Source organism: Paragemmobacter straminiformis, from assembly GCF_014243445.1.
Classification (GTDB): domain Bacteria; phylum Pseudomonadota; class Alphaproteobacteria; order Rhodobacterales; family Rhodobacteraceae; genus Paragemmobacter; species Paragemmobacter straminiformis.
On sequence record NZ_JACLQD010000005.1, the window covers coordinates 331,658 to 387,129 of the forward strand.

The window sequence follows — 55,472 nt, forward strand, 5'->3', positions numbered from 1 at the left end:
GAACAGCGGCAGAACACGCAGGGCCAGTCCTGTTTTGCGCAAGGGTCGCCGCAAGCGCGGCGGTCGGCCCCGCGGCGGTTCCGGTCAAGCCTGCCCGTTCCAGCCGGGTTTCAATGGCCGATCTTGCCGGAAATCGACGCGGGACTGGCTTTTCGGCGCAACCTGCGGCACTGGTTTTCATGCGATTGCAAAGGGGCGGGTATGGCGTCGTTGAAGGATGTGGCGGAACGGGCGGGTGTGTCGCGCTCGGCGGTGTCGCGGACATTCACCGAAGGCGCGTCGGTCGCGCCCGCCACACGGGCGCGGGTGCTGGCGGCGGCCGAGGCGCTGGGGTATCGGCCCAACCTTTTGGCGCGCAGCCTGACGACACGGACGACGGGGCTGATCGGGCTGGTGTCGAACAACTTCCAGAACCCCGCCTTCCTCGAGATTTTCGATCTGTTCACGCGCGGTTTGCAGGAACGCGGCTTGCGGCCCCTGCTGGTGAACCTGACCGACGAGCTGGACCCCGCGCGGTCGGTGGGTTTGTTGCGGCAATATTCCGTGGACGGGGTCATCGTGGCCTCGTCGACGCTGCCCACGGCCTTTGCGCGGGCCTTCCGCGAGGCGGGTTTGCCCACGGTGCTGGCCTTTGGCCGCGTGGGTGGCCTGCCCGAGGTGGATGTGGTCGCCATCGACAACGTGGCGGCGGGGCGTCTGGCGGCGGAAACGCTGCTGTCGCGGGGCTATCGGCGGCTGGGCTTTCTGGGCGGCCCCGAGGGGGCGACCACCACGCAGGACCGCTTGGCCGGTTTCCGTGCCGTGGCAGGTGATGTGACCCCGCGCTTTGCGGCGGCCTATACGTTTCAGGCGGGCCGCGATGCGATGCGGGCCGAGCTTGCCGCCCCGAGCGAGGCCTATTTCTGCGGTGACGACGTGCTGTCCATCGGCGCGCTTTCGGCGCTGCGCGAGGCGGGCCTTTCGGTGCCCGGGGATGTTGGGTTGATCGGGGTCAACGACATGGCGATGGCGGGATGGGACAACATTCGCCTGACGACGATCCGCCAACCCTTTGCCGAAATCGTGGCGGGGGTGCTGGATGTTCTGGCCGAGTTGCTGCGCACCCCCGACAAGGCGCCGGAGGTGCGGGTGTTTCCTTGCGCGCTGGTCGAACGCGCGACGCTGCGGCGCTAGCGGAACATCGGGGGGCGGGCGTCCTCCCACGCGCCTTGCGCCGCAGCCGAGGCCACGGCGGCATGGATCGCGGCGATTGAGCGCAAGCCGTCCTCGGCCTTGGGGAACAGGTTGGCGGCGGGGTCGGGCGTTTTGCCTGCGTTCAGCGCGGTGATGGTGTCGGCCAGATCGCGGTAGATGTTGGCGAAAGCCTCGGGCATCCCCTCGGCATGGCCCACGGTCACGCGGCTTGCGCGGTCGGCTTCGGGCGAGAGGTTGCCTTCGCCGCGTTCGATGATTTGCAGGCGTTTGCCGAGCGGCATGTAGAACAACTGGTTCGGCTGTTCCTGCGCCCAGCGAAGGCCGCCGGTTTCGCCAAAGACCTGAAGCGTCAGCCCGTGCTGCCGCCCGATGGCGACCGAGGATGTCCAGAGCCGGCCCACGGTGCCGCCTGAGAAGCGGAGGTTGACCATCGCGTCATCTTCCAGCGTGCGGACGGGCAGGCACGAGGCGAAATCGGCTTGCAGCTTCACCGCCTCTTGCCCCAGCACGAAACTGGCCATGTGCAGCGCGTGGATGCCGCAATCGGCGAACTGGGCCGAAACGCCCGCTTGCGCGGGGTCATAGCGCCAGCGGACGCGGGGGTTGTCGGCATCGGCCGCGTCGGCGTGGTGGCCGTGGGCGAATTCGGCCACGACAAGACGGACCTTGCCGATATCGCCGCGCGCCACCATCGCCTTCATGTGGCGGACAAGCGCATAGCCCGTGTAGCCGTAGTTCACGGCACAGATGCGGCCAGCGGCGCGGGCGGTGCGGACGAGGTCTTCGGCTTCCGCCACCGTCACGGTCATCGGCTTTTCGACCAGCACGTGAAAGCCCGCCTCGAGGAAGGCTTTGGCGATGGGGTAATGCGTGGCGTTGGGGGTGGCGACGGTGACGAGTTCGACGCGGTCGGGGCGGTTCCGTTCGCCCGCGAGCATCTCTTTCCAGTCGCCATAGGCGCGGTCGGGGGCTACGCCGAGGCGTCTGGCATAGTCGCGGCCGCGGGCGGGGTCGGCGTCGAGCGCGCCTGCGGCAAAGGTAAACAGGCCGTCCATTCCGGCGGCGATGCGGTGGGCGGGGCCGATCTGGCTTCCCTCGCCCCCGCCGATCATTCCCCAGTTCAGGCGCATGTCACTATCCTTTCAGAAACCGATGGAGGCGAGGTATTCGCGGTTGGTGCGGGCGTCATCGACCGGAGAGGTCGGGCCTGCGGGGTCGCAATCCTGTTCGACGGTGCACCATCCCGAAAAGCCCGCGTCAAGCAGGGTCTGGCGGACGGCGGGGAAATCGACATCACCTTTGCCGAGGTTGCAGAAGATGCCTTGGGCGCAGGCATCGTAGAATCCGGTGCGGCTGGCCACGGCGCGGGCCTTGACCACAGGGTCGATGTCCTTGAAATGCATATAGGATATGCGGCCGATGTGTCGCCGCATGAAGGCCACGGGATCAAAGCCCGCATAGGAATGGTGGCCCGTGTCGAAGCAGATTTTCAGCAGGGACGCGTCGATCTCGTTCAGCAGGCGTTCAAGTTCCGGCTCGAAATCCATGAAGCCTGCGGCATGGGCGTGGATGCCGACCGTCAGGCCGTGGTCGACGCCCATCCTGGCGATTTCGCGGAAGCGGTGGACAAAGGCGGCCCAGTCGGCGGCGTCCATCTGCACGGCTTCGCTCGCGCGGCCTGCGGTCGGGGCGCGGGCGGGGGCGATGCTGTCGATCAGCACAAGGTGCTTGGCCCCGTGGGCGGTGAGCGAGGCGCAGGTGCGGCGCGCGGCGTCCCGCACCTCGTCCCATTTTGCCGGATCGTGGAAGGGGCGGAACACCACGCCGCCGATCAGCGTCAGGTCATGTTCTGCAAGGCCGTCGGCCAGCGTGGCGGGGTCTTCGGGCATGAAGCCGATGGGGCCAAGCTCGATCCCCTTGTAGCCTGCGGCGGCGCAGTCGGACAGGACCTGCCGCCATGAGGGGTTGCGCGGATCGTCCGCGAATTCCACTCCCCAAGAGCAGGGAGCGTTGCCGATCTGGATCATAGGGTCACCCATTGTCTGGTGCTGTGGGACCGGTGCGCCGCGTCGATCACCTGCATGACGGAAAGACCGTCGCGAAAGGTGGGCCAGACGGGTTTTCCGGTTGCGATGGCGGTCAGGAAATCATGCGCTTCGATGATGATCTGGTCCTGATAGCCGGTGCCGTGGCCGGGCCCTTGGCAGAAGGGCAGGTAGTCGGGGTGGTCCGGGCCGGTCAGGATCTTGCGAAAGCCGCGCTGGGCGGCGGGGCCTTCGGATTTGTAGAGCCAGAGGGCGTTCTGGTCCTCTTGATCGAAGCGGATCGCGCCCGTGGTGCCCGTGATTTCATAGGCATAGCCCATCTTGCGGCCCGTCGCCACGCGGCTGAACGACAGGTGCCCCATCGCGCCGCCGGTGAAGCGGCACAGGAACTGGGCCTGATCGTCGTTGGTGACGGCAACGGGGCCGGTCGGGCCGGGGCGGGTGGGGTGGACGGTTTCGATATCGGCCACAAGGCTTTGGATCGGGCCGATCAGGGCGAGGGCCGCGTTGACCATATGGGGCGACAAGTCGCCCATCGTGCCGTTGGCCATGCCGAAGTTGCGCCAGCTTGCGGGCTTGGTGGCGTCGGCGTCGAAATCCTCGGTATGTTCGCCACGGAACCAGACGACGCGCCCGATCTCTCCGCTGGCGACGAGGTGGCGGGCGTATTGGCTGGCGGGGGTGCGGATGTAGTTGAAACCGACCATGTTGGTCACGCCCGATGCCTCGGCCGCTTCGGTCATGGCGGTGGCGTCGGCGAGGCTGGCGCCGAGCGGCTTTTCGCAAAGCACCGGCTTGCCGAGGGCGAAGGCGGCAAGCGCGATCTCGCGGTGGAGTTCTTGCGGGGCGGCGATGACGACGGCTTCGATCAGGGGATCGTTGACCAGAACCCGCCAATCGGCGGTGCAGCGCGCGAAGCCGTAGGTGGCGCGGTAGCGTTCGGCGCTTTCGGGCGTGGTCGCCGCGATCATTTCGAGCTTCGGCCGCAGGGAAGTGCCGAATACAGCGCCGACCGACGCCATCGCGACGGAATGCGCCTTGCCCATGTAGCCGCCGCCGACGATGCCGATGCCGATGTTGCGCATGTTGCCCCTCAATATGATTGCAACCGGTTGCAATCTGATTAATCCTACGCGCCGTGCATGGCAACGGGAATGCTGAGGTGCTTGAAAAAAGACTGGCGGACCGATTGGCGCTGAACCGGTTCGTCGTGCTGGGGCGGGCGGGGATGGATCTGTATGCCGACCCTCCGGGTGCGGCGCTGGACGAGGCGGAGCGGTTCACCTCGGCCCTTGGCGGGTCGGCGGGGAACATTGCGGCGGGACTGGCGCGGTTGGGCGCGGGGGTCGGGCTGCTGGGCTGCGTGTCGGACGATGCGGTGGGGCGCTTCGTGCTGCGGCAACTGGCGGCTTACGGGGTGGATGCGGGCCATGTGCGGGTGGTGGGCGAGGGGCGCCGGTCGTCGCTTGCCATCACCGAAAGCCGCATCGCGGGCTTGCAGGGGGTGCTGTACCGCAACCATGCCGCCGACTTTGCGCTAAGCGTGGCGGATGTCGAGGCGGTCGATTTCACGACGGTCGCGGCGCTGGTCGTGACGGGAACGGCGCTTGCGGCCGAGCCGTCGCGGACGGCGACGTTCCGCGCGCTCGAGCGGGCGTGGGCGGCGGGGGCGATGACGGTCATCGACCTCGATTACCGCGCCTACAGTTGGCAAAGCGAGGCCGAGGCGCGCAAGGTTTGCGCGGCGGCCATCTCGCTTTGTGATCTGACTGTCGGGAATGACGAGGAATTCGGGCTGCTGGCCGGAGGGGTCGAGCGGGGGCGGGACTTTGCCGCGGCGCTGCCGATGGCGATCTACAAGATGGGTGCGGAAGGGTCCGAGACCTTTGTCGAGGGGCATGCCTTCCGCAGCGGGATCTTTGCGGTCGACGCGTTGAAGCCGCTCGGGTCGGGTGACGGGTTTCTGGCCGGAACGCTGGCGGCGCTGGCCCGGGGCGAGGCGTTGCCCGCCGCCGTGCGGCAAGGATCGGCCGTGGCGGCGATCGTCGTGGCGGGGATCGGCTGCGCGCCGGCGATGCCGCGACTGCCCGCGCTTTTACATTTCATCAAGGAACACGACCATGCACATCGCGCCGTTTGACAATGCCAATTCACCGCTCGTCGGTGTCGATGACCCGCTGGTGCCTTTGTGCTATTTCAACATCGTCCGGTTGCGAGCGGGCGAGGCCTTCGTGTCCGAGGTGCCGGGCTACGAGACCTGTATCGTTCCTGCGACGGGGACGGTGCGCGTTTCGGTTGGCGGCGAGACCTTTGACGATATCGGCAAGCGGCGGCTGAATGTCTGGGACGGAGAGCCGGAAGGGATTTACGTGCCCACGGGGGCGGCGGCGCGGATCGTGGCCGAGGTGGACACGGAATGCTTTATCGCAGGTGCGCGTTGCCAAGAGGTTTACGCCCCGTTCGCGGTGCGGGCCGCCGATATCGACCCAGTGCAATACGGGTCGGACGACACCAAGACGCATCGCAAGATCAAGCATATCCTTGGCCAGAAATACCACGGCAAGGTGGGGCGCCTGCTGGTGTCCGAGCTTTACACCGTGGGCGCGGGCGGCTGGTCGGGCTTTCCGTCGCACAAGCACGATACCGAGCGGCTGCCCATCGAGACGCGCCATGACGAGGTTTACAATTTCCGGTTCAACCCCGCGCACGGATCGGGGCTTCAGATGATGCAGCGCGAGGAGGGGAAGTCGGGCGATGCCTATCATATCGTCGACGGATCAACGGTTTGCGTGGACAAGGGCTATCACCCCTGCTGCGTGCTTCCCGGCTACGAGATGTATTATTTCACCATTCTGGGCGGGCTGACGCAAAGGCCGCTGGTGCAGTTCTTCCAGCCCTCGCACGCTTATCAGATCGAAACGATACCGGGGATCAAGGACATGATCGCGAAGTTCAAATGACCGTCGCCACGCTGGCCGATGTGCTGGGCGGACCCCGCGCCGTGGCGGGGCTTGTGGTGCTGGGCTGGGAAGAGGCGCAGGCCTTTGTCGATGCCGCCGAGGCCGAGGGACGGGCGGTGATCCTGCAGGCCGGACCGGGGGCGCGGCGCTACATGCCGCTGCGCGTCTGGGGGGCGATGTTGCGCACGCTGGCCGAGGGGGCATCGGTTCCGGTGGTCTGCCATCTGGATCATGGCGAGGGGTTCGAGACCTGTCTGCGGGCGGTGGAAGCCGGGTTTTCCAGCGTGATGTATGACGGCTCGGCCCTGCCCTTGGCCGAGAATATCGCGATAACGCAATGCGTTGTCGAGATGGCGCGGGCGTCGGGCGTGTCGGTCGAGGCGGAGTTGGGCGTGGTCGGCTATGCGGGGGGCGCCCTGTCGCAGGCGACCGATCCGGCCGAGGCGGTGGCGCTGGCGGCGACGGGAATCGACGCGCTGGCGGTTTCGGTCGGCAATGTGCATCTGATGACCGAGGCCGAAGCCGTCATCGATTTCAACGCCTTGCGCGCCATCGGGGCGGCGGTGCCGGGGCTGCCGCTGGTGCTGCACGGCGGGTCGGGGATTGCGCCGGGGGTGCGGCGGCGGATCGTGGCCGAGACGGCGGTGCGCAAGTTCAACATCGGCACCGAGCTGCGGCAGGTGTTCGGCGCGAGCCTGCGGAACGCGATGAAAGACCCTGCGATCTTTGACCATATCGGGATTTTGCGCCAGACCGTGGCACCCTTGACCGAAGCGGCGCGAGGGGTCATTCGGGAGCTGTGAGCGGCGAATCCGGCATGCACAGGTGATGCAGACGCTTTGAACGCGGGCTTCACGATGTGGTAAGGTTCGGCGCAGGCGTGTCGGCAGGTTCGGGGCAGCGGTGGGAGCGATGAAGGCGGCAGGGGATTTCGTCCCGAAGGGGGTGGCGCATGTGCCCGTGGCGAAGGTTGCCGAACCGCTGCGGCTGACCTTTGTCGTCTTGCCGAATTTCAGCCTGATCGCCTTTTCCTCGGCCATCGAGCCTTTGCGGATCGCCAACCAGCTTTCGGGGCAGGCGCTGTTCGAGTGGGAGGTGATCTCGGAGGATGGCGCGCCGGTGCGCTGTTCGAACGGGCTGGCGGTGAATGTGGATCGCGGCCTCGGAGAGACGAAGCCGAAGTCGATGGTCTTTGTCTGCGCCGGGGTGGAGCCGGAAAAGAGCGCGTCCAGACGGGTGGCCGATTTCATCCGCGGCGAATGGCGCAAGGGGCGGGTTGTGGGCGGGCTGTGTTCGGGGGCCTATGCGCTGGCCAAGGCGGGCATCCTCGAAGGGCGCAAGTTCACTCTGCATTGGGAGAACCTGCCGCCCTTTGTCGAGACATACCCGAAGCTGAAACCCGTCGAGCAGCTCTACGTGATCGACGACCGCATCCTGACCTGTGCGGGCGGGGCGGCGGCGACCGATCTGTTCATCGAGATCGTGGCGCGGAATTTCGGCGCGAAACTGGCCGATGCGGTGCTGCGGATGTGCCTGCACGGCCAGCAGCGGCCCGCGCATCTGCGGCAGCGGATGAGCGTGTCCTCGACCATCGGCATCCGCAACCCCGTGCTGGTCGCGGTGATCGAGCGGTTCGAGGAGAACATCACCGGCGAGGTCGATCTGGTGGCGCTGTCGGCCGAGCTTGGCGTGTCGCGGCGGCAGGTGGAGCGGTTGTTCGAGAAGCATGTGGGCGTGTCGCCCAAGCAATATCTGAACGGGTTGCGGCTGGAACGGGCGCGGGGGCTGCTGTCCGAGACCGACATGGCGGTGTCCGAGGTGGCCTATGCCTGCGGGTTCCAGACGGTGAACACCTTTTCCAAGGCCTTCCGGCAGCGCTACGGCACCCCGCCCGTGGTGGCGCGGCGCGGGCGGGCGGGGTAGGCGAGCCCTAGGCAGGTGCGCCGGGGATCGGGAGGCCGCGGAAGGGGGCCTTCTGCCCCCCTCTTGGCCTGCGGCCAATTCACCCCCCGAGGATATTTGGAGCAAGAGGAAGCTGGGGGCGGGCAAGCGGCCATGCCCTTTCGCCTTTGCGGAAAATACTCCACGGGGGGAGCGGCGCGGCACGCGCCGCGCGGGGGGCGTGAAGCCCCCCGTCGCGCCATCGGCCGCGCTGCGGTTTCCGTCTGGAAGCGCGGGCGTGATTGCGCTAAGGGGGCGGCACATCCTGCCAGCCAGAGGGAGCGCCCCATGAAAGCCGCCGTCGTCACCTTTCCGGGATCGAATTGCGACCGTGACCTTGCGCTCGGCTTCGAGAGGGCGGGGTTCGAGGTGGTGCGCGTCTGGCACAAGGACACGGCGCTGCCGGCGGGGGTGGATGTCGTGGGCGTGCCGGGGGGCTTTTCCTTTGGCGACTATCTGCGCTGCGGGGCGATTGCCGCGCAGTCGCCCATCGGGGTTGCGGTCAAGGCCCATGCGGCCCGGGGCGGCTATGTGCTGGGCATCTGCAACGGATTCCAGGTGCTGACCGAGATGGGGCTTCTGCCCGGCGCGCTGATGCGCAATGCGGGGCTGAAGTTCATCTGCAAGATGCTGACGCTGAAGGTTGCGACCACGGACAGCGCCTATACCGCCGGATATGCCAAGGGGGCCGCCATCGAGGTGCCCGTGGCGCATCATGACGGCAATTTCACCATCGACGCCGAGGGGCTTGCCGCCTTGCGCGATCAGGACCGGATCGCCTTTACCTATGCCGCGAACCCGAACGGGTCGATGGCGGACATCGCCGGCATCCTTTCGGAAAACCGTCGGGTGCTGGGGATGATGCCGCATCCCGAGCGGGTGGTGGATGCCGAGCATGGCGGGACCGATGGCGCGGCGCTGTTCGCCTCGCTTCTGGGCGGGATGGCGCTTGCCTGAGCCGAGACCTGCCGCTGGTGCTTGAAGCGGGCTGTGATGCGCGCCTAGATAGGGGCCATGCAGGACGCGGACATTCCAACTGACGAAGCGACAGGCGGTCGCCGCATCTCGTGGCGCGTGAAGCTTGCCATCGCGTTGCTGGTGCTGATGGCATCGGGGGTGGTGCTGGTCACCAACCGCTGGCTGTCGGAGCGCTTTACCGAGACGACGCGCAACAGGGCCGAGCTGCGGCTTGCGCTTTATTCGGGCAACATGGTTTCGGAATTGCAGCGCACCTCGGTCGTGCCGCTGTTGCTGGCGGGCGATCCGGCGCTGGCCGATGCGCTGCGGTCGGGCAATTTCTCGGGCACGTCGCAAAAGCTGATACGGGTGCAATCCGAGATCGGGGTGGCGTCGATCGTGCTGCTGGACGGCGACGGGCGCACGGTGGGGGCGACGAACCGCAACCTGCTTGGCACGAACCATCGCGGATCGGCCTATTTCATCGATGCGCAGCGCACGCAGGACACGGTCTTTACGGCGCAGGCGCGCGAGGGCGGGGCCTTCGAGTTCACCTATTCGCGGGCGGTCACCGTGGATGGCAAGCCTGCGGGGGTGATCGTGGTCGCGGTCGATCTGATGAAATACGAACGCGCCTGGTCGGGGTTGCAGGATGCGGTGCTGGTGACCGACAGCGAGGGGACGGTGATCCTTGCGACCGAGCCGCGTTGGCGCGGCTTGCCGATGGCCGAGGCTTTGGCGGCGAAGGATGTGACGACGACGCTTGGCCGCGCCTTGCAGGCCACGGCGGACTGGGCGCAGAACCCGCCCGACGCCTATGTGCGCGGCGAGGCGGTGATGAAGACCGAGGCGCGGGTGCCGTTTCGCGGCTGGAAGATGATGACCTTTACCGCCTATGATTCCGTGCGCGAGCGTGTGAACGGCATCCTTGCGCTCGAGATCATGGGTTTTGCCATCCTGATGGCGGCGGCCTTTTACGCGCTGTCGCGCAAGGCATGGTCGCAGTCGATCAGCTTCCAGCGGGAATCTGCGGAGCTGCGCCTTTTGAACGCGCGTTTGCAGCGGGAAATCGCCGAGCGCGAGAAGGTGCAGAAAGACCTCGAGGTGGCCGAGCTGACGCTGGCGCAATCGTCCAAGCTGGCCGCCCTTGGCGAGATGTCGGCGGCGGTGAGCCACGAGTTGAACCAGCCGCTTGCGGCGATGAAGACCTATCTGGCGGGGGCGCGGCTTCTGTTGCAGCGCAAGCGGCCCGAGGAGGCGTTGTCCTCGTTCCAGCGGATCGACGATCTGATCGAGCGGATGGGGGCGATCACGCGGCAGCTCAAGTCCTATGCCCGCAAGGGAGGAGAGGCCTTCGAGCCGGTCGATCTGCGGCAGGCGCTGTCGAGCGCGCTGTCGATGATGGAGCCGCAGTTGAAGCTGCGGGTTGTTAAGATCACGCGGACCTTGCCGCGCCAGCCCGTGATGGTGATGGCCGACAGGATCCGGCTGGAGCAGGTCATCATCAACCTGCTGAGGAACGCGCTGGATGCGACGCGGGACACGGTCGATCCGCAGATCGACCTGATCCTGTCGTCGGGCGAGGTGGCGATGCTGACGGTGCGCGACAACGGGCACGGGATCACGGATCTCGATAACCTGTTCGAGCCTTTCTACACGACAAAGAAACCCGGAGAGGGGGTAGGGCTTGGCCTTGCCATCAGTTCGGGGATCGTCACCGATCTGGGGGGGCGGTTGACGGCACGGAATGCCGAAAAGGGCGGGGCGGTCTTCGAGATGCAGCTTCCCCTGATCGGAAAGGAAATCGAGGCAGCGGAATGAGGGCAGTATGGCGCGGGCAATGAAGGTGGCGATCGTCGATGACGAGGCGGACATGCGGCAATCGATCAGTCAGTGGCTGGCGCTGTCGGGGTTCGACACCGAGACCTATGCCAGCGCCGAGGATGCGCTGAAGGGGATCGGGCCGGAGTTTCCGGGGGTCGTGGTGTCGGACATCAAGATGCCGGGGATGGACGGAATGGCGTTCCTGAAGCGGTTGATGAGCATGGATTCGGGGCTGCCGGTCATTCTGATCACGGGGCATGGCGATGTGCCGATGGCGGTCGAGGCGATGCGGGTCGGGGCGTTCGACTTTCTGGAAAAGCCGTTCAACCCGGACCGGATGACCGAGCTTGCCAAGAAGGCGACGCAGGTGCGGCGGCTGACGCTGGACAACCGCGCGCTGCGCAAGGAATTGTCGGACGGGTCGGTCCTGATGAAGAAGCTGATCGGCGGCTCGCCCGCGATGGAGCGGCTGCGCGAGGATATCCTCGATCTGGGGCAGGCCGACAGCCATGTGCTGATCGACGGCGAGACGGGGACGGGCAAGACGCTGGTCGCCCACGCGCTGCATGCGGTGGGGCCGCGGGCGTCGAAGAAGTTCGTGACGATCTCTTGCGCGGCGTGGAGCGAGGACCAGTTGACGGCCAAGCTGTTCGGCCCGTCGGAAGAAGGGACGATTCCGCTGGTCGAGGAGGCGCGCGGCGGGACGCTGTGTCTTGAGGACATCGAGGCGATGAGCCAGCCCTTGCAGGCGCGGTTGCTGACGCTGATCAACGAGCAGGGCACCCCGCCCGAGACGCGGATCATCGCCATCTGCAACGAGCATGCGCCGGACAAGACGCTTGAGGATGTGCTGCGGTCGGACCTGTATTACCGGCTGGGGGCGATGACGATCCTGTGCCCGCCGCTTCGGGTGCGGGGCGAGGATATCCTGACGCTGTTCACCCGCATGTCGGAGCAGTTCGCGGAAGAATACGGCTGCGACGCGCCGCAGGTGACAGCGCAAGAGGCGGCGCAGCTGTTGCAGGCGCCCTGGCCCGGAAACGTGCGGCAGCTGGTGAACATCGCGGAACGGGCGGTGTTGCAGAACCGGCGGGGGTCGGGGTCGATCGCCTCGCTTCTGATGGCCGACAACGAGGCGACGGGGCCTGCGATGACGACCGAAGGCAAGCCGCTGAAGGAATATGTGGAAGCCTTTGAGCGGATGCTGATCGACAATACGATGCGGCGGCACAAGGGCAGCATCGTCGCGGTGATGGACGAGCTGTGCCTGCCGAGGCGCACGCTGAACGAGAAGATGGCGAAATACGCGCTGAGCCGGGGGGATTATGTTTGAGCGGCGGGAGGGCGAAATCTGACGCAGATTTCGCGGCGATTTTTGGCGCAAAAATCGGTGGGGGCGGGGGGGCGCGGAATGCGCTGTGCCTGCCGAGGCGCAGGCTGGCCGAGAAGATGGCGAAATACGCGCTGGGCCGGGGGGATTGGGTCTGAGCGGCGGGCGGGCGAAAACCGGCGCGGATTTCGCGGCGATTTTTGGTGCAAAAATCGGTGGGGGCGGGGTAGGGCGGAATTTGCGTCAAATTCCGCCGCGTTTTCTGAGTCAGAAAACGTTTGCGCTGCCCGCCTTTGCCACAGGTGTTAAATCTCCCATTGTGTTTGCCGCCGCTTTCCCGCTAGGGTCGAAGGGTGCGGGTTGAATCCCGCTGTAGAATTCTCTGCCCCATTGCAGGTCGCGCCAGACGCGCCGCGACGGGGGAGTCGGATCGGCCGCAAGGTCGTCAGTTTGCCCGGCCAAGTCTTTGACGCAAGCGGGCTTTTGTCAGCAGAGCCCTCTAAAGGGGTTCTAGAGAGAACCGCGATGACGCGTGCAATGACGAGCGAGAGAGGAGAGGGCTGCCCGACGGGCAGGACCCCGCCACTCGCCCTGCGCCGCCTCGCCCGAACAAGCCGCCCTTTACCAGCAGATGACGGACCACGTTTGGTGCTTGCACCATCGGGGCCGGATCGGCCGCGCCGGGGCGCATTGGAACACCATGACCAAGAAAATGCTGATCGATGCCACCCATGCGGAAGAAACCCGCGTCGTGGTGGTGGACGGAAACAAGGTTGAAGAATTCGACTTCGAGACGGTGAACAAACGGCAGCTTGCCGGAAACATCTATCTCGCCAAGGTTACAAGGGTAGAGCCGTCGTTGCAGGCGGCCTTTGTCGATTACGGCGGCAACCGTCACGGGTTTCTGGCATTCGCCGAAATCCACCCCGATTACTACCAGATCCCCGTTGCGGACCGTAAGGCGCTGCTCGACGAAGAGCGCGCCTACAACCGGGCACAGGACGAGGAAGACAACCGCCGCAGCCGCCCCAAGCCGCGCCCGCGCCCCGAAGGCGCGCGCCGCGATGCGGTGAAGGAAGCCGAGATCGGCGGCATGGATGTCGTCGATCTGGGCGAGGAAACCGGTGCCGATGCGCTGGTGGAAACCGCGGCGGAACCGGTGGCCGAGGCGCAGGATCACGGGCATGACCACCACGGGCATGACCACCATGATCATGACCACGACCATGACCACCACGACCATGACCACGCCGCGCAGGACGAGAACGGCAATGGCGAGTCCGCCCCCGCGCCCTATCGCGCGATGGACCATGCCAGCGAGACCGATGACGAGATCGAGTCCATCGCGGAAGAGGATGTCTCGGAAGAGATCAGCGCGCCGCGCAAGCCGCGTCCGCGCCGCTACAAGATTCAGGAAGTGATCAAGGTCCGGCAGATCATGCTGGTGCAGGTGGTCAAGGAAGAGCGCGGCAACAAGGGTGCGGCGCTGACGACCTATCTGTCGCTGGCGGGGCGCTATTGCGTCTTGATGCCGAACACGGCGCGGGGCGGCGGGATTTCCCGCAAGATCACGCAGGCGACCGACCGCAAGAAGCTGAAAGAGATCGCGCAGGAGATCGAGGTGCCGGAAGGCGCCGGTCTGATCATCCGCACGGCGGGGGCCAAGCGCACCAAGCCGGAAATCAAGCGCGATTACGAATATCTGATGCGGCTGTGGGAACAGATCCGCGAACTGACGCTGAAATCGATCGCTCCGGCGGCCATCTATGAAGAGGGCAACCTGATCAAGCGGTCGATCCGCGATCTGTACAGCCGCGAGATCGACGAGATTCTGGTCGAGGGCGAGGCGGGATACCGCACCGCCAAGGATTTCATGCGGATGATCATGCCGAGCCATGCGCGGCTGGTGAAACGCTATGACGAGACGATGCCGCTTTTCGCGCGCTTTCAGGTCGAAAGCTATCTGGGGGGCATGTTCAACCCCGTCGTGCAGCTGAAATCGGGCGGTTACATCGTCATCGGCATCACCGAGGCGCTGGTTGCCATCGACGTGAACTCGGGGCGGGCGACGAAAGAGGGGTCCATCGAGGACACCGCTCTCAAGACCAACCTCGAAGCGGCGGAAGAAGTGGCGCGGCAGTTGCGCCTGCGCGACCTTGCCGGTCTGATCGTGATCGACTTCATCGACATGGAAGAGCGCAAGAACAACGCCGCCGTCGAGAAGCGTCTGAAGGACAAGCTGAAAACGGATCGGGCGCGGATCCAGGTGGGGCGCATCTCGGGCTTTGGCCTGATGGAGATGAGCCGCCAGCGCCTGCGTCCGGGGATGCTGGAAAGCACCACCCAGCCGTGCAGCCATTGCCACGGCACGGGCCTGATCCGGTCGGACGACAGCCTTGGTTTGCAGGTGCTGCGCGCGCTGGAAGAGGAAGGCACGCGCAAGCGGTCGAAGGAAGTGCTGCTGAAAGCGCCGATCGGGATCGTCAATTTCCTGATCAACCAGAAGCGCGAGCATATCGCGCTGATCGAGGCGCGCTATGGCATGTCGGTGCGGATCGAATGCGATCCGGCGCTGGTGAGCCCCGATTACGTGATCGAGAAGTTCAAGACGGCGACCCGCGTGGTTCCCGAACAGTCGAGTGTGATTTCGGGCCATGCGGGCCTGATGGGCGCGCCGGTGGACGAGGACGAGGACGAGGATCTGCCGCTCGAGGACCTTGACGAGGTCGAAGAGGACGAGGCCGCCGAGACCGAGGGCGAGGCCAAGACCGAGGCACGTGCCGCTTCGGCGGGCGAGGCCAAGGGGGATGGCAACGGCAACGGCAAGAAGAAGCGCCGTCGCCGCCGTCGGCGCAAGGGGTCGGGCAATGGCACGGGCGCGGATGCGCAGGGCGATGCCGGCAGCGAAGAAGATGGTGACGACGAGGGCGAAGAGGACGGCGCCGACGAGGGTGCAGCCGGTGGCGATGCGGCGGTTGCCGCGCCTGCCGCTGCGGTCGAGGCCGCCGAGCCTGTCGCGGAAGAGAAGCCGAAGAAGCTGACGCGGGCGCGGGGCGGTGCTGCTGCCACGGCCAAGAAGAAGGCCGAAGCTGCGGCCGCTGCCGCTGCCGTGACAGAGGCCGCGCCGGTTGGCGAGGAGGCTGCGGGCGAAGCGGTGGCCGAGGCAGCCCCCGAGGCGGAAGCGCCGAAGAAGAAGCCTGCGAGCCGGTCGCGCGGGACATCGGCCAAGAAGAAGGCCGAGGCTGCGGCGGAAGCGGCTGCGGTCGATGCGGCTGCGGTTGCAGCGCCCGAGGTCGAGGCGGTTGCCGCACCCGTGGCGGAGGCTGCGGCCGAGACCTTCCCCGCCGATCCGGTGCTGACGGAAACCCCGTCGGAAACGCTGCTGCCCGATCCGTCGGAAGCCGCGGCGGAGGCTGCCGCCGACCCCGACAAGCCCCGCAAAAAGGGCTGGTGGTCGCTGGGACGCTGAGCCTTTGCGATGAGGGAACGGAACGGGGCGGCGGGGAAACCTGCCGCCCTTTTCCATAGGCGGCGGCTTCGGGCGGGGCGCGTTTGGGGGGGGCGCGCGTTTTGGGGGGGCGCGATTTTTCTGCGAAAAATCGGGTTCGGGCGGCAAGGGAGGGACGGGGTGGGCGGGCGTTCCGCTTTGCCCGAGCGCGGCAGGGGGGCTGTCTGCCCCCCTTTGGCCCGCGCCAGGGCGCAGGCCACCCCCCGAGGATATTTGGCCGGTGTGAAAGCGGGGAGAGCGGTGTCTCTTGCCGCATCCGACGGTTTTTGCGTCGGGGGGGGGGCTGGCGTGTTGGGGGCGGTGTGGCGGGGGCTGGCGTCTCGGGGGCCGCGTTTTTCGGGCCGCGTTCAGCCGCGCCGGATGCGGTGGGTGGTGACGGGGCCTTCGGTTTCGGCGCCGAGGTAGGCGTGGCCGGACTGGGTGCAGAAGTGCGGCAGGTCGATCAGGGCCATTGCATCGGTGGTCTGCACCGCCAGCACCGCGCCTGCGGGCAGGGACAGAAGCCGCTTGCGGGCGCGCAGCACCGGAAGCGGGCACAGAAGGTCGATGCAATCGAGCGTTTCGGGCGGGCGATCTGTGGACATGGGGCGCATCTAGCGCAAGGGGGCGCGGTCTGCCACGGCAATGTGACAAAGCGGCAGGTGACGCCGTGCCCGCTTGGCGATATGGGAGGGGGATGTTCGGATTTGATTTCTTCGACGCGGGGCTTGTGCCCTCGATGCTCATCGCGCTTGTCGCGGGGGTCTTGTCGTTCCTGTCGCCCTGCGTGCTGCCGATCGTGCCGCCCTATCTTGCCTATATGGGCGGGATCAGCATGGGCGACATCAAGGGGGCGGCGCGGCGGCGGGTGATCCTGCCTGCGCTGTTCTTCGTGATGGGTCTTTCGACGGTGTTTCTGCTGCTTGGCTTCACCGCCTCGGCCTTCGGGTCGTTCTTTCTGCAGAATCAGGTCTGGTTCTCGCGCCTGTCGGGCGTGGTGGTGATCGTTTTCGGGCTGCATTTCCTGGGATTGTTCCGCATTGCCCTTCTGGACCGCGAGGCGCGGCTGGATGCGGGGGATCGGGGCGGGTCGGCGCTGGGGGCCTATGTGCTGGGGCTTGCCTTTGCCTTTGGCTGGACGCCCTGCATCGGGCCGCAGCTGGGCGCGATCCTGTCGCTGGCGGCGCAGGAGGGATCGCTGTCGCGCGGGACGGTGCTGCTGGCTGTCTATGCGGCGGGGCTTGGCTTGCCCTTCCTGCTGGCCGCGCTGTTCATCGAGCGCGCCGTTGGCGTCATGGCGCGGCTGAAACGGCATATGAAGCTGATCGAGCGGGCGATGGGGGTCTTGCTGTTGCTGGTGGGCCTTGCGCTGCTGACGGGGGCTTTTACCGACGTGAGCTGGTGGCTGCTCGAGACCTTTGACCGTTTCGGCATTCCGCTGCTTGGCTAGTGCCGCAATTCGCCTATGATTTCGCCGAACTTGCCCGTCAGGATGGCGGGGTAACGGTGGTCGGGGGTGTGGCGTGGGGCAAGACGGAACAGGGCAGGTGCGCAGGCGGCGCGTCTTCTACATTCCGGGGTATGATCCGGTCTCGCCGCGCCGCTACCGCGAGCTTTACCGCAAGGAAGGGACCTGGCAGGCCGAGATTTCCGGCTATGCGCTGGCGCTGCGCCCGAAGCGGGTGAAGGGCCCTTATGGCTGGTTCGTCAGCGCCGAGATCGAGGGCGAGGCGGTCGAGGCGGATGTCGAGGTGCTGGTCTGGTCGGATATCGTGCAAGGCTCGATGGATCAGGGGGTGGCTGCGACCTATCTGCAGATGGTCAAGACAGCATGGGTCTATATCGCCACGGGGGCCTTGTTCCGGCTGGTCTGGCTGCGCAAGGGGCCGACGGTGGCGGCGCTTTATCCGATCATCAATCTGGTGGTGCAGTTCTTCCTTGCCCTCGGGGCGGGCTGGGGGCAGGTGGCGCTGTGGCGCTGGCTTTGGCCCGAGGGGGGATGGGCCGTGGGCGCGGTGCTGGGCGTGGTGGTCTTTGTCGCGCTGCTGCGGTTCTTCAAGCGGATCGACCGCAAGATCCTCGCCTATTACCTGATGCATGATTACGCGTGGTCGGCGCAGTTCTACGGGCGCTATCCGCCGGAACTGGAGGCGCGGATGGCGCAGTTTCGCGGGGTGATCCGCGAGGCGCTGGCGGGCGGGTTCGACGAGGTGCTGGTGGTGGGGCATTCGTCGGGGGCGATCTTGGGTGTGTCGATCCTGTCGGACCTGATCCGCGAGGGGGATCTTGGGCCGCAAGCGCTGTCGTTCCTGTCACTGGGGCAGGTGATTCCGATGGTGTCTTTCCTGCCCGAGGCAAGGCGGCTGCGGGCCGATCTGGCCTATCTTTCCGCGCGGGAGGAGTTGGTCTGGGTCGATGTGACAGCCCCCGGGGATGGCTGCGCCTTTGCGCTGTGCGATCCGGTTTCGGTGACGGGGGTGGCGCCGGAGGGCAAGCGCTGGCCGCTTGTGGTGTCTTGCGCCTTTACCCAGACCTTCAGCCCCGAGCGCTGGAAGAAGATGCGCTATCAGTGGTTCCGGCTGCATTTCCAGTACATGTGCGCCTTTGATCGGCCCGGAGACTACGATTACTTCAAGATCACGGCAGGGCCTTTGACGCTGGGGGCGCGCTATCTGGGGCGGGCGCCGTCGAAAAGCCGGATCGAGCGGGCGGCATCGGGCTATCGGAGCGTGGCATGAGCCTTCCTCCGAAGCCCGCGTCGCGGCCCGAGGGGGCGTCGGTCTGGCGGCATTTCCGGCTGTTCCGGGCCGATATCCTTTCGTCGCAGCCCGCGCGGCTGTATCGGGCCTGGATGGCCGAGTTCAGGACGCCGTTCTTCCGGTCCTATCTGTGCAACGACCCTGCGCTGGTCAGGCGGGTGCTGGACGAGCGGCCGATGGACTTTCCGAAATCGGGGCGGGTGGGCGAGGGGCTGCGGCCTTTGCTGGGTCGGTCGGTGTTCGTGACCAATGGCGAGGAGTGGTTGCGGCAGCGGCGGATCATCGATCCGGCCTTTGAAGGGGGGCGGCTGAGGGATGCCTTCCCCGCGGTCTGGGCGGCGGGCGAGGCGGCGGTGGCGCGGATGCCAGCGGGCGAGGTGGAGATCGAGGAGGAGATGAGCCATGCGGCGGCGGATGTGATCTTTCGCACGCTGTTTTCCATTCCCATCGAGCATGAGGTGGCGAGCCGCGTGTTCCGCGAGTTCCGCGCCTATCAGCGGGCGCAGCCGATTTTGAACCTTGCGGCCTTTGTGCCGCTGCCCGCATGGCTGCCGCGCTTCCATAGGCGGGGGGTGCGTGGGTCGGCGCGCGTGATCCGGCGGTTGATCGCGGCGTTGACCGAGGCGCGGGCGGCGGAGATTGCCGCAGGCGTGGCGCCGGACGATCTGGCGACCAAGATCATGGTGACGGCGGACCCCGTGACGGGCGAGCGCTTTGCCACCGGCGAGATGGTCGATCAGGTGGCGATCTTCTTTCTGGCGGGGCATGAGACGAGTGCGAGTGCGCTGGGCTGGGCGCTTTACCTGCTGGCCACGTACCCCGAGGTGCAAGAGGCTGTGGCGGCCGAGGCGGCGGGGCTGGAGCCTGCGTTTTCCGCGCTGTCGCGGTTGAGGCTGACGCGGGATGTGTTCCGCGAGGCGCTGCGGCTTTACCCGCCCGTGCCGATGATGGTGCGCGAGACGACGCAGGCCGAAGAGTTCCGCGGGCGGCGCGTGCCGCGCGGGGCGCAGGTGGTGCTGTCGCCGTGGCATCTGGGGCGGCACGAGCGGATCTGGGACAATCCCGATGCGTTCGACCCTGCGCGCTGGGGGCGCGAGGAGAACAGGGCGGCGGCGCGGGACGGGTGGTTGCCCTTCTCGTCGGGTCCGAGGGTTTGCACGGGGGCGGGATTTGCCATGCTGGAGGGGGTGCTGATGCTGGCGATGCTGCTGCGCGCCTTCCGCTTCGAGGCGGTCGAGGGGCGGGTGCCGGTGCCGGTGGCGCATCTGACGGTGCGGGCGCGGGAGGGGATCTGGCTGCGGGTGGTGCGGCGGGGCGGCGAAATCTGACGCAGATTTCGCGACGGTTTCTGCACGCAGAAACCGGGTGAGTGGGGCGGGGCGCGGAATTTTCGTCAAATTCCGCTGCGATTTCTGCGTCAGAAATCGTCACAGCAGTCGGCGGACGGGTTCCTGATTGCAGATGATGATGAATTGGCCCGCATTCTCGAGCACCGAGAAACCGCGGCGGCGCATTTCGGCAAGGAAGGCATCGCGCCCGACATAGCGTTCCACATCGCGCGCCTGACGCCGGATCACGCCGCCATCGCGCGCCGCCTGCGAATTGAACAGGTGGGCGATCCATCCGTCTTGGGTATAGGGCAGGTAATTGCGGGTCATGGGCGCAATCTGGCCCGAAACGGTAAACGCACCCTTAACCGCGATAGCGCCGCAGAACGAAAATCCGGATCGCCGAGGCGAGGCCGATGTCGCTGTCGCGCGCCTCGTCCACCTCGACGGCGAGCTGGTTCAGCGTCAGCCCGCGCTCGGCGGCGATGTCGCGGAAGGCTTGCCAGAATTCGGCTTCGAGGCTGATGCTGGTGCGGTGGCCGCGCAGGGTGACGGAATGTTTGACGGGGCGGGCGGTCATTCCCGTTCATGCCCGTCGAGTTTTGCCCGCGCCTGTTCGGCGCGGGCCTGTTGCAGGGCTTTTTCGGCCTTGGTCAGGCCGTGCTTTGCCGCGTTTTCGTCAGCCTGCCTGCGGGCCGCCGTGCGGGCGGCCTCTTTGCGCTTTTGGCGGAGGTTGACGATTTCGGCCATGCCTTACCCTTTGGGTCCGATCATGTCTTCGGGGCGGACCACGCGGTCGAAGGTTTCGGCGTCGACGAAGCCGAGGGCGATGGCTTCCTCTTTCAGCGTGGTGCCGTTCTTGTGCGCGGTCTTGGCCACTTTGGTCGCGTTGTCATAGCCGATGGTGGGGGCGAGGGCCGTCACCAGCATCAGCGATTCTTTCATCAGCTTGTCGATGCGGGCGGTGTTGGCCTGCGTGCCTACGACCATGTTGTCGGTGAAGCTGCCTGCGGCATCGCCCAGAAGCTGCATGGATTGCAGGACGTTGTAGGACATCATCGGGTTGTAGACGTTCAGCTCGAAATGGCCCTGCGATCCGGCGAAGCCCACGGCGGCGTCGTTGCCCATGACATGGGCGCAGACCATCGTCAGGGCTTCGGCCTGCGTGGGGTTCACCTTGCCCGGCATGATGCTGCTGCCCGGTTCGTTTTCGGGCAGGATCAGCTCGCCCAGACCCGAGCGGGGGCCGGAGCCGAGAAGGCGCAGGTCGTTGGCGATCTTGAACAGGCTGGCCGCCACGGTTTTCAGCGCGCCCGAGAACATGACCATCGCGTCATGGGCGGCGAGGGCTTCGAATTTGTTGGGGGCGGTGACGAAGGGAAGGGCGGTGATTTCCGCGATCTTCGCCGCCACACGGCTGTCCCAGCCGACACGGGTGTTGAGGCCGGTGCCGACGGCGGTGCCGCCTTGGGCCAGTTCGTAGATGTCGGGCAGGCAGGATTTGACGCGGGCGATGCCCTTTTCGACCTGCTTGGCGTAGCCCGAGAATTCCTGACCCAGCGTCAGCGGCGTTGCGTCCTGCGTGTGGGTGCGGCCGATCTTGATGATGTCCTTGAATTCGACCGCCTTGGCGTCGAGCGCGCGGTGCAGTTTTTCAAGGCCGGGGATCAGCACGTCGCGCGCCATCATGCCGATGGCGACATGCATCGCGGTGGGGAAGGTGTCGTTTGAGCTTTGCCCCATGTTGACATGGTCATTGGGGTGGACAGGCTCTTTCGACCCCATGACGCCGCCGAGCATTTCGATGGCGCGGTTCGAGATCACCTCGTTGGCGTTCATGTTCGACTGGGTGCCAGAGCCGGTCTGCCAGACGACGAGGGGGAAGTTGTCGTCGAACTTGCCTTCGATCACCTCTTGCGCCGCCGCCGCGATGGCGCGGCCCAGTTCGGGCGAGATGTCGCCCTGATCGATGTTGACCAGCGCGCAGGCTTTCTTGATGACGCCGAGGGCGCGGATGATCGCCACGGGCTGGCGTTCCCATCCGATGGGAAAGTTGATGATCGACCGCTGGGTCTGGGCGCCCCAGTATTTGTCGGCGGGAACCTCGAGCGGGCCGAAGCTGTCGGTTTCGGTACGGGTTGCGGTCATGGGAGCCTCCTGCAATCGCTTGGGGAGGGATTAGCCAAGCGGGGGCGTAAAATCAATTGGCATACCGTCGCATACAATGCCGCAGGTCGGCGCGGGGGACGGGCGGCGGCATGAGTATTTGGGCAAGGATGAAGCGCGGGGTCAGTGCTTGCGGAATTTGTCGAGGCTGACCACCTGCGCGTCATGCGCGGGCGGCGGATCGTCATCGCCATCGTCTTCGCCGTCATCCTCGTCCTCGTCGCTTTCGTCGTTATGGGTTTCGAAGCGCAGGCCGAATTCGACGGACGGGTCGACGAAGGTGCGGACCGAATCGAAGGGGATGACGAGGGGTTCGGGCTGGTTGCCGAAGTTGAGCGTGACCGAGAAGCCTTCGTCGGTGACGGTGAGGTTTTCGAACCAGTGCTGGATCACCACGGTCATTTCCGAGGGGTAGCGCTGTTTCAGCCAGTCGGCGATGGCCACGTTGGGGTGGGTGGTGTCGAAGGTGATGAAGAAATGATGGGCGCCGGGAAGGCCGTTTTCGGAGACGTCCTGCAACACCGACTGGATCAGGCTGCGCATCGCCCGGTGCATCAGGTTTCCGTAATCGATGGAGCGGGCCATTGGTCGTCCTTTCCCAGTTGGGTTCATTTAGGGCGGATTCGGCCCCGAAGGGAAGGGGGGAGAAGGCGGGAAGCGTGCGGGGATTTGCGCGGGGATTTGTGCGGGTGGCGGGATGGGCCGGAACGAAGAACCCCGCCGGGGTGAACCGGCGGGGTGGGGTGGGTGTGGTTTGCAAGCAGTCCGGGTTGCCCCGGCAAGGGTGAGTCGTAAGGGGCAGGTGTTAAGAAGCGGTTAAAGCCCCTCGAAGGCGCAGAGGGCGTGGACTTCCATTCCCATCGCCTCGAGCCGTTTGCGGCCGCCGAGGTCGGGCAGGTCGACGACGAAGGCGCAGCCCGCGATCTGGCCGCCAAGGCGTTCGATCAGGCGGATGCCCGCCTCGGCCGTGCCGCCGGTGGCCAGAAGGTCATCGACGAGCAGCACTTTCTCGCCCGGTTGCAGGGCGTCGTCGTGGATTTCCACCACCGCCTCGCCATATTCCAGCGTGTAGGACTGGCTGATCGTGGCGCCGGGGAGTTTGCCCTTTTTGCGGATCGGCACGAAGCCGGTGGACAGCTGGTGCGCGACCGCCCCGCCGAGGATGAAGCCGCGCGCCTCGAGCCCGGCGACCTTGTCGATGGGAAGGCCCGCGTAGGGGGCGAGCAGCTGGTCGACGCACATGCGAAAGCCGCGCGGATCGGCGAAGAGGGTGGTCACATCGCGGAAGAGGATGCCTTCGTGCGGGAAGTCGACGATGGTGCGGATGTAGTCCTTGACGGTTTTCATGGCTTCAGCCTTTGAGAACGCGGGCAGCGACCGCGTCGAGTTTCGAGAGAAGGTCGGGGTCGCGCCTGTCGGGCGCGGTCATGATGGCATGGGTGAGCGCGTGGTCGCAGCCGTGGGTGCAGGCGGCGCGCTGGTCGAGAAGGGAGGGCAGGCGGGCGACCATGTCGCGGGCATGGCCTGCATTGGCGGTGAGGGTGGCTATGACCTGTGCCACATCGACGGCCGCGTGGTCGCCGTGCCAGCAGTCGTAATCCGTCACCATCGCGATCGAGGCGTAGCACAGCTCGGCCTCGCGGGCGAGTTTGGCTTCGGGCATGGCGGTCATGCCGATCACATCCGCACCCCAGCTGCGGTAGAGCCGCGATTCGGCGCGGGTGGAGAATTGCGGCCCCTCCATCGCGAGATAGGTGGCGCCGCGGTGCAGGGTGACGCCCTGAACCGCGGTGGCGCAGGCGGCGGAGAGGCGCGGGCAGGTCGGGTCGGAGAAGCCGACATGGGCGACGCAGCCCGCGCCGAAGAAGGATTTCGGCCGCGCGAAGGTGCGGTCGATGAACTGGTCGACAAGGACGAAATCGCCGGGGCGGTAATCCTCGCGCAGACTGCCCACGGCGGAGACGGCGACGAGGTCGGTGCAGCCGAGGCGCTTGAGCGCGTCGATATTGGCGCGGTAGTTGATGTCGGAGGGCGCGTGGACATGGCCGCGCCCGTGGCGGGGCAGGAAGGCCATCGGCGTGCCATGCAGGCGGCCGACGAGGATTTCGTCGGAGGGTTTGCCCCAAGGGGTCGAGACCTTGACCCATGACGCGCCTTCGAGCCCGTCGATCTGGTAAAGGCCCGATCCGCCGATCACGCCGATCATGGTCATGGCTGTCCCCTTTGTTTTGGGTCAAGCATAGCCGCAAGGCGCGGGTGCGCAAGGCGCGGGGGGAGAGGCGGGAGCGTGAAGGTGGGGGGCTGCGGTGAAACGGGAAGGAGGGAGCGGGGCATGGATCTGGCGGGGCGACTGGCGGCGGGGATAAGGGCGGCGGTGGAGGCCGTGCCCGAGGCCGCGCCCTTTCTGGCCGATTGGCCCGGGGGCGCGGAGCGGCGGGCGCAGACGGCGGGAACGCTGCCCGTCTGCCGCTGGCTTGGCGGCATGGCGGGCGATCTGGCGGGGATGGTCGCAGGCGGGGCGGGGGCGCTGGAGTGGCGGCAAACCTATGGCGCGGGGGATTTCGGGGCGGAGTTCCTGAGCCGTTACGGCTGGACCGAGGTGGTGGGGCTGCGCGGGCCGATCCCGTCGGAGCGGGTGGCGGCGGGGTTCCTGCTTCTGGGGCCGGAGGTGACCTATCCGCCCCACAAGCACGAGGCCGAGGAGGTCTATCTGCCGCTGTCGGGGCGGGCGTGGTGGCAGAAGGGCGAGGTCTGGCGGCAGGTCGAGCCGTTCACCGCGATCCACCATCCGGGTTGGGTGCCGCATGCGATGCGGACCGAAGGCGCGCCGCTGCTCGCGCTGTATCTGTGGCGCGGCGGGGATCTGGCGGCGAAGTCGGAGATCCTGCGCGAGGGTGGATGAATTTTCTGCGAAAATTCATGGCCCCGATCCGGCCGAGCGGTGGGCGGTGTCGTGTGGAGCCGATGCCGTTGGGAGCCGATGCGGGGCGGAGCCGATGCGGGGCGGGGGGCCAGCCCCCCGCGCCCCCCGGAGTATTTTCGCAAGGATGAAGGGAAAGCGCGGGTCAGGTGTCGTCGGGGCGGAGTTTCTCGAACCGGTCGCGGATGATGGTGTAGTCGCGGTAGCCCATGCGGGCGACGGGGTGATAGGCGGTCACGTCGAAGCGGCCGTCGATGATGCAATCGTCGCGCAGGTGGATGCCCGTCACCTCGCCGATCACCAGACGGTTGCCGCTGCCGCGCAGGGTGACGATCTCGACCAGCCGGCATTCGAGGATGGCGGGGGCGCCTGCCACGGCGGGGCAGTCGATGGTTGTGCATTCGGCCTTGGCTATGGCGCAGGCCGCGAATTCGTCGGTGCCGTGCGGGAAGCCGGCCGAGGTTTCGGACATGGGGTCGAGCATCGCCGATTCGACGATGGAGGCGGAGAAAACGCCGGTTTCCTGAATATTCGTGACGCTGTCCTTGATGCCGGTGGAGGAGAACATCAGTTGCGGCGGGGTGTAGGCGACGGCGTTGAAGAAGGAATAGGGGGCGAGGTTGTCGCCCCGTGATCCGCGCGTGGCGATCCAGCCGATGGGGCGGGGGCTGATGATCGCGTTGAACGGGTTGTGCGGCAGTCCGTGGCCGTCTTGGGGGCGGTAGAACATGGGCTGGCTTTCGTTGGTTTGAACCTGACGTAGCCCCGTGTTACGGGCGTTTCCAGAGGATTCGGTTTTGGGATGGCGCGCGCGTGTACCGGCTTGAGGAAGAGACCGAGGACGACTGGTGGGAGGTGGAGGCGCTTTACGACCTGTGCTTCTCGCCGGGGCGGACGGCGCTGTCTTCCTATCGGCTGCGCGACGGGGTGCCGACGGTGGCGGCGCTGTGCCTGACGCTGCGCGACGATGACGGAACGCTGGCTGCCGCAATCCGCTATTGGCCGGTCGAGGTGGGCGGGCAGGATGCGCTGCTGCTTGGCCCCGTGGCGGTCCACCCCACACGGCAGGGCGAGGGGCTGGGCGGTTTGCTGATCAACGAAAGCATGGCCGAGGCGCGGCGTCTGGGCTGGGAGCGGGTGATGCTGGTGGGGGATGCGCCCTATTACGCGCGATTCGGCTTCAAGAAGCTGGAGGGGGTCGAGATGCCGCCGCCGACGAACCCCGACCGCATCCTTGGCTTTGCGCTGAAGCGCGGGGCATGGGACGGGGTGACGGGGCTGGTGACCAAGGCGACGTGACGTCTTGCGGCAGGCCCTTGCGCGCCCCACATTGGCAGGATGGATGCCGAGATCAACCTTCCCGCCATAGCCGCCCCCGACCGCAGCGCGGAGATCGCAGCCCTTGCGCGCCGATACCGGCGGGCCAACGGGCCGGTGATGGGTTTGGTCAACCGGCTGGGCGGCAGTCTGGAAGCGCGGATGGAGAGCCTGCCCGAAGGGGTGCGGCGGCAGATCGAGACGGTGACCGAACGCGCCCTGCTGGCAGCGCATGGTCTGGCGGGGATCGGGGCGCGGGGGCCGGATCTGGGCCGCAACGGGCCGATGGCGGCGGCGATGCTGTCGGGGGCCGTGGGCGGCGCGGGGGGGCTTGTCACCTCGGTCGCGGAATTGCCGGTGACGGTGACGGTGATGCTGCACGCGATCCGCAATGCGGCGGTGGAACAGGGGTTCGACCCCGATGATCCGGCGATACGGGCCGAATGTCTGCGGGTGTTCACGGCGGGATCGCCGCTTGCGTCGGATGACGGGGTGAACACCTCGTTCCTGTCGGCGCGGCTGACGGTGACGGGGCCTGCGCTTCAGCGGCTGGTGGCGACGGTCGCGCCGAAGCTGGCGACGGCGCTGGGGCAGAAGCTGGCGGCGCAGGCGGTGCCCGTGCTGGGGGCGGTGGCAGGCGCGGGGCTGAACGCGGCGTTCCTGCGCTATTACCGCGAGATGGCCGAGATCCGCTTTGCGCTGCTGCGTCTGGCCGAGCAGCACGGGGCCGAGGCGATACTTGATGCCTTTGCCCGTGCGGTGGCCCCGAAGCGGCTGGGCTAGCTAGCGGCGCAGGCGTTCCGCAGCATAGATGGCAAGCCCTGCGAGCAGGCCCCAGAAGGCGGCGCCGATGCCCGCAAAGGCGGTGCCCGAGGCGGTGACGGCAAGGGTGATGGTGGCGGCAAAACGCTGGTCGGGCGTGGCGAAGGCGCCGGTCAGCGCCCCCATGAGCGGGCCGAGCAGCGCCAGCGCCACAAGGGCCGTCATCAGCGGCGGCGGCAAGGCGGTGAGCAGGGCGATGACGACCGGACCCGTCAGCCCCAGCGCGACCCAGACGCCCGCATAGGCAAGACCCACCTTCCAGCGCTGGCTGCGGTCGGGGTGGACATCGTCGCCCATGCAGATCGCCGCCGTGATGGCGGCCATGTTCACCGTATGCGCCCCGAACAGCGCGGCAAGGGCCGAGATGCCGCCCGTGACCCCGAGGGCGGCGCGGACCGGCGGCTCGTATCCTGCCGCGCGCATGGTCGCGAAGCCGGGCAGGTTCTGCGAGGCCATCGTGACCAGATAGAGCGGCAGGCCGAGGCCGATCAGGGCGGCGGCGTGGAAGTCCGGCCGGATCAGCACGGGGGCGGGGGGAATGGCAGGCAAGGCCGGCAGGACGGCGGCCCCCGTGGCGAAGGCCAGCGCAAGGCCGAGGGCGAGGGCCGCCAGAACCGCGATCGCCGGGTTCTTCAACCGGACAAGGGCGAATACGGCCACCATGGGAAAGACCAGCAGGGGGGCGGCCTGCGCTGCCCCCGCGCCCTTGAGGCAGAAGGGCAGCAGCACCCCGGCGAGCATCGCCCCTGCGATGCCGTCGGGAATGCGGGCGACCAGCGCGCCAAGCGGGCGCAGCGCCCCCGTGGCCGCGACCAGCAGCGCCGCGAGGAGAAAGGCCCCCACGCCTTCGGCCATGGTGAAGCCCGTGCTTGCGGCGATCAGGGCGGCGCCGGGGGTGCTCCAGGCCAGAACCACCGGCACGCGGTGCCATGTGGACAGGATCGCCGTGCCCGCCGCCTTGGCGAAGCAGACGGCCATGACCCAGCTTGCGGTTTCGGCAGGGCTTGCGCCAAGGGCGGCGGCGGCGGCCAGCACCAGCGCGATGGTCGAGCCGTATCCCACCAGCGCCGCGACGAGGGCTGCCGAAAAAAGCGATGCACGCATGAAGAACCCCGTCCTGATCGGGGCGGACTATCGGCAAAGCGCGGGGGTGATGCAAGCGGCCTCGCCCCTTCCTCTTGCCCCAAATATCCTCGGGGGGTGAGGGCCGGAACGGCCCGAGGGGGGCGGAAGGCCCCCCTTTGCCTTGCCCCGCGTGCATCCCGCAAGGCGCCGCGCGCATGCGCATCGGGCCGGCGGCGGCATGCCGCGCGGTGGGGTCAGGCTTTGACGGGGGGGGGAAGGGCGCGGCGGTTCCGGGGAGGAGGTCGGAACCGCCGCTCTTTACGATCTGCCCCAGGGAGGAGGAGGGGGCCTATCGATCCTGTTCGGGCGCGTGCCGCATCGGCGCTGCCCTGAAGTTTAGCGCGACGACCCCGGGGAGGAGGTCGGGGTCGTCGCTGGTCCGAAGGGCCAGGGAGGAGGAGGGCCCGTCGTACACCGGTGGAAGCGCGAGGGCTTCCGGAAAGGGTCGCGGCGACCTCAGGGAGGAGGAGGAGGTCGCCGCTTCTACGATCGGCCCAGGGAGGAGGTTGGGCCTTTCGGTCTGGTTTGGACGCTTTCGCCGCAGCGGGGCATCCGGATCAAAGTGCGGCGACGCCAGGGAGGAGGAGAAGCGCCGCCGCTTTTGCCATGAACCCCGGGAGGAGGTGGGGTTCAGCAAAGAAACCTTATTTGCCGTAAGCCGCTTCGCGGGCCACGGTTGCGATGTCGAAACGCGACAGGCCCAGATCGGCAAGCTCGCGGTCGGTGAGGATGTTCAGCTCGCGCACGGTCTGGTTATAGACAGCGCGGCGTGCGATCATCGTCTTGAGTTGCGCCAGAGCGCCGGAGAAGCGGTCAGCCAGAGTCACGTTGGCGGCACGGGCGGTAAAGTTCACATAAGCCATTTCATCAGCCTCAGTTTGCGGTTTCCATCGAACGACGTTCTTGGTTGCGTCGCTGTTAGGGGTAACATGGGGCAAATGCTGCAGTTGCACAATGCAGCCTCTCCGCAATGCCGCCATGCAGCATGCGCATGGCTGGACGTCGTGAAATTGTCATGATTAACAATGGTATCGCCGAAAATATGGGCGTTCGGCGAACAGTCCCTTGCGCTTTGGCTGCAAGATGCGGACTTAGGTATGTAAAGGTTGCCATGAAACAGAAGCCGAGGATGCCATGACCGTGACCCGCGACGATATTCTGCGCCAGCTTTCCGGCGTTGCCTTGCCCGGTGGGGGCGATCTGGTGTCGCGCGATCTGATTCGCGCGGTGACAATCGAGGGTGGCACGGTGCGTTTCGTGATCGAGGCGGCAACGCCCGACGAGGCGCGGGCGCTGGCCCCCTATCAGGCGGCGGCGGAAGCGGCGGTCAAGGCGCTGGCCGGGGTCACGGCGGTTCAGGTGGTGATGACGGCGCATGGGCCAAGCGCCAAGCCCGCGCCGCCGAGCCTGAAGATCGGCCAGCACCCGACGCCGCAGCAGGGCGGGCCGCAAAAGGTTTCGGGCGTGGACCGGATCATCGCGGTGGGGTCGGGCAAGGGGGGCGTGGGCAAATCGACGGTCTCGTCGAACCTTGCCGTTGCCTTGGCGCGGCAGGGACGCAGGGTCGGGTTGCTGGATGCCGATATCTACGGCCCGAGCCAGCCGCGCATGATGGGCGTGAACCGCCGCCCCGCCAGCCCCGACGGCAAGATCATCGAACCCATCGTCGCGCACGGCGTCACGATGATGTCCATCGGGCTGATGCTGAAAGAGGACGAGGCGGTGATCTGGCGCGGGCCGATGATCATGGGGGCCTTGCAGCAGCTTTTGACGCAGGTGGCCTGGGGCCATCTGGATGTGCTGATCGTCGATCTGCCGCCGGGGACGGGGGATATCCAGTTGACGCTGTGCCAGCGGACGCAGTTGACGGGGGCGATCGTGGTCTCGACCCCGCAGGATGTGGCGCTGCTGGATGCGCGCAAGGCGCTGGACATGTTCCAGAAGCTGAAAACGCCGGTGCTGGGGCTGATCGAGAACATGTCTTCGTATGTCTGCCCGAATTGCGGGCACGAGGCGCATATCTTCGGGCATGGCGGCGTGGCCGAGGAGGCGCGCAAGCTGGACTTGCCCTTCCTCGGGGAATTGCCGCTTGCTCTCGAGGTGCGCGTGGCGGGCGATGCGGGCACGCCTGTCGCGGCGGGCGACGGTCCGGTGGCCGAAGCCTATGCGCGGCTGGCGCATCGGCTGATCGCGGGCGGGATGGCGTGACGCGCGGGTAAGGCGCCTGTCGCAACCGGACGGCGCGGCAAGGCCCCGAAGCGGTGACGGCGGCGCTGCGTGGGGCGGGTGCGCACGGGAAAGCGCGGGACGCGGCATCACGGCGAATCACTTTGGCGGGAATGCGTGGGAAATCCGGGGTCAAACCCCGGATTTCTGCATTCCGGCGCTGGAATCGCTGCGGATTCTTCGGGTCTGGGGGCCTATCCGAAAGGTTGGTGCTGAAAACTTGGGAATATGCGGGAATGCCGTTTCGGTGAGTGAAATCACTAGATGTTGTGTGCGCTGCAAATCGTTTGCCGAGATGTGGCAATTAGGGCGGCAAAACTGGGGTCGCGTGGCGGTTTTGGCCTTGTCTTTCGGGGCGTTCGGCGGGTTTTGACCCAAAAATTTCCGTTGCTTCCCATGAAATCCCGTGGCATCCCTTGGTCATTCGATGACGGCGTGACGATCAAAGCTGGGGCAGCTCCAAGACCCCGAACAGGCGACAGTCAGGCTCATACAGGCACCCGCTTTCATCGAACCAAGAGATCCGGCGCGCGAGCGAGCAGACATCTCCCCCAGGTGGCGCGCGTAGCTGGACGCCCAGCGATGGGACAGGCGGCGGATCGAGCAGTGGCAGCAGCTCGATCCGCCGTTCCCGTTTTCAGGGTCCGGTTTTGCCGGACAGGGGCCTGAGCGGAACGAGGGACCTTTAACGGCTGCACGAAGGGGACCGGCACCACATGTCGGAGGCATTCAGAGGCGAATTCACCCAAAGGGTGGATGGGAAGGCGCGGGTTTCGATTCCCGCCGCGTTCCGTCGCGTGCTGGAAGCCGGCGACCCCGACAGCCCCCGCAAGCGCATTGTCATGGTCTATGGCGACTCGCGCCGCAAATACACCGAATGCTACACGATGGCCGGTGCCGCGGCGCTTGAGGAGAAGATCAAGAGGCTGGCGCTCGGGTCGGACCGGCGGCGGATGCTTGAACGCAACATGATCACGCTTTCGGTTACGCTCGAGATCGATGACGACGGGCGGATCGTGCTGCCGCCCAAGGTGCGCGAGAAATGCGGCATCTCGCCCGAGGATGTGGCCAAGGGCGCCGAGGCGGTCTTTGCCGGTGCGCTGGATACGTTCCAGCTTTGGAAATCCGATGTCTATGATGCCGAAATCCTGCGGGCGGCCGAAGCGGACCTTGCCAGCCTGCCCGAAGGTGTGGACATCCTGTCGCTGCTGAGCGACGACGAAGGGGTCTGAGCCTTGGCCCCCAGCGATCAGAATACCGGTCGCGCCCCCCATGTTCCGGTGCTGCTGCGTCCGCTTCTGGCGGCGGTGGCCCCTGTGTCGGGCGTCTGGCTTGACGGCACTTTCGGGGCGGGCGGCTATGCGCGCGGCCTGCTTCAGGCGGGGGCGGCGCAGGTGATCGGCGTGGACCGCGACCCGCTTGCCTTGCAGATGGCCGAAAGCTGGGCGGGTGCCTATGGCGACCGGCTGCGGCTGGTGGCGGGAGAGTTCGCGCGGCTTGACGATTATGCCGGGGGGCCGCTCGACGGGGTGGTGCTGGACCTTGGCGTGTCGTCGATGCAGCTCGATCAGGCCGAGCGGGGCTTTTCCTTCCAGAAGGACGGCCCGCTCGACATGCGGATGAGCCAGTCGGGGGAAAGCGCCGCCGATCTGGTCAATGACGCCCCGGAAGAGCTGTTGGCCGATATCCTTTACCATTACGGCGAGGAGCGCGCCTCGCGCCGGATCGCGCGGGCGATCGGGGCGGCGCGGGCGCTGGAGCCGATCACCACCACCTTGCGGCTGGCCGAGATCGTGGCGAAATGCCTGCCGCGCCCGAAACCGGGGCAGAGCCATCCGGCGACGCGCAGCTTCCAGGCGATCCGCATCGCGGTGAACACCGAGTTCGACCAGCTTGCCGAGGGGCTTGCCGCAGCCGAGCGGGCCTTGCGGCCGGGGGGGATGCTTGCGGTGGTGACCTTCCATTCGCTGGAGGACCGGATCGTGAAGCGGTACTTGCAGATCGCCAGCGGGACCGAGGCCAATTCCAACCGCTATGCCCCCGCGCGGGCCGACAGCGTGGCGCGGTTCGAGCTGGTCACGAAAAAGGCCGTGGGACCGGACGAGGAAGAACTGGCCGAGAACCCGCGCGCCCGCAGTGCCAAGCTGCGCGTGGCGCGGCGCACGGCGGTTGCGGCGCAAGCCATCGACGGGGCGGCGCTTGGCCTGCCCGACATCAAGAAGAAAGGACGCCGCTGATGCGCCCTGTGCTTTACGTGCTGAGTTTCATGCTGGTGATGGGGCTGGCCTTTTGGGCCTACCGCGAGAATTACGCGACCCAGCACCAGTTGAAGGACATGGGCAAGTTGCAGGACGAGATCGCCTCGTTGCGCGAGGCGCTGACCTTGCAGCGGGCGGAATGGGCCTATCTGAACCGGCCCGAGCGGCTGCGCGACCTTGCCACGGCGAATTTCGACCGTCTGGGGCTGCTGCCGCTTGAGGCCGCGCAATTCGGGGCCGCCGCCGAGGTGACCTATCCGGTCGCCTCGCCCGCGCCGGGCGAGACGGGTGAGGTCGCGCCGGAAGGTCTGTCCGAGGATTTGCCCGCAATCACCGATCCGGTCGAAGTCTCTGGCGCGCTGGCGCCCGAGACGCAGGCCGCCAAGCCGGGGGATAAGGAGTTTCCGTGATCCGCACGCCGCTTCGTCCGCTTGCCCGCATCCTTTCCGCCCGCCAGAAGGGCGAGAACCCCGACAGCATCGAGCGCGAGAACCTGCGCCTGCGCCACGAGGCGATCCGCGACAAGAGCAGGTTGCGGTCGGAGGGGCGGTTGCTGTTCCTCGGCCTCGGGTTTCTGGCGGCGTTCTCGACCATCGGGGCGCGGATGGGGCTTTTGGCCGCGACCGAGCCGATGGAGCCGCGTGCCGCCGCCACGGGGGCCGAGATCACGGCGCAGCGGGCCGATATCACCGACCGCAATGGCCGGATTCTGGCGACGAACATGCAGACCTATGCGCTTTATGCGCAGCCCAAGGACATGGTCGATCCGGTGCGGGTGTCGAAGGAACTGGCGGCGATCTTTCCGGAACTGGATGCGGCCACGCTTGAGCGGCGGCTGACGGACGGGCGGTCTTTCCTGTGGATCCGCAAGGTGATGAGCCCCGAGCAGATGCAGAAGGTCCACGAGATCGGCGATCCGGGCCTGCTGTTCGGGCCGCGCGAGATGCGGCTTTACCCCAATGGCACGCTGGCCGCGCATGTGCTGGGAGGCGCCAGTTTCGGGGCCGAGGGCGTGCAATCGGCCGAAGTGATCGGCACGGCGGGAATCGAGAAGGCGTTGGACGCACGGTTGCGCGACCCGGCGCAGGCGGGCACGCCCTTGCAACTGTCGCTTGATCTGACGTTGCAGGCGTCGATCGAGGAGCTGCTTGGCACGGGCATGAACATGCTGAACGCCAAGGGTGCGGCGGCGATCCTGATGGATGTCCATACGGGCGAGATCCTGACGCTGGCCTCGCTTCCGGCCTTTGACCCGAACGACCGCCCGAACCCGCTGGTCAAGGGCGATGCGGGCGACAGCCCGCTGTTCAACCGCGCGGTGCAGGGTGTTTACGAGCTGGGGTCGACCTTCAAGATCTTTACCGTTGCCAATGCGATGCAACTGGGGCTGGTCACGCCCGAGACGATGATCGACGCCAATGCGCCGATGCGGGTGGGGCGCTTCACGATCAAGGAATTCCAGAACAAGAACTACGGGCCGAAGCTGTCGGTCGAGAATATCATCGTGAAGTCGTCGAACGTGGGGACGGCGAACCTTGCCATGCTGGTGGGGGCCGAGCGGCAGGCTGCGTTCATGCAGGCCATCGGTCTGTTCGATGCGACGCCCGTGGAACTGGTCGAGGCGCCGGGGGCCAAGCCCATCGTGCCGAAGAAATGGCCCGACATCACGGTGATGACCACGGCCTACGGGCATGGCATCGCGGCAAGCCCGATGCACCTTGCCGCCGCCTATGCCACCATCGCCAATGGCGGGGTCAAGGTGACGCCGACGCTGCTGCGGGGCGGCGTGCCGCAGAACGGGCCGCGCATTCTGAGCCAGCAGGTCGCGACCGATGCCATCCGCATGTTGCGCGGCGTGGTGCAGCACGGCACCGCGACCCTTGCCGATGTGCCGGGTTACATGGTGGCGGGCAAGACGGGCACGGCGGAAAAGCCGAACAAGGCGGGCGGCTATGACACCGACAAGGTGGTGAACACATTCGCCAGCATGTTCCCGGCGAACGATCCGAAATATGTGCTGGTCGTCACGTTGGACGAGCCTGTGGAAACCACCGGAGACACGCCGCGCCGCACGGCGGGATGGACGGCGGTGCCTGTCGCGGCCGAGATCATCCGCCGTGTCGCCCCGCTGCTGGGCTTGCGGCCGCAGGTTGAACCTGCCCCCCTGGATGGGCTAACAGCCGTCTCGAACTAGGGGAGACGGGCATGTCGGGATCGGTCGAGACAGGGCAGGCGAGGCTTTCGGCGCTGGGCCTTGCGGCGCGGGGCGGGCGCGATCCGGTTCTGACGGGGCTGACGGTGGACAGCCGCGCGGTCAAGGCGGGAATGCTGTTCGCGGCATTGCCGGGTGTTGCCGTGCATGGCGCGGCCTTTGTTCCGCAGGCCTTGGCGGCGGGGGCTGCGGCGGTGCTGACCGATGCCGAGGGCGCAAGGCTGGCGGCCGGGGCGCTTGCCGCTTCGGCGGCGGCGCTGGTCGTGGCCGAGGACCCGCGCGCGGCTTTGGCGGGGGCGGCGGCACTGTGGTTCGGCGCGCAGCCCGAGGTGATGGTTGCCGTCACCGGGACGAACGGCAAGACATCGGTCGCCACTTTCGCGCGGCAGATCTGGATGGCGCTGGGGCATAGCGCCATCAACATCGGCACCACGGGTGTCGAGGGGGCCTGGGCCGCGCCGTCGAGCCATACCACGCCCGACGCCATCACCTTGCAGCGGATGCTGGCGCAGGCTGCGGTGGCGGGGGTGAGCCATGCGGCGATGGAGGCATCATCCCACGGGTTGCACCAGCGGCGGCTGGACGGGGTGCGGCTGGCGGCGGCGGGGTTCACCAATTTCACGCAGGACCATCTGGATTACCACGGCACGATGGAGGCCTATTTCGCGGCCAAGATGGAGCTGTTCGGGCGCGTGTTGCCGCCCGATGGCGCGGTGGTGGTGAATATGAACGACCCCTTCGGGGCGCGCGTGGCCGAGATCGCGCGGGCACGGGGGCAGCGGGTGCTGGCGGTCGGGCATGGCGCGGGGTGCGAGTTGCGGATTCTGGGCCAACGCTATGACGCCACGGGGCAGGAGGTGCGGTTCTCGTGGCAAGGGCAGCCCTATCAGCTGCGGCTCAACCTGATCGGCGGGTTTCAGGCGGAAAACGTGGCTTTGGCGGCGGGACTGGTCATCGCGGCGGGCGAGGAGGCGGGGACGGTGTTCCGCGCCTTGCCGGACCTGACGGGGGTGCGCGGGCGGATGCAACTGGCCGCGACGCGGGCCAACGGGGCGGCGGTTTTCGTGGATTATGCCCATACGCCCGACGCGATCGCCACCGCGCTGCGGGCGTTGCGCCCGCATGTGATGGGGCGGCTGGTCGTCGTCTTTGGCGCGGGGGGCGACCGTGACCGCACGAAGCGGCCCCTGATGGGGGCGGCGGCGGCGGAACATGCGGATGTTGTCTTTGTGACGGATGACAACCCCCGATCCGAGGAACCCGAAGCCATCCGTGCAGAAATATTGCAAGCCTGTCCCGACGCCAACGAGGTCGGAGACCGCGCCGAAGCCATCCTGCGGGGGGTCGATGCGCTGGGCGCGGGGGATGCCTTGCTGGTGGCGGGCAAGGGGCACGAGACGGGGCAGACCATCAAGGGGCAGGTCTTTCCCTTTGACGATGTGGAACAGGCAAGCATCGCGGTCGCGGCGCTGGACGGGGTGATCTGATGGCGCAAGACAAGACGGCCTTGTGGACAAAGGACGCGGCAGTTGCGGCAACGGGCGGGGCCTGTGCCGTGGATTGGGTGGCCGAGGGGGTTTCCATCGACACGCGGACGCTGAAGCGGGGCGATCTGTTCGTGGCGCTGGCGGATGTGCGCGACGGGCATGATTTCGTGGCGCAGGCGCTGGAAAAGGGTGCCGCGGCGGCGCTGGTCAGTCGCGTGCCCGAGGGCGTGGCTGCGGATGCGCCGCTTTTGGTGGTGCCGGATGTGCTGGCGGCTTTGGAGCGGCTGGGTGCCGCGGCGCGGGCGCGGACCCGCGCGCGGGTCGTCGGTGTGACGGGGTCGGTGGGCAAGACCTCGACCAAGGAGATGTTGCGGGCCATTCTGGGCGGGCAGGGCCGCGTCCATGCCGCCGAGGCGAGTTACAACAACCATTGGGGCGTGCCGCTCACGCTGGCGCGGATGCCTGCGGACAGCGATTTCGCGGTGATCGAGATCGGGATGAACCACCCCGGCGAGATCGCGCCGCTGGCGCGGTTGGCGCGGCTGGATGTGGCGATGGTGACGACCGTGGCACCCGCGCATCTGGAAGCCTTCGAGAGTGTCGAGGGGATCGCGCATGAGAAGGCGTCGATCATGGAGGGTTTGGTCGCGGGCGGTGTTGCCGTGCTGAATGCCGATGTGGCGACAAGCGGCATCCTGCGCGCCAAGGCCGATGCGGTGGGCGCGAGGGCGGTGATGTTCGGGGCCGATGCGGGGGCCGACTGGCGGCTGGTGTCTGTGTCGATCAGCGACGAGGCGACGGTGGTGCAGGCCGCGCGGCACGGGCAGCCGATCCTGTTCAAGGTGCTGTCGCCGGGGCGGCATTTCGCGGCCAATGCGCTGGGCGCGCTGGCCGTGGCCGAGGCGATGGGCTGCGATGCGGCGATTGCCGCCTGCGATATCGGGCGCTGGTCGCCGCCGAGCGGGCGGGGCACGCGCGAGCGGATCGTGATGGATGCGCTGGAGGACCGGGGCTTCGATCTGATCGACGATGCCTTCAACGCCAATCCGGCAAGCATGGCGGCGGCGCTGGACCTGTTGATCGGGGCGGTGCCGGAAAATGGCGTGGGGCGCGTTGCCAAGGGGCGGCGGATCGCGGTGCTGGGGGATATGCTCGAACTGGGGCCGACCGAAGGCGCCTTGCATGCCGCAATCGCGCAGCATCCGGGGCTGGAGGCGGTGGATACGATCCATTGCGTCGGGCCGCGCATCAGGGCGTTGTGGCAGGCATTGCCGCGCGGGCAGAGGGGCGAATGGGCCGAGAAGGCCGAAGAGCTTGCCCTGCGGGCGCGCAGCCTGATCGATCCGGGGGATGTGATCCTTGTCAAAGGGTCCAAGGGCATCAAGGTGAGCCTTGTCGTTGACGCCTTGCGCAAATTGGGGCAGTCGGGCCCGACGAAGGCCGCGACGAAACACATGGGGACAGAGTGAATGTTTTATTGGCTGACCGCCTTTTCGGACGGGGGCGATATCTTCAACCTGTTCCGCTATCAGACCGTGCGCGCGGGCATGGCCTTTGTCACGGCGCTGGTCTTCGGCTTCGTCTTCGGGCGGCCGCTGATCGATCTTTTGCGCCGCAAGCAGAAGAAGGGCCAGCCGATCCGCGATGACGGCCCCGCCTCGCATTTCGTCAAGGCGGGCACGCCGACGATGGGGGGGCTGTTGATCCTGTCGGCGCTGGTGGTTTCCACGCTGCTCTGGGCGCGGCTGGACAACCCCTATGTCTGGATCGTGCTGCTGGTGACGCTGGGCTTCGGGCTGATCGGTTTTGCCGATGACTATGCCAAGGTGACCAAGCAGAACACCAAGGGCGTTTCGGGGCGCGTGCGCTTTACGGCCGGGCTGGTGATTGCGGCGCTGGCGTCCTTCGCGGCGGCGAGTTTCCATCCGGCGGAACTGACGAACCAGTTGGCGCTGCCCTTCTTCAAGGATGCTCTGGTCAACCTTGGCATCCTTTTCGTGCCTTTCGGCATGGTGGTGATCGTGGGGGCGGCCAATGCGGTGAACCTGACCGACGGTCTGGACGGGCTGGCGATCATGCCCGTGATGATCGCGGGCGGGACGCTGGGGGTGATTTCCTATGTCGTCGGGAACTACAATTTCACCGAATATCTGGGGGTGCATTTCGTGCCCGGGACGGGGGAACTGCTGATCTTCACGGCGGCCCTGTTCGGCGGAGGCCTGGGGTTCCTGTGGTATAACGCGCCGCCTGCGGCGGTGTTCATGGGGGATACCGGATCGCTTGCGCTTGGCGGCGCGCTCGGGGCGATTGCGGTCTGCACCAAGCACGAGATCGTGCTGGCCATCGTGGGCGGGCTGTTCGTGGTCGAGGCGCTGTCGGTCATCATCCAGGTGCTTTACTTCAAGCGGACGGGGCGGCGGGTGTTCCTGATGGCGCCGATCCACCACCATTTCGAGAAGAAGGGCTGGGCCGAGCCGCAGATCGTCATCCGCTTCTGGATCATCAGCCTGATCCTTGCGCTGGCGGGGCTTGCGACGCTGAAGCTGCGCTGAGGCCGGTGCCGGGGGCCTGTGCCGAGGCGGGAGCCGGGGCACGAAGTTTTGCGCGCCCGCCTCTGGACAAGGGGCGGGCGGGCGCGTCTTTGGGTGCAAAGGATGCCCGCCCGATGAACCCTGCCTGCCCTATGAACCCTGCTTGCCCGAGACCCGCGCCGTGACGATGGAAAGCCTGATCGCCGCCTGGGGGCTGCCCGCGCTGACCTTCGGCACGCTGTTCGAGGGGGACGCCGTCGCCTTTGTCGGCGGGTTGATGGCGCATCGGGGATTGATAACGCCGGTCGGGGCCTGGGGGGCGGTGACGCTGGGCGGGGTGGCGGTGGACAATGCGCTGTTCCATCTGGGACGCCGTTCGGGGCAGTCGGCCTGGATGGCGCGGATGCTGGCCAAGCCCCTGGCGCTGCGCCTGCTTGGTGCCGTGGCGGCGCATCCGGTCAAGATCATCCTCGGGTTCCGCTTCGTCTGGGGCACGCGGACGGTGACGCCGCCGGTGCTGGCGGCGGCGGGGATATCGCCCCTGCTGTTTGCCGCGCTGGATGCGGTGTCGGTCGCGGTCTGGGCGGCGCTATATGTGGCGCTGGGCTACGGGTTGGGGTTGACCGTCGAGCGGCTGTGGGGCGGGTTGAGCTGGGGAGAGCATTGGGCGTTGTCGCTGGCGGCGGGGTCGATGCTGGCGGCGGGTTTGTTCGTGTTGTGGCGGCGGCGGAGCCGCTAGGGGCCTGCGAATTTTCTGCGAAAATTCGGGCGGTGCGGGACGGGAGGGACGGCAATGGGTTTCGGTGACGGTTTCGGCTGGCAAAGGGGGCAGGCATGACGCGGCCCTTGCATCCCACCGCGCTGGTGACAGGCGGGAACCGCGGGATCGGACTGGCGATCTGCAAGGGGTTGGTGGCCAAGGGCTGCCGCGTGACGCTTGCCGCGCGCGACGAGGCGGCGGGGCGCAAGGCGGCGGCCGAGGCGGGATGCGCCTTTGTCCGGCTTGATCTGGCGGATCCGGACACGTCCTTTGACGCGGTGGTGCAGGCGGGGGGCTTCGACATCCTTGTGAACAACGCGGGTGTCATGCGCGATGTGTCGCTGCTGTCGCCCCGTTCGGATTTCGCCGAGGCGATGGAGGTGATGGTGCAGGCCCCGCTTGACCTGATCCGGTTGAACCTGCCGCATTGGCGCGACGGCGGCTGGGGGCGGATCGTCAACCTGTCCTCGGGTTGGGGGGCACATGCGGAAGGGCTGGGCGGGCCGGGCGCCTATGGGGTGGCGAAGGCCGCTCTCAACGCGCTGACGCGGGCCTTGCCGCGCGATCTGCCGGCGGGGGTCAAGGTGAACGCCTGTTGCCCCGGATGGGTGGCGACGCGGATGGGCGGTGCGGATGCGCCGCTTTCGCCGGAGGAGGGGGCCGATACGCCGGTCTGGCTGGCGCTGCTGCCCGAGGACGGGCCGACGGGCGGCTTCTTTCGCCGCCGCCAGCCTGTCGGGTGGTGAGGGGGCTTTCCGTGGGCGGCGCTATCCCCTAATCCCTTGGGGGGAATGCGAAGGGGGCTTTGATGATACCTGTTCGGGGATATGCGGGCGCGAAAGTGGCGGTGCTGGGGCTGGGGCGGTCGGGACTTGCCACCGCGCGGGCGCTGGTGGCGGGCGGGGCCGAGGCGCTGCTTTGGGACGACAGCCCCGAGGCGCGGGCCAAGGCCGAGGCCGAGGGTTTCGTGCTGACCGATCTGGGCCGGCAGGGGGCCTTTGACGGGGTGGCGGCCTTGGTCACCAGCCCCGGCATTCCGCACCTGTACCCCGCGCCGCACAAGCTCATCGCCCGCGCGATGGAGGCGGGGGTGCCTGTCGACAATGACATCGGCCTGTTCTTCCGCAGCTTCGCCTCGGAGGATTGGGACGGGTTCGATGTGACGCCCAAGGTCGTGGCGGTGACAGGGTCGAACGGCAAATCGACCACCACCGCGCTGATCACCCATATCCTTGCCGAGGCGGGGCGCGAGGTGCAGATGGCCGGCAATATCGGGCGCGGGGTGCTGGACATCGACCCTGCGGGCGATGGCGGGGTGGTGGTGCTGGAACTGTCCTCGTACCAGACCGAGCTTGCCCGCGCGCTGACGCCGGATGTGGCCGTGTTCACCAACCTGTCGCCCGACCATCTGGACCGGCACGGCGGCATGGGCGGCTATTTTGCCGCCAAGCGGCGGCTGTTCGCGGAAGGCGGGCCGGACCGCGCGGTGATCGGGGTCGACGAGGCGGAGGGTGTGTTTCTTGCCAACCAGATGGCGCAGGGAGCGGCGGATGACCGCGTGATCCGCATCTCGTCGGGGCAGAAGCTGGACGGGTTCGGCTGGACGGTCTTTGCCCGCAAGGGATTTCTGGCGGAATGGCGCAAGGGGCGGCAAGTCGCGTCGATCGACCTGCGCGAGGTGGCGGGGCTGCCCGGCGCGCACAACCACCAGAACGCCTGCGCCGCCTATGCCGCCTGCCGGACGCTGGGCCTTGCCCCGCGCGAGGTGGAGGCGGCGTTGCGGTCCTTTGAGGGGTTGCCGCACCGCAGCCAGCTGGTGGCCGAGCGTGGCGGGGTGAAGTTCGTCAACGATTCAAAGGCGACGAATGTGGATTCGGCGGCCAAGGCGTTGCAGGCCTTTGGCCGTATCCGTTGGATTGCGGGCGGGATGGGCAAGGACGGCGGGATCGCGGGGGCGCAGCCCTTCCTCGGGTCGGTTGCCAAGGCCTATCTCATCGGCCATTCGGCGCGGGATTTCGCGCTGCAACTGGGTGATGTGCCGCACGAGATCTGCGAGACGATGGAGCGTGCCGTGGCGCGGGCGGCGGCCGAGGCCGAGGCGGGGGATGTGGTGCTGCTTGCCCCTGCGGCGGCGAGTTTCGACCAGTATCCGAATTTCGAGAAGCGGGGCGAGCATTTCACCGCCCTTGTCAAGGCGCTGCTGGCCGGGTGAGCCTTGGCCGGCCCCGGAGAGGGTTTTCCACCCTCTCCGGACCTCACCCGGGGATATTTGGGCAAGTATGAAAGCGGGGGCGCGTTAAGGTTAACGCGGGTGGCGCGTGCGTTAGGGTTAACACGGCGAGGGGGGGCGTTAGGGTTAACGCGGTGAGGGGGGCGTTAGGGTTAATGCGGGCGGGGTCCGCGTTAGGGTTAATGCGATGAATGGGTTTGTTAGGGTTAATGCGGTTGGGCGGCTGAGGGCTGGCCGGAGATTGGCTGAGGGCTGGCGTCGGGTGGGTGCAGCGGTGCAACTGGGTGATGTGCCGCAAGAGATCGTCGAGATGATGGAGAGTGGCGTGGCGCGGGCGGCGGTCGAGGCCGAGGCGGGGGCGCGCTTCGTGGAGGCGCGGCTGCGGGCGGTTTCGGGCGGACGGCGTCGGGCTTGTGTCGAGGTGCAATCGGGATGGGGCGGTGGCCGCGTTGCTGGGTGGCTTGGTGTGGCGGCGCGTCGTGGAGGCTGGCGGCGTGTGGTCTCGGGCGGAGGCGTGGTGCTTTCGGGATGGGGCGCGCTAAGGGTAGCGCTGCGGGTGCGCGCGTTAGGGTTAATGCGGGTGGGTGGCTGAGGGCTTGCCGGAGATTGGCTGCGGATGGCGTCGGGCGGCCCTTGGCGTGGTGCGGGGTGGCGGTTTCCTGCCAAGGTGCGGGGCCTTCCGTTCGGGTTTATGCTGGCACGATCGGGGAAATGTGGTTAGAGTTTCGGCCAAGCCCGGTCGATAAGCGGGCATTGGCAGAGCAAGACGACAGGCGGATATCCCATGACCGAGATGGTTTATGGCTCTATGCCCTCGCGGGTGACCGAGCCGGTTCTTCCCCGTTGGTGGCGGACGATCGACAAATGGTCGATGACCTGCGTGATGGTGCTGTTCGGCATCGGGCTGTTGCTCGGTCTTGCCGCTTCGGTGCCGCTGGCCACGCGCAACGGGTTGGACCCGTTCTACTATGTGCAGCGGCAGGCGTTCTTCGGCGGGCTCGGGATCGTTGCCATGCTGGGCGTGTCGATGATGTCGCCCTATACGGTGCGGCGCTTCGGGGTGATCGGCTTTGCGCTGGCGCTGGTGGCCTTGTGCCTGCTGCCGTTTTTCGGGACCGATTTCGGCAAGGGGGCCGTGCGCTGGTTCTCGTTCGGCTTTGCCTCGTTCCAGCCTTCGGAGTTCCTCAAGCCCGGTTTCATCGTGGTTTGCGCCTGGTTGATGGCGGCGAGTTTCGATCTGAACGGGCCTCCGGGAAAGCTGGTTTCTTTCATGCTGACCACCATGGTGGTGATGATGCTGGCGATGCAGCCCGATTTCGGGCAGGCGGCGCTGGTGCTGTTCGGCTGGGGGGTGATGTATTTCGTGGCCGGTGCGCCGATGCTGCTGATCGTGGTGATCTTCGGCATCGTCGGGGCGGGCGGGATGATCGCCTATGGCAGTTCCGAGCATTTTGCCCGCCGGATCGACGGGTTCATGACGCCCGACATCGACCCGCGGACGCAGCTTGGCTATGCGACCAACGCCATTCAGGAGGGCGGTTTCTTCGGGGTCGGCGTGGGCGAGGGGCAGGTGAAATGGTCGCTGCCCGATGCGCATACCGATTTCATCATCGCCGTGGCGGCCGAGGAATACGGGCTGATCCTCGTGCTGGTCATCATCGCGCTTTACACCACGGTCGTGGTGCGCAGCCTGTTCCGTCTGATGAAGGAGCGTGATCCCTTTATCCGGCTGGCGGGAACGGGGCTTGCCTGCATCTTCGGGGTGCAGGCGATGATCAACATGGGGGTGGCGGTGCGTCTGCTGCCGGCCAAGGGCATGACCCTGCCCTTCGTGAGCTATGGCGGCTCGTCGGTGATTGCCGCCGGGATCACGGCGGGGGCGCTGCTTGCGATGACGCGGGCGCGGCCGCAGGGCAGGATGGGTGATATTTTCCAGCGTCGGGGACGGTAGGTATGAGTGACAGGGCTCCGCTCCTTCTGATCGCGGCGGGCGGCACGGGCGGGCATATGTTTCCCGCGCAGGCGCTGGCCGAGGCGATGGTGCGCAAGGGGTGGCGGGTGAAGCTGTCGACCGATGCGCGGGGCGCGCGCTATGCGGGCGGGTTCCCGCATGTGGTCGAGGTGAGCGAGGTGAGTTCGGCCACCTTTGCGCGGGGGGGCGCGCTGGCCAAGGGGCTGGTGCCGCTGCGGATCGCGGGCGGGGTGGTTTCGGCGGTATGGTCGATGCTGCGCGACCGGCCTGCGGTGGTGGTGGGCTTTGGCGGCTATCCGACGATTCCGGCGCTGGCGGCGGCATGGGTGCTGCGGCGGCCGCGGATGATCCACGAGCAGAACGGGGTTCTGGGGCGGGTCAACCAGGTTTTCGCGCGGCGCGTCGACAAGGTGGCCTGCGGCACATGGCCGACGGCGCTGCCTGCGGGTGTGACGGGCTATCACACGGGCAACCCAGTGCGGGCGGCGGTGCTGGACCGTGCGGCGGCGGGCTATATTCCGCCCGGCGACTACCCGATGAGCGTGGTGGTGATCGGCGGCAGCCAAGGCGCGCGCATCCTGTCGGATGTGGTGCCCGCGGCGATGGCGCTGCTGCCCGAAGGGGTGCGGCAGCGGCTGCGCGTGGCGCAGCAGGCGCGCGACGAGGACATGGCGCGCGTGATCGCCGCCTATGACGAGGCGGGGATGCTGGCCGAGGTGAAGCCCTTCTTTGCCGACATTCCGAAGCGGCTGGCCGAGGCGCAACTGGTGATCTCGCGGTCGGGTGCGTCGTCGGTGGCGGATATCTCGGTGATCGGGCGGCCGTCGATCCTGATCCCGTTCGCGGCGGCGACCGGAGACCACCAGACGGCCAATGCGCGCGGGCTGGTCGATGCCGGGGCGGCGGTGCTGATACCGGAAAAGATGCTTGACCCCGCGAGCCTTGCCGCGCAAGTGGAGTCGGTGCTGACGCAAAGCGATGCGGCGGTGACGATGGCGCGGCACGCGCTGGCACAGGCGCGGCCTGATGCGACGGAGCGGCTGGTGGCGCTTGTCGAGGAACTTGCGAAGGAAAAGACGGCATGAATGCTGCGACGAAACTGCCCGGCGAGCTGGGGCCGATCCACTTCATCGGGATGGGCGGGATCGGCATGTCGGGGATCGCCGAGGTGCTGATGACGCTGGGCTACCGCGTGCAGGGGTCGGACGCCAAGGCGTCGAAGATCACCGACCGGCTGGTGACGCTGGGCGCTTCGTTCTACGAGGGGCAGCGGGCCGAGAACATCGGCGAGGCGGCGGTGGTCGTGATCTCGAGCGCGATCAAGAAGGGCAATCCGGAACTGGAAGAAGCGCGGCGGCGCAAGCTGCCCGTGGTGCGGCGCGCCGAGATGCTGGCCGAGTTGATGCGGCTGAAGTCGAACATCGCCATTGCGGGCACGCATGGCAAGACCACGACGACGACGATGGTGGCGACCTTGCTCGACAAGGGCGGGTTCGACCCGACGGTGATCAACGGCGGCGTGATCCATGCCTACGGGTCCAACGCGCGGGCGGGCGCGGGCGAGTGGATGGTGGTCGAGGCCGATGAAAGCGACGGGTCGTTCAACCGGCTGCCCGCGACCATTGCCATCGTGACCAATATCGACCCCGAGCATATGGAGCATTGGGGCACCTTTGACGCGCTGCGGAAGGGGTTTGTCGATTTCGTCTCGAACATCCCGTTCTACGGGCTGGCGGTGTGCTGCACCGACCACCCCGAGGTGCAGGCGCTGGTGGGCAAGGTCACGGACCGGCGTTTCGTGACATTCGGCTTCAACGCGCAGGCCGATGTGCGGGCGGTGAACCTGCGCTTCGAGGGCGGGCGGGCGCATTTCGACGTGGCCTTGCAGGGCGAGGGCGAGGGATCGGTGATCGAGGGCTGCGTGCTGCCGATGCCGGGGGACCACAACGTCTCGAACGCCTTGGCCGCCGTTGCGGTGGCGCGGCATCTGGGGATGAAGAAGGACGAGATCCGCGAGGCGCTGGCGTCTTTCGCGGGTGTGAACCGCCGTTTCACCAAGGTGGCCGAGGTGAATGGCGTGACCATCATCGACGATTACGGCCACCATCCGGTCGAGATTGCCGCCGTGCTGAAGGCGGCGCGGCAGGCGATTGCGGGCAAGGCGGGGGCGCGGGTGATCGCTGTCCACCAGCCGCACCGCTACACACGGTTGTCGAACCTGTTCGAGGAATTCTGCACCTGCTTCAACGAGGCGGATGTGGTGGGCATCACCGACATCTATTCGGCGGGCGAGGAACCCATCGCGGGGGCAAGCCGCGACGATCTGGTGGCGGGGCTGATCGCCCATGGTCACCGCCATGCCCGTGCCGTGCAGGACGAGGCGGATCTTGCCCGTCTGGTGCGCGAACAGGCGCGGCCGGGGGATATGGTCGTCTGCCTTGGGGCGGGGACGATTTCGGCCTGGGCCAATGCCTTGCCCGCAAAACTGGCGGGGGCCGCGGCGTGACGGGGGCCGCAGGGATTTTCTGCGGAAATCCGGGGCCGTCGTCTTGTGCGGGGGCCGGGGTGCCGGTTGGAAATTCGGGTCTGGAGGGGGCGGCGGTATGAACCTTGGGCTTGCGGTGGCGTTTCTTTGGCTGATCGTGGCGAACATCATCGCCATGCTGCCGACACGGGACCATCACTGGACGGCGGCCTATGTGCTGATCGCGGTGGGGATACCGGTGCTGGGCTGGGTGACATGGGAAAGCGGGCCGGTCTGGGGACTGGTGCTGCTGGTCATGGGCGCATCGGTGCTGCGCTGGCCGCTGATCTTCGTGTTCCGCTGGGCGCGGCGCAAGGTGGCGGGCGAGTGATGCGGCGGCCCTTGCCGCAGGTGCGCGGCACGTTGACGGAAAACCGCCCCCTGGCCGATCTGACATGGCTGCGCGTGGGCGGGCCTGCGGACCTGTTCTTCCAGCCTGCGGACGAGGCCGATCTGGTGGCCTTTCTGCGCGACCTCGACCCGGCCGAGACGGTGTTTCCGATGGGGGTGGGCAGCAACCTGATCGTGCGCGATGGCGGGATACGGGCTGTTGTGATCCGTCTGGGGCGGGGGTTCAACGGGATTTCGGTCGAGGGGGAGCGCGTGATCGCGGGCGCTGCGGCGCTGGATGCGCATGTGGCGCGGCGCGCGGCAGAGGCGGGGCGCGACCTGACCTTCCTGCGCACCATTCCGGGCAGCATCGGCGGCGCGGTGAAGATGAATGCGGGCTGCTATGGCAGCTATGTCGCGGATCATCTGGAGACGGTGCGGGCCGTGACGCGGGCCGGGGATGTGGTGACGATCCCTGCGGCCGAGCTGAACCTGTCTTACCGCCAGTCGCATCTGCCCGAGGGGTGGATCATCGTCGAGGCCACATTCCGCACCGAAGCGGGCGAGCCTGCCGCGCTCGAGGCGCGGATGGCCGAGCAGATCGCCAAGCGCGATGCGAGCCAGCCGACCAAGGAGCGGTCGGCGGGGTCGACGTTCCGCAATCCGGTGGGGCATTCCTCGACCGGGCGGGCGGATGACAGCCATGAGCTGAAGGCGTGGAAAGTGATCGACGAGGCCGGTCTGCGCGGTGCCCGGCGGGGCGGGGCGCAGATGTCGGAGATGCACTCGAACTTCCTGATCAATGCCGGAGGGGCAAGTGCCGCCGATCTGGAAGGATTGGGGGAAGAAGTGCGAAAAAAGGTTTTCCAAGCGCGCGGGATCACGTTAGAGTGGGAAATCATGCGCGTCGGTGAACCGGCGGCAAAATAACACAAAAAACGGGCACAAGACCCGGTTTGAGGCGGAACATGGCGGGCGGTTCGGGCAGAAACGTCCCCCTCGTGGCGGTGTTGATGGGTGGGCTTTCCGCAGAGCGGGAAGTGTCGCTCGTCTCGGGGCGTGCATGCGCCCGCGCATTGCGTGAGGCGGGATACGAGGTGGTCGAGGTCGATTGCGGCCACGATCTGCCTGCGCGCTTGGCCGAAATTTCGCCCGACCTGTGTTTCAACGCCCTGCATGGCCGCTGGGGCGAGGATGGCTGCGTGCAGGGCATCCTTGAATGGTTGCGGATTCCCTATACGCATTCGGGCGTGCTGGCCTCGTCGCTTGCGATGGACAAGACGCGGGCCAAGGACGCCTATCGTGCGGCGGGGCTGCCCGTGGTCGAAAGCGTGATCGTCCCGCGCGAGGCGGTCGAGGCGGGGCATGTGCTGGCCGCGCCCTATGTGGTGAAGCCCAATGCCGAAGGGTCTTCGGTGGGTGTGTATATCGTCCGCGAGGGGGCGAACGCGCCGCGCCTTGCCGCCGAGATGCCCGCGATGGTGATGGTCGAGACCTATGTGCCGGGCCGCGAGTTGACGGTTTCGGTGCTGGGGGACCGGGCGCTCTGCGTGACCGACATCATCACCGAGGGCTGGTATGACTATGACGCCAAATACAAGGCCGGGGGCAGCCGCCACGAGGTGCCCGCCAAGCTGCCTGCAGAGATCACCGAAGCCTGCCTTGACTATGCCTTGCGGGCGCATCGGGCGCTGGGGTGCCGCGGGCTGAGCCGGACGGATTTCCGCTGGGACGAGGCGCGGGGACTGGCGGGGCTGATCCTTCTGGAGACCAACACGCAACCGGGGATGACGCCGACCTCGCTTTCGCCCGAACAGGCGGCGCATGTCGGGATGACGTTCCCCGCGCTTTGCGACTGGATCGTGAAGGATGCCTCATGCAACCGGTGATGAACCACGGCGGGCAGCGCCGCGTCTATATCCGCCAGCCGCGCCGTGATCCGGCGCCGTCGCGCTGGGCCTACCGGATGCAGCGGCTGTGGCTGACGCCGCTGTTCCGGCTGCTGTTCCGCGTGGGCCTGCCGGTGCTGGTGCTGGGCGGGGTGACGGCGATCTATGTCGCCAACGATGCGCGGCGGGCGGGGCTGGTGCAGGGCTATGTCGACCTGCGCGAGAAGTTCCAGAACCGGCCGGAGTTCATGGTCGGGCTTGTTTCGGTCGAGGGGGCTTCGACCGAGCTGGCCGAGGCGATCCGCGCGCGGGCGGGGCTGAAGCTGCCTGCGTCGTCCTTCGACCTCGATCTCGATGCCGCGCGGGCGCGGATCGAGGATCTGGATGCGGTGGCCAAGGCGGAATTGCGCGTGCGGTCGGGCGGGGTGTTGCAGGTGCTGATCACCGAGCGGATGCCGGTGATGGTCTGGCGCACCGACGACCGGATCGAGATGCTGGACGAGACGGGGCATCGCGTGGCGAGCCTTGGCGCGCGGGCGGACCGTGCCGACCTGCCGCTGATCGCGGGCGCGGGGGCCGACAAGGCCGCGGGCGAGGCGTTGGAGATTTTCGCGGCGGCGCAGCCGGTGCTGCCGCGTGTGCGGGGCTTGGTGCGGATCGGTGACCGGCGCTGGGATGTGGTTCTGGACCGCAACCAGAAGATCATGCTGCCCGAACACAATGCGGTGGCCGCGCTTGAGCGGTTGATCGCGCTGGATCGGGCCGAAGACCTGTTGGCGCGCGATGTGCTGACGGTCGATCTGAGAAACGAAGAACGACCCGTGCTGCGGCTGGCGCCAAACGCCATGAACGAACGCCGCAAAGCACAGGGCATCGATACGAGCGGGAGCGAATTATGACCGACCTTTACCAATCGCAACGAGCGATGCGCCACATGCGCCGGGCCGCGATGCAGCGGGGTGTCATCGCCATTCTCGACGTGGGGACCAGCAAGATCGCCTGTCTGATCCTGCGCTTCGACGGGCCCGAGCGCCTGCGCGAGCAGGACGGGGTCGGGCCGATGGCGGGGCAATCCTCGTTCCGCGTGATCGGGGCTGCGACCACGCGGTCGCGCGGGGTGCGGTTCGGCGAGATCGCTCAGATGAACGAGACCGAGCGGGCCATCCGCACCGCCGTGCAGGCGGCACAGAAGATGGCCAATGTGCGCGTCGACCATGTGATCGCCTGTTTCAGCGGGGCCGAGCCGCGCAGCTACGGTCTGGCGGGCGAGTGGGAATTGCAGGATTCGGTCGTGACCGAGCAGGATGTGGCGCGTGTTCTGGCCTCGTGCGATGTGCCCGACATCGGGCAGGGGCGCGAGGTGCTGCACGCCCATCCGGTGAACTTTGCGCTGGACCATCGCACGGGGCTTGGCGATCCGCGCGGGCAGATCGGCAACCGGCTGGCCTGCGACATGCATCTGCTGAGCGTGGACGGGTCGGTGGTGCAGAACCTGCTTTACTGCATCAAGCGCTGTGACCTCGAACTCGCCGGTATCGCCTCGTCGGCCTATGTGTCGGGGGTGTCGAGCCTTGTCGAGGACGAGCAGGAACTGGGTGCCGCCTGCATCGACATGGGCGGCGGGTCGACCGGCATTTCGATCTTCATGAAGAAGCACATGATCTATGCGGATTCGGTGCGCATGGGCGGGGATCATGTCACCTCGGACATCTCGAAGGGGTTGCAGATCCCGCTTGCCGTGGCCGAGAAGATCAAGACCAAGCACGGCGGCGTCTATGCCACCGGCATGGATGACCGCGAGATGATCGAGACGGGTGGCGAGAGCGGCGACTGGGAAAAGGACCGCCGCCAGATCAGCCGGACCGAGTTGATCGGCATCATGCGCCCGAGGGTCGAGGAAATTCTGGAAGAGGCGCGGATGCGTCTGGATGCGGCGGGCTTTGACCAGTTGCCGAGCCAGTCGATCGTTCTGACCGGCGGCGCGAGCCAGATTCCGGGGCTGGACGGGTTGGCCGCGCGCATTCTGGGCCAGCAGGTCCGTCTGGGCCGTCCGCTGCGCGTGCAGGGCCTGCCGCAAGCCGCGACGGGTGCCGCTTTTGCCAGTGCCGTGGGCCTGTGCCTGTTTGCGGCCCATCCGCAGGACGAGTGGTGGGATTTCGAAATCCCCTCGGAACGCTATCCGGCGCGGTCGATCAAGAGGGCCTTCAAATGGTTCAAGGACAACTGGTAACCGCTACATCCTGCCAAAATGGCGAAATACCGCTGATTGCGCTGTGAATCGGTCCATATTTTGTGGGTCGGTAACAGTTTTTACGTGACCTCTGACCCCCTTTGTGGATAGAATCGTGGATAAATTCGGATTCCTGCGCCCGGGACCGGCGCGAAAACAAGCCGATACTCAACAGGCGGCACAACGAACAGCAGGCGGAGTGGCAATGACCCTGAATCTTACGATGAGCTCGCAACGCGAAGAGCTGAAGCCGCGCATCACCGTTTTCGGTGTCGGCGGGGCGGGTGGCAATGCCGTCAACAACATGATCGACAAGCAGCTTGAGGGGGTCGAGTTCGTCGTGGCGAACACCGACGCGCAGGCGCTGCAACAGTCGAAGGCGCATTCGCGGATCCAGATGGGTCTGAAGGTCACCGAAGGGCTGGGCGCAGGCGCGCGCCCCGCGGTCGGGGCCGCCGCCGCTGAAGAGACCATCGAAGAGATCGTCGACCATCTGGCCGGCGCGCATATGTGCTTTATCACCGCCGGCATGGGCGGCGGCACCGGAACCGGTGCGGCGCCGATCATCGCGCAGGCGGCGCGCGAATTGGGTGTGCTGACGGTCGGCGTGGTGACCAAGCCCTTCCAGTTCGAGGGCGGCAAGCGCATGAAGCAGGCCGAAGAGGGTATCGAGGCCCTACAGAAGGTCGTCGATACGCTGATCATCATTCCGAACCAGAACCTGTTCCGGCTGGCGAACGAGCGGACCACCTTTACCGAAGCCTTCGCGATGGCGGATGACGTTCTGTATCAGGGCGTCAAGGGCGTGACCGACCTGATGGTGCGTCCGGGGCTTATCAACCTCGACTTTGCGGACGTGCGCGCCGTGATGGACGAGATGGGCAAGGCCATGATGGGCACGGGCGAGGCCTCGGGCGAGGATCGCGCGGTGCAGGCGGCGGAAAAGGCGATTGCCAACCCGCTGCTCGACGAAATCAGCCTGAACGGTGCGCGCGGCGTGCTGATCAACATCACCGGTGGCTATGACCTGACCCTGTTCGAACTGGACGAGGCCGCGAACATCATCCGCGAAAAGGTCGATCCGGATGCCAATATCATCGTGGGTTCCACGCTGGACACCAGCATGGAAGGCGCGATCCGCGTGTCGGTCGTGGCGACGGGGATCGATGTGAGCCAGGCCAACCGTGCGGAACCCGCCGTTGCGCGCCGCCCGATGAGCCAGCCGTTGCAGCCGCAGATGCACCAGCCTGCGCCGCAGCCCGCGCCGATCACGGTGCAGGTGACGCAGCCCGCCTATCAGCCGGCCCCGCCGCCGGCCTATCAGCAGCAGCCCGCGCCACAATATGCGCCGCAGGCGCAAGCCCGCGCGCCGCAGCAGGACCCGTCGCTGTTCGACGCGCCGGAAGAGTTCGCCCAGCAGGAGACCGAGGACGAATACGACGTTCCGGCCCCGGCCTATCGCCCGCAGCAGCAGGCACCGCGTCCGAGCATGGGGCATGAACAGGCCCCCGAGGCCTTCATTGCGCCGCGTCCGCCGGGAACGCCCTCGCCCGAGGCGTTGCAGCGGTTGCAGGCGGCTGTGAACAAGGCCCCCGCGCAGCAGCCGCGCCCCGGCATGGCGGCGCAACCGCGTGCGGCAGCGCCCGCGCCCAAGCCCGCCGAAGCGCGTCCGCGCTTTGGAATCGGGTCGCTGATCAACCGGATGGCGGGTGGTTCGGGCGAAGGTGCCGCAGCACCGCGCCAGCAGCCGCCGGTCACGTCCTATGACGAAGAGCCGGATATGAACCCCGAGCAGGAGCGGATCGAGATTCCGGCTTTCCTGCGGCGGCAGGCGAATTGAGGCGGCGGAAACGCTTGTAACAATCGAAGGGAACCGGGCCGTTGTGCCCGGTTTTTTCTTTTCAAGATCAGGGGTTTGACCTGTCGAAACATGTGTAACGCCATGTAACGAAAGGTGAGTTGAGTTTGCAGTTGCAGCATCATACCTAGAACACATCCGGACAGGGCTGTCCGGCGCGCCTTGCGCAAGATCTTGCGGGCGGAAACGGAAACCGGGGGCGACCTTTGCAAAACACTCTGCAATCCGCTGCGACTTTTGTGGGTCTTGGCCTGCATGGCGGCGCCGAAGTGCGGATGGTCGTTTCGCCCGCGCCGGTCGATCACGGGATCGTCTTTCATCGCACCGACCTGAATGAGCGGATTCCTGCCCGTTGGGATGCGGTCGTGCCGTCGCGTCTGTGCACGCTGGTGGCAAATGCTTCGGGCGCTTCGGTGTCGACGATCGAGCATCTGATGGCGGCGCTGGCGGGTTGTGCTGTCAACAACGCCTTGATCGAGATCGACGGGCCGGAAGTTCCGATCCTTGACGGGTCGGCGGCGCCCTTTGTGGCGGGGTTCCTTGACGCCGGCATCGTGGCGCTTGACGCGCCGAGCCGTGCCATCCGCGTGCTGAAGCCGGTGGAAGTGCGCGAGGGCGAGGCCGTCGCGCGGCTGGAACCGTCGGACATGCTGGAAATCGATTTCCGCATCGATTTCGCCGAAGCGGCGATCGGGCGGCAGGAAAAGACGCTGAACCTTGCCAATGGCGCTTTCGTGCGGGAACTGTCGGACAGCCGCACCTTTTGCCGCCAGTCGGATGTGGATGCGATGCGCGCCAACGGGCTTGCGCTTGGCGGCACGCTCGAGAACGCGGTGGTGTTCGAAGGTGACCGCGTGCTGAGCCCCGGTGGCTTGCGGCATATGGATGAACCCGTGCGGCACAAGATGCTGGATGCGGTGGGCGACCTGTCTTTGGCGGGTGCGCCGATTCTTGGGCGGTATACGGGTATCCGCGCGGGACATGCGCTGACGAACCGCTTGCTGCGGGCGCTGTTTGCGGATGCGTCGGCCTATCGTTTCGTGGAAGTGGGCGAGCAGACCGGATGCAAGTTGCCCGGAGTGGGCGTCATCGCGGCGGACCTTCCCGCGCTTTGAGGCAAAACGGCGAAAGCCGTTTTGCGCAGCGGATTTTTCTGTGCTAGGACGACGCTAAGCAGGTGCCTTGCCGGTTCGGTCGGGTGCGGAAAATGTCGTGGGGTAGGCGGAAGATGGCAGGGGTGAAGTCGGGCGCGCGGTTCGTCGGCATGGCGCTCGTGGCAGCATCGCTGGCCGGTTGTGGCGCTTTCAGGGATAACGAAAAGCCGCTGGAAAGCTATTCGGCCGAGGAAATCTACAAGCAGGGCGAATTGAAGCTGGAAACCGAGCGCAAGCCGGACGAAGGCATCCGCTATTTTCAAGAGGTCGAGCGGCTTTATCCCTATTCCGAATATGCCAAGCGTGCGCTGATCATGCAGGCTTTCGGCTATCACAAGGGCAAGAAATACGAAGAGGCGCGGGCGGCTTCGCAGCGGTTCCTCGATCTTTATCCCGGCGACGAGGATGCGCCCTATGCGCTGTATCTTATGGCGCTGTCCTATTACGACCAGATCGACGAGGTGGGCCGCGACCAGGGCGTGACCTTCCAGGCGTTGCAGGGCATGCGCGATGTGATCGAGCAATATCCCGACAGCGACTATGCGCGGTCGGCGATGCTGAAATTCGAGCTGGCCTTCGACCATCTGGCGGCCAAGGAAATGGAGATCGGGCGGTATTACCTCAAACGGGGGAATTACACGGCGGCGATCAACCGTTTCCGGTCGGTGGTGCAGGATTACCAGACCACGAGCCACACCGCAGAGGCGCTGCACCGTCTGACCGAGGCCTATCTGGCGCTTGGCTTCACCGACGAGGCCCAGACCTCGGCCGCGATCCTTGGCTATAACTACCAGTCCAGCCCCTTCTATCAGGACAGCTTCAACCTGCTGAAAGGCCGCGGGCTGGCGCCCGAGGCCAAGGGGAATGGCTGGCTTGCCAAGATCTACCGCCAGATGGTGCGTGGCGAGTGGATTTGATCCGCGTCGGCGGTTGATGGGGGCGGGGCGTGCTGCGATCGCTTGAAATCCGCGATGTGCTGATCATCGACCGGCTGGACCTTGAATTCCAGCCGGGACTCAATGTGTTGACGGGCGAGACGGGGGCGGGCAAGTCGATCTTGCTGGATGCGCTTGGCTTCGTGCTGGGGTGGCGCGGGCGGGCCGAGCTGGTGCGCGCCGGGGCCGAGCAGGGGGCCGTGACGGCGGTGTTCGACCTGCCCGAGGGGCATGCGGCGCGCGATGTGCTGGCCGAGGCCGGAATCGAGGCCGGGGACGAATTGATCCTGCGGCGCGTCAATACGGTGGACGGGCGCAAGACGGCCTGGGTCAACGACCGGCGCGTGTCGGGCGAGGTGTTGCGCGACCTGTCGGATTCGCTGGTGGAATTGCACGGGCAGCAGGATGACCGCGGGTTGCTGAACCCGCGCGGGCACCGGACCTTGCTGGACGCCTTCGCGGGCATCGACACAAGTGCCGCGCGGGTGGCGTGGCGGACGCAGGCGGCGGCGCGCGGCAAGCTGGCCGAAGCCGAGGCGGCGCTGGCTGCGGCGCGCAAGGAAGAGGATTATCTGCGCCACGCCGTGACCGAGCTGGACAAGCTTGACCCCGAGCCGGGCGAGGAAGCCACGCTCGATGCGCGGCGGCGGATGATGCAGGGGGCCGAGAAGATCCGCGCTGACATCTCGCGCGCGCATCAG

General features: G+C 66.9%; 53 protein-coding genes (1 of these 53 cut by a window edge). 39 read left to right on the plus strand and 14 right to left on the minus strand.

Annotation, left to right across the window (positions count from 1 at the left end; all coding sequences use genetic code 11):
- The first annotated feature begins 201 nt into the window (after positions 1–201).
- A complete protein-coding gene (locus H7F16_RS17165; protein ID WP_185798849.1) occupies positions 202–1,173 on the plus strand; it encodes a LacI family DNA-binding transcriptional regulator in 972 nt (323 codons plus the stop codon).
- Here H7F16_RS17165 and H7F16_RS17170 read toward each other — a convergent pair.
- Genes H7F16_RS17170 through H7F16_RS17180 form a run of 3 tightly spaced genes read right to left on the minus strand, consistent with a single transcriptional unit; the run spans position 1,170 to position 4,324 of the window.
- Positions 1,170–2,324, minus strand: coding sequence for a Gfo/Idh/MocA family protein (locus H7F16_RS17170; protein WP_185798850.1), 1,155 nt, complete (start codon positions 2,322–2,324; stop codon positions 1,170–1,172). The genes H7F16_RS17165 and H7F16_RS17170 overlap by 4 nt on opposite strands.
- A 12-nt stretch (positions 2,325–2,336) precedes the next feature.
- The gene (locus H7F16_RS17175; protein WP_185798851.1) at positions 2,337–3,221 is read right to left on the minus strand and encodes a sugar phosphate isomerase/epimerase family protein; all 885 of its coding nucleotides are present in this window, start codon (positions 3,219–3,221) and stop codon (positions 2,337–2,339) included.
- The gene (locus H7F16_RS17180) at positions 3,218–4,324 is read right to left on the minus strand and encodes a Gfo/Idh/MocA family protein (RefSeq protein WP_185798852.1); all 1,107 of its coding nucleotides are present in this window, start codon (positions 4,322–4,324) and stop codon (positions 3,218–3,220) included. Before H7F16_RS17180 ends, H7F16_RS17175 begins: the two co-directional genes overlap by 4 nt.
- Before the next feature lie 104 nt (positions 4,325–4,428).
- Here H7F16_RS17180 and H7F16_RS17185 point away from each other — a divergent pair, with 104 nt between their 5' ends.
- From H7F16_RS17185 to H7F16_RS17220, 8 genes are all read left to right on the plus strand, one after another.
- On the plus strand, positions 4,429–5,379 hold the full coding sequence (locus H7F16_RS17185) for a PfkB family carbohydrate kinase (RefSeq protein ID WP_241741499.1): 951 nt from the start codon (positions 4,429–4,431) through the stop codon (positions 5,377–5,379).
- Positions 5,360–6,199 carry a 5-deoxy-glucuronate isomerase gene (locus H7F16_RS17190; protein WP_185798853.1) on the plus strand — a complete coding sequence of 280 codons (840 nt, stop codon included), beginning with the start codon at positions 5,360–5,362 and terminating at the stop codon, positions 6,197–6,199. The genes H7F16_RS17185 and H7F16_RS17190 overlap by 20 nt, the downstream gene beginning before the upstream one ends.
- A complete protein-coding gene (locus H7F16_RS17195) occupies positions 6,196–7,002 on the plus strand; it encodes a class II fructose-bisphosphate aldolase (protein ID WP_185798854.1) in 807 nt (268 codons plus the stop codon). The genes H7F16_RS17190 and H7F16_RS17195 overlap by 4 nt, the downstream gene beginning before the upstream one ends.
- Positions 7,003–7,111: 109 nt before the next feature.
- Positions 7,112–8,122, plus strand: a complete 1,011-nt coding sequence (locus H7F16_RS17200; protein ID WP_241741507.1) for a GlxA family transcriptional regulator — start codon at positions 7,112–7,114, stop codon at positions 8,120–8,122.
- A 306-nt stretch (positions 8,123–8,428) separates the two neighbouring features.
- Positions 8,429–9,097 (plus strand): phosphoribosylformylglycinamidine synthase subunit PurQ, encoded by a 669-nt coding sequence (purQ, locus tag H7F16_RS17205; RefSeq protein ID WP_185798856.1) that lies wholly within the window; start codon positions 8,429–8,431, stop codon positions 9,095–9,097.
- A gap of 57 nt (positions 9,098–9,154) precedes the next feature.
- Positions 9,155–10,918, plus strand: a complete 1,764-nt coding sequence (locus tag H7F16_RS17210) for a sensor histidine kinase (protein WP_185798857.1) — start codon at positions 9,155–9,157, stop codon at positions 10,916–10,918.
- A 7-nt stretch (positions 10,919–10,925) separates the two neighbouring features.
- Positions 10,926–12,254 carry a sigma-54-dependent transcriptional regulator gene (locus H7F16_RS17215; protein WP_185798858.1) on the plus strand — a complete coding sequence of 443 codons (1,329 nt, stop codon included), beginning with the start codon at positions 10,926–10,928 and terminating at the stop codon, positions 12,252–12,254.
- 697 nt (positions 12,255–12,951) lie between these two features.
- Positions 12,952–15,720, plus strand: coding sequence for an Rne/Rng family ribonuclease (locus H7F16_RS17220; protein WP_185798934.1), 2,769 nt, complete (start codon positions 12,952–12,954; stop codon positions 15,718–15,720).
- A gap of 386 nt (positions 15,721–16,106) precedes the next feature.
- Here H7F16_RS17220 and H7F16_RS17225 read toward each other — a convergent pair whose 3' ends face one another.
- The gene (locus H7F16_RS17225; protein ID WP_185798859.1) at positions 16,107–16,343 is read right to left on the minus strand and encodes a sulfurtransferase TusA family protein; all 237 of its coding nucleotides are present in this window, start codon (positions 16,341–16,343) and stop codon (positions 16,107–16,109) included.
- A 92-nt stretch (positions 16,344–16,435) separates the two neighbouring features.
- Between H7F16_RS17225 and H7F16_RS17230 the strand changes: the two genes are divergently transcribed.
- The 3 genes from H7F16_RS17230 to H7F16_RS17240 all read left to right on the plus strand — a co-directional run bounded on the left by H7F16_RS17230 (position 16,436) and on the right by H7F16_RS17240 (position 19,825).
- The gene (locus H7F16_RS17230; RefSeq protein ID WP_185798860.1) at positions 16,436–17,188 is read left to right on the plus strand and encodes a cytochrome c biogenesis CcdA family protein; all 753 of its coding nucleotides are present in this window, start codon (positions 16,436–16,438) and stop codon (positions 17,186–17,188) included.
- Positions 17,189–17,285: 97 nt separating this feature from the next.
- Positions 17,286–18,476: a hypothetical protein gene (locus H7F16_RS17235; protein ID WP_185798861.1), complete on the plus strand. Its 1,191-nt coding sequence runs from the start codon at positions 17,286–17,288 to the stop codon at positions 18,474–18,476.
- Positions 18,473–19,825 (plus strand): cytochrome P450, encoded by a 1,353-nt coding sequence (locus H7F16_RS17240; protein WP_185798862.1) that lies wholly within the window; start codon positions 18,473–18,475, stop codon positions 19,823–19,825. Before H7F16_RS17235 ends, H7F16_RS17240 begins: the two co-directional genes overlap by 4 nt.
- A gap of 99 nt (positions 19,826–19,924) precedes the next feature.
- On the opposite strand, the gene H7F16_RS17245 is transcribed toward H7F16_RS17240, so the two are convergent.
- The 7 genes from H7F16_RS17245 to H7F16_RS17275 form a co-directional block, all read right to left on the minus strand.
- On the minus strand, positions 19,925–20,155 hold the full coding sequence (locus H7F16_RS17245) for an N-(5'-phosphoribosyl)anthranilate isomerase (RefSeq protein ID WP_185798863.1): 231 nt from the start codon (positions 20,153–20,155) through the stop codon (positions 19,925–19,927).
- 34 nt (positions 20,156–20,189) lie between these two features.
- The gene (locus H7F16_RS17250) at positions 20,190–20,405 is read right to left on the minus strand and encodes a ribbon-helix-helix domain-containing protein (protein WP_185798864.1); all 216 of its coding nucleotides are present in this window, start codon (positions 20,403–20,405) and stop codon (positions 20,190–20,192) included.
- Entirely contained in the window at positions 20,402–20,575 is a 174-nt protein-coding gene (locus H7F16_RS17255) for a DUF4169 family protein (RefSeq protein WP_185798865.1), read from the minus strand. Before H7F16_RS17255 ends, H7F16_RS17250 begins: the two co-directional genes overlap by 4 nt.
- Positions 20,576–20,578: 3 nt before the next feature.
- A complete protein-coding gene (fumC, locus tag H7F16_RS17260; RefSeq protein ID WP_185798866.1) occupies positions 20,579–21,973 on the minus strand; it encodes a class II fumarate hydratase in 1,395 nt (464 codons plus the stop codon).
- A gap of 141 nt (positions 21,974–22,114) precedes the next feature.
- Positions 22,115–22,576, minus strand: a complete 462-nt coding sequence (locus H7F16_RS17265) for an SspB family protein (protein ID WP_185798867.1) — start codon at positions 22,574–22,576, stop codon at positions 22,115–22,117.
- A gap of 231 nt (positions 22,577–22,807) precedes the next feature.
- Positions 22,808–23,338, minus strand: coding sequence for an adenine phosphoribosyltransferase (locus H7F16_RS17270; protein WP_185798868.1), 531 nt, complete (start codon positions 23,336–23,338; stop codon positions 22,808–22,810).
- Positions 23,339–23,342: 4 nt separating this feature from the next.
- Positions 23,343–24,203 carry an S-methyl-5'-thioadenosine phosphorylase gene (locus H7F16_RS17275; protein WP_185798869.1) on the minus strand — a complete coding sequence of 287 codons (861 nt, stop codon included), beginning with the start codon at positions 24,201–24,203 and terminating at the stop codon, positions 23,343–23,345.
- Positions 24,204–24,323: 120 nt separating this feature from the next.
- Here H7F16_RS17275 and H7F16_RS17280 point away from each other — a divergent pair, with 120 nt between their 5' ends.
- Complete coding sequence (locus H7F16_RS17280) at positions 24,324–24,893, plus strand: dimethylsulfonioproprionate lyase family protein (protein ID WP_185798870.1); 570 nt, start codon at positions 24,324–24,326, stop codon at positions 24,891–24,893.
- Between the two features lie 163 nt (positions 24,894–25,056).
- Here the strand turns inward: H7F16_RS17280 and H7F16_RS17285 are convergent, their stop codons facing one another.
- Positions 25,057–25,641 carry a flavin reductase family protein gene (locus tag H7F16_RS17285; protein ID WP_185798871.1) on the minus strand — a complete coding sequence of 195 codons (585 nt, stop codon included), beginning with the start codon at positions 25,639–25,641 and terminating at the stop codon, positions 25,057–25,059.
- 83 nt (positions 25,642–25,724) lie between these two features.
- Here H7F16_RS17285 and H7F16_RS17290 point away from each other — a divergent pair, with 83 nt between their 5' ends.
- Both H7F16_RS17290 and H7F16_RS17295 read left to right on the plus strand, forming a co-directional pair.
- Positions 25,725–26,210, plus strand: a complete 486-nt coding sequence (locus tag H7F16_RS17290; RefSeq protein WP_185798872.1) for a GNAT family N-acetyltransferase — start codon at positions 25,725–25,727, stop codon at positions 26,208–26,210.
- A gap of 39 nt (positions 26,211–26,249) precedes the next feature.
- Positions 26,250–27,011, plus strand: coding sequence for an EcsC family protein (locus H7F16_RS17295; RefSeq protein ID WP_185798873.1), 762 nt, complete (start codon positions 26,250–26,252; stop codon positions 27,009–27,011).
- Here the strand turns inward: H7F16_RS17295 and H7F16_RS17300 are convergent, their stop codons facing one another.
- Together H7F16_RS17300 and H7F16_RS17305 are read right to left on the minus strand one after the other, a co-directional pair.
- On the minus strand, positions 27,012–28,154 hold the full coding sequence (locus H7F16_RS17300) for a benzoate/H(+) symporter BenE family transporter (protein ID WP_185798874.1): 1,143 nt from the start codon (positions 28,152–28,154) through the stop codon (positions 27,012–27,014).
- A 665-nt stretch (positions 28,155–28,819) separates the two neighbouring features.
- Positions 28,820–29,038, minus strand: coding sequence for a DUF1127 domain-containing protein (locus tag H7F16_RS17305; RefSeq protein ID WP_185798875.1), 219 nt, complete (start codon positions 29,036–29,038; stop codon positions 28,820–28,822).
- 271 nt (positions 29,039–29,309) lie between these two features.
- Here H7F16_RS17305 and H7F16_RS17310 point away from each other — a divergent pair, with 271 nt between their 5' ends.
- From H7F16_RS17310 to recN, 24 genes are all read left to right on the plus strand, one after another.
- A complete protein-coding gene (locus H7F16_RS17310; RefSeq protein WP_185798876.1) occupies positions 29,310–30,383 on the plus strand; it encodes an Mrp/NBP35 family ATP-binding protein in 1,074 nt (357 codons plus the stop codon).
- Between the two features lie 734 nt (positions 30,384–31,117).
- Positions 31,118–31,633, plus strand: a complete 516-nt coding sequence (locus H7F16_RS17315) for a division/cell wall cluster transcriptional repressor MraZ (protein WP_185798877.1) — start codon at positions 31,118–31,120, stop codon at positions 31,631–31,633.
- A gap of 3 nt (positions 31,634–31,636) precedes the next feature.
- The gene (gene rsmH / locus H7F16_RS17320; RefSeq protein ID WP_185798878.1) at positions 31,637–32,638 is read left to right on the plus strand and encodes a 16S rRNA (cytosine(1402)-N(4))-methyltransferase RsmH; all 1,002 of its coding nucleotides are present in this window, start codon (positions 31,637–31,639) and stop codon (positions 32,636–32,638) included.
- Positions 32,638–33,069 carry a cell division protein FtsL gene (gene ftsL, locus H7F16_RS17325; RefSeq protein ID WP_185798879.1) on the plus strand — a complete coding sequence of 144 codons (432 nt, stop codon included), beginning with the start codon at positions 32,638–32,640 and terminating at the stop codon, positions 33,067–33,069. The genes rsmH and ftsL overlap by 1 nt, the downstream gene beginning before the upstream one ends.
- Positions 33,066–34,853, plus strand: a complete 1,788-nt coding sequence (locus H7F16_RS17330; protein WP_185798880.1) for a penicillin-binding transpeptidase domain-containing protein — start codon at positions 33,066–33,068, stop codon at positions 34,851–34,853. The genes ftsL and H7F16_RS17330 overlap by 4 nt, the downstream gene beginning before the upstream one ends.
- Before the next feature lie 11 nt (positions 34,854–34,864).
- Positions 34,865–36,358, plus strand: a complete 1,494-nt coding sequence (locus tag H7F16_RS17335) for a UDP-N-acetylmuramoyl-L-alanyl-D-glutamate--2,6-diaminopimelate ligase (RefSeq protein WP_185798881.1) — start codon at positions 34,865–34,867, stop codon at positions 36,356–36,358.
- Positions 36,358–37,827, plus strand: coding sequence for a UDP-N-acetylmuramoyl-tripeptide--D-alanyl-D-alanine ligase (locus tag H7F16_RS17340; protein WP_185798882.1), 1,470 nt, complete (start codon positions 36,358–36,360; stop codon positions 37,825–37,827). The genes H7F16_RS17335 and H7F16_RS17340 overlap by 1 nt, the downstream gene beginning before the upstream one ends.
- Positions 37,828–38,910, plus strand: a complete 1,083-nt coding sequence (mraY, locus tag H7F16_RS17345; RefSeq protein ID WP_185798883.1) for a phospho-N-acetylmuramoyl-pentapeptide-transferase — start codon at positions 37,828–37,830, stop codon at positions 38,908–38,910. It abuts the gene before it with no gap.
- A 142-nt stretch (positions 38,911–39,052) separates the two neighbouring features.
- On the plus strand, positions 39,053–39,628 hold the full coding sequence (locus H7F16_RS17350) for a DedA family protein (RefSeq protein WP_185798884.1): 576 nt from the start codon (positions 39,053–39,055) through the stop codon (positions 39,626–39,628).
- 95 nt (positions 39,629–39,723) lie between these two features.
- Positions 39,724–40,395 (plus strand): SDR family NAD(P)-dependent oxidoreductase, encoded by a 672-nt coding sequence (locus H7F16_RS17355; RefSeq protein ID WP_185798885.1) that lies wholly within the window; start codon positions 39,724–39,726, stop codon positions 40,393–40,395.
- Positions 40,396–40,457: 62 nt separating this feature from the next.
- The gene (murD, locus tag H7F16_RS17360) at positions 40,458–41,861 is read left to right on the plus strand and encodes a UDP-N-acetylmuramoyl-L-alanine--D-glutamate ligase (protein ID WP_185798886.1); all 1,404 of its coding nucleotides are present in this window, start codon (positions 40,458–40,460) and stop codon (positions 41,859–41,861) included.
- A 259-nt stretch (positions 41,862–42,120) separates the two neighbouring features.
- Positions 42,121–42,471, plus strand: a complete 351-nt coding sequence (locus H7F16_RS17365; RefSeq protein ID WP_185798887.1) for a hypothetical protein — start codon at positions 42,121–42,123, stop codon at positions 42,469–42,471.
- 192 nt (positions 42,472–42,663) lie between these two features.
- Positions 42,664–43,830 (plus strand): putative lipid II flippase FtsW, encoded by a 1,167-nt coding sequence (gene ftsW / locus H7F16_RS17370; protein ID WP_185798888.1) that lies wholly within the window; start codon positions 42,664–42,666, stop codon positions 43,828–43,830.
- A gap of 2 nt (positions 43,831–43,832) precedes the next feature.
- The gene (locus H7F16_RS17375) at positions 43,833–44,936 is read left to right on the plus strand and encodes a UDP-N-acetylglucosamine--N-acetylmuramyl-(pentapeptide) pyrophosphoryl-undecaprenol N-acetylglucosamine transferase (protein ID WP_185798889.1); all 1,104 of its coding nucleotides are present in this window, start codon (positions 43,833–43,835) and stop codon (positions 44,934–44,936) included.
- Complete coding sequence (gene murC / locus H7F16_RS17380; protein ID WP_185798890.1) at positions 44,933–46,357, plus strand: UDP-N-acetylmuramate--L-alanine ligase; 1,425 nt, start codon at positions 44,933–44,935, stop codon at positions 46,355–46,357. The genes H7F16_RS17375 and murC overlap by 4 nt, the downstream gene beginning before the upstream one ends.
- A 97-nt stretch (positions 46,358–46,454) precedes the next feature.
- Positions 46,455–46,706, plus strand: coding sequence for a DUF2484 family protein (locus tag H7F16_RS17385; protein ID WP_185798891.1), 252 nt, complete (start codon positions 46,455–46,457; stop codon positions 46,704–46,706).
- The gene (gene murB, locus H7F16_RS17390) at positions 46,706–47,635 is read left to right on the plus strand and encodes a UDP-N-acetylmuramate dehydrogenase (RefSeq protein WP_185798935.1); all 930 of its coding nucleotides are present in this window, start codon (positions 46,706–46,708) and stop codon (positions 47,633–47,635) included. The genes H7F16_RS17385 and murB overlap by 1 nt, the downstream gene beginning before the upstream one ends.
- Before the next feature lie 38 nt (positions 47,636–47,673).
- The gene (locus H7F16_RS17395; RefSeq protein WP_185798892.1) at positions 47,674–48,594 is read left to right on the plus strand and encodes a D-alanine--D-alanine ligase; all 921 of its coding nucleotides are present in this window, start codon (positions 47,674–47,676) and stop codon (positions 48,592–48,594) included.
- The gene (locus tag H7F16_RS17400) at positions 48,582–49,493 is read left to right on the plus strand and encodes a cell division protein FtsQ/DivIB (RefSeq protein ID WP_185798893.1); all 912 of its coding nucleotides are present in this window, start codon (positions 48,582–48,584) and stop codon (positions 49,491–49,493) included. The genes H7F16_RS17395 and H7F16_RS17400 overlap by 13 nt, the downstream gene beginning before the upstream one ends.
- Positions 49,490–50,824 carry a cell division protein FtsA gene (ftsA, locus tag H7F16_RS17405; protein WP_185798894.1) on the plus strand — a complete coding sequence of 445 codons (1,335 nt, stop codon included), beginning with the start codon at positions 49,490–49,492 and terminating at the stop codon, positions 50,822–50,824. The genes H7F16_RS17400 and ftsA overlap by 4 nt, the downstream gene beginning before the upstream one ends.
- Positions 50,825–51,029: 205 nt before the next feature.
- Positions 51,030–52,664, plus strand: coding sequence for a cell division protein FtsZ (gene ftsZ, locus H7F16_RS17410; RefSeq protein WP_185798895.1), 1,635 nt, complete (start codon positions 51,030–51,032; stop codon positions 52,662–52,664).
- Positions 52,665–52,888: 224 nt separating this feature from the next.
- Positions 52,889–53,797, plus strand: a complete 909-nt coding sequence (gene lpxC / locus H7F16_RS17415) for a UDP-3-O-acyl-N-acetylglucosamine deacetylase (protein WP_185798896.1) — start codon at positions 52,889–52,891, stop codon at positions 53,795–53,797.
- Between the two features lie 113 nt (positions 53,798–53,910).
- Positions 53,911–54,753, plus strand: coding sequence for an outer membrane protein assembly factor BamD (locus H7F16_RS17420; protein WP_185798897.1), 843 nt, complete (start codon positions 53,911–53,913; stop codon positions 54,751–54,753).
- A 29-nt stretch (positions 54,754–54,782) separates the two neighbouring features.
- Positions 54,783–55,472, plus strand: the 5' end (the start) of a protein-coding gene (recN, locus tag H7F16_RS17425) for a DNA repair protein RecN (protein WP_185798898.1). The gene runs 954 nt beyond the window's last position; the window shows 690 of its 1,644 coding nt (coding positions 1–690); it begins with the start codon at positions 54,783–54,785; the stop codon falls past the right edge of the window.

Bases quoted from the DNA above. Each gene is read 5' to 3' on its own strand.
- H7F16_RS17210 (WP_185798857.1), top strand. From the start codon at position 9,155: ATGCAGGACGCGGACATTCCAACTGACGAAGCGACAGGCGGTCGCCGC.
- H7F16_RS17180 (WP_185798852.1), bottom strand. From the start codon at position 4,324: ATGCGCAACATCGGCATCGGCATCGTCGGCGGCGGCTACATGGGCAAG.
- H7F16_RS17225 (WP_185798859.1), bottom strand. From the start codon at position 16,343: ATGTCCACAGATCGCCCGCCCGAAACGCTCGATTGCATCGACCTTCTG.
- H7F16_RS17335 (WP_185798881.1), top strand. From the start codon at position 34,865: ATGTCGGGATCGGTCGAGACAGGGCAGGCGAGGCTTTCGGCGCTGGGC.
- H7F16_RS17175 (WP_185798851.1), bottom strand. From the start codon at position 3,221: ATGATCCAGATCGGCAACGCTCCCTGCTCTTGGGGAGTGGAATTCGCG.
- H7F16_RS17395 (WP_185798892.1), top strand. From the start codon at position 47,674: ATGGCGGGCGGTTCGGGCAGAAACGTCCCCCTCGTGGCGGTGTTGATG.
- H7F16_RS17195 (WP_185798854.1), top strand. From the start codon at position 6,196: ATGACCGTCGCCACGCTGGCCGATGTGCTGGGCGGACCCCGCGCCGTG.
- H7F16_RS17280 (WP_185798870.1), top strand. From the start codon at position 24,324: ATGGATCTGGCGGGGCGACTGGCGGCGGGGATAAGGGCGGCGGTGGAG.
- murD (WP_185798886.1), top strand. From the start codon at position 40,458: ATGATACCTGTTCGGGGATATGCGGGCGCGAAAGTGGCGGTGCTGGGG.
- H7F16_RS17400 (WP_185798893.1), top strand. From the start codon at position 48,582: ATGCAACCGGTGATGAACCACGGCGGGCAGCGCCGCGTCTATATCCGC.
- H7F16_RS17215 (WP_185798858.1), top strand. From the start codon at position 10,926: ATGGCGCGGGCAATGAAGGTGGCGATCGTCGATGACGAGGCGGACATG.
- H7F16_RS17270 (WP_185798868.1), bottom strand. From the start codon at position 23,338: ATGAAAACCGTCAAGGACTACATCCGCACCATCGTCGACTTCCCGCAC.
- mraY (WP_185798883.1), top strand. From the start codon at position 37,828: ATGTTTTATTGGCTGACCGCCTTTTCGGACGGGGGCGATATCTTCAAC.
- H7F16_RS17230 (WP_185798860.1), top strand. From the start codon at position 16,436: ATGTTCGGATTTGATTTCTTCGACGCGGGGCTTGTGCCCTCGATGCTC.
- H7F16_RS17385 (WP_185798891.1), top strand. From the start codon at position 46,455: ATGAACCTTGGGCTTGCGGTGGCGTTTCTTTGGCTGATCGTGGCGAAC.
- H7F16_RS17220 (WP_185798934.1), top strand. From the start codon at position 12,952: ATGACCAAGAAAATGCTGATCGATGCCACCCATGCGGAAGAAACCCGC.
- purQ (WP_185798856.1), top strand. From the start codon at position 8,429: ATGAAAGCCGCCGTCGTCACCTTTCCGGGATCGAATTGCGACCGTGAC.
- H7F16_RS17265 (WP_185798867.1), bottom strand. From the start codon at position 22,576: ATGGCCCGCTCCATCGATTACGGAAACCTGATGCACCGGGCGATGCGC.
- H7F16_RS17305 (WP_185798875.1), bottom strand. From the start codon at position 29,038: ATGGCTTATGTGAACTTTACCGCCCGTGCCGCCAACGTGACTCTGGCT.
- murB (WP_185798935.1), top strand. From the start codon at position 46,706: ATGCGGCGGCCCTTGCCGCAGGTGCGCGGCACGTTGACGGAAAACCGC.
- H7F16_RS17375 (WP_185798889.1), top strand. From the start codon at position 43,833: ATGAGTGACAGGGCTCCGCTCCTTCTGATCGCGGCGGGCGGCACGGGC.
- H7F16_RS17285 (WP_185798871.1), bottom strand. From the start codon at position 25,641: ATGTTCTACCGCCCCCAAGACGGCCACGGACTGCCGCACAACCCGTTC.
- H7F16_RS17240 (WP_185798862.1), top strand. From the start codon at position 18,473: ATGAGCCTTCCTCCGAAGCCCGCGTCGCGGCCCGAGGGGGCGTCGGTC.
- H7F16_RS17170 (WP_185798850.1), bottom strand. From the start codon at position 2,324: ATGCGCCTGAACTGGGGAATGATCGGCGGGGGCGAGGGAAGCCAGATC.
- H7F16_RS17190 (WP_185798853.1), top strand. From the start codon at position 5,360: ATGCACATCGCGCCGTTTGACAATGCCAATTCACCGCTCGTCGGTGTC.
- H7F16_RS17245 (WP_185798863.1), bottom strand. From the start codon at position 20,155: ATGACCCGCAATTACCTGCCCTATACCCAAGACGGATGGATCGCCCAC.
- H7F16_RS17200 (WP_241741507.1), top strand. From the start codon at position 7,112: ATGAAGGCGGCAGGGGATTTCGTCCCGAAGGGGGTGGCGCATGTGCCC.
- H7F16_RS17250 (WP_185798864.1), bottom strand. From the start codon at position 20,405: ATGACCGCCCGCCCCGTCAAACATTCCGTCACCCTGCGCGGCCACCGC.
- H7F16_RS17275 (WP_185798869.1), bottom strand. From the start codon at position 24,203: ATGACCATGATCGGCGTGATCGGCGGATCGGGCCTTTACCAGATCGAC.
- H7F16_RS17300 (WP_185798874.1), bottom strand. From the start codon at position 28,154: ATGCGTGCATCGCTTTTTTCGGCAGCCCTCGTCGCGGCGCTGGTGGGA.
- H7F16_RS17165 (WP_185798849.1), top strand. From the start codon at position 202: ATGGCGTCGTTGAAGGATGTGGCGGAACGGGCGGGTGTGTCGCGCTCG.
- H7F16_RS17355 (WP_185798885.1), top strand. From the start codon at position 39,724: ATGACGCGGCCCTTGCATCCCACCGCGCTGGTGACAGGCGGGAACCGC.
- ftsA (WP_185798894.1), top strand. From the start codon at position 49,490: ATGACCGACCTTTACCAATCGCAACGAGCGATGCGCCACATGCGCCGG.
- fumC (WP_185798866.1), bottom strand. From the start codon at position 21,973: ATGACCGCAACCCGTACCGAAACCGACAGCTTCGGCCCGCTCGAGGTT.
- H7F16_RS17295 (WP_185798873.1), top strand. From the start codon at position 26,250: ATGGATGCCGAGATCAACCTTCCCGCCATAGCCGCCCCCGACCGCAGC.
- ftsW (WP_185798888.1), top strand. From the start codon at position 42,664: ATGACCGAGATGGTTTATGGCTCTATGCCCTCGCGGGTGACCGAGCCG.
- ftsL (WP_185798879.1), top strand. From the start codon at position 32,638: ATGCGCCCTGTGCTTTACGTGCTGAGTTTCATGCTGGTGATGGGGCTG.
- H7F16_RS17340 (WP_185798882.1), top strand. From the start codon at position 36,358: ATGGCGCAAGACAAGACGGCCTTGTGGACAAAGGACGCGGCAGTTGCG.
- H7F16_RS17310 (WP_185798876.1), top strand. From the start codon at position 29,310: ATGACCGTGACCCGCGACGATATTCTGCGCCAGCTTTCCGGCGTTGCC.
- murC (WP_185798890.1), top strand. From the start codon at position 44,933: ATGAATGCTGCGACGAAACTGCCCGGCGAGCTGGGGCCGATCCACTTC.
- ftsZ (WP_185798895.1), top strand. From the start codon at position 51,030: ATGACCCTGAATCTTACGATGAGCTCGCAACGCGAAGAGCTGAAGCCG.
- H7F16_RS17420 (WP_185798897.1), top strand. From the start codon at position 53,911: ATGGCAGGGGTGAAGTCGGGCGCGCGGTTCGTCGGCATGGCGCTCGTG.
- H7F16_RS17255 (WP_185798865.1), bottom strand. From the start codon at position 20,575: ATGGCCGAAATCGTCAACCTCCGCCAAAAGCGCAAAGAGGCCGCCCGC.
- H7F16_RS17315 (WP_185798877.1), top strand. From the start codon at position 31,118: ATGTCGGAGGCATTCAGAGGCGAATTCACCCAAAGGGTGGATGGGAAG.